57 protein-coding genes and 1 tRNA gene (1 of these 58 only partly in view) are annotated in these 56724 nt (G+C 53.6%); 34 read left to right on the forward strand and 24 right to left on the reverse strand.

The genetic code is table 11. The features are described 5' to 3' along the window. Positions 1 to 78 precede the first annotated feature (78 nt). From hpxZ to TU92_RS04290, 4 genes are read right to left on the reverse strand one after another with little or no spacing between them, the layout of a single operon-like run. Positions 79 to 462, reverse strand: coding sequence for an oxalurate catabolism protein HpxZ (gene hpxZ / locus TU92_RS04275; protein ID WP_112164719.1), 384 nt, complete (start codon positions 460 to 462; stop codon positions 79 to 81). Positions 463 to 495: 33 nt separating this feature from the next. Further along, positions 496 to 1893, reverse strand: a complete 1398-nt coding sequence (locus TU92_RS04280) for an AtzE family amidohydrolase (RefSeq protein ID WP_112164720.1) — start codon at positions 1891 to 1893, stop codon at positions 496 to 498. Continuing rightward, complete coding sequence (hpxX, locus tag TU92_RS04285; protein ID WP_112164721.1) at positions 1890 to 2084, reverse strand: oxalurate catabolism protein HpxX; 195 nt, start codon at positions 2082 to 2084, stop codon at positions 1890 to 1892. Before hpxX ends, TU92_RS04280 begins: the two co-directional genes overlap by 4 nt. Positions 2085 to 2099: 15 nt before the next feature. Beyond that, a complete protein-coding gene (locus tag TU92_RS04290; protein WP_112164722.1) occupies positions 2100 to 3686 on the reverse strand; it encodes a gamma-glutamyltransferase family protein in 1587 nt (528 codons plus the stop codon). A gap of 210 nt (positions 3687 to 3896) precedes the next feature. Here TU92_RS04290 and TU92_RS04295 point away from each other — a divergent pair, with 210 nt between their 5' ends. From TU92_RS04295 to uraH, 9 genes are all read left to right on the forward strand, one after another. Further along, positions 3897 to 4736 (forward strand): MurR/RpiR family transcriptional regulator, encoded by an 840-nt coding sequence (locus TU92_RS04295; RefSeq protein ID WP_112164723.1) that lies wholly within the window; start codon positions 3897 to 3899, stop codon positions 4734 to 4736. A 264-nt stretch (positions 4737 to 5000) separates the two neighbouring features. Next, positions 5001 to 5786 carry a transporter substrate-binding domain-containing protein gene (locus tag TU92_RS04300; RefSeq protein WP_208640478.1) on the forward strand — a complete coding sequence of 262 codons (786 nt, stop codon included), beginning with the start codon at positions 5001 to 5003 and terminating at the stop codon, positions 5784 to 5786. Between the two features lie 24 nt (positions 5787 to 5810). After that, a complete protein-coding gene (locus TU92_RS04305; RefSeq protein WP_112164725.1) occupies positions 5811 to 6479 on the forward strand; it encodes an amino acid ABC transporter permease in 669 nt (222 codons plus the stop codon). Continuing rightward, the gene (locus TU92_RS04310; RefSeq protein WP_167457517.1) at positions 6476 to 7129 is read left to right on the forward strand and encodes an ABC transporter permease subunit; all 654 of its coding nucleotides are present in this window, start codon (positions 6476 to 6478) and stop codon (positions 7127 to 7129) included. Before TU92_RS04305 ends, TU92_RS04310 begins: the two co-directional genes overlap by 4 nt. Then, the gene (locus TU92_RS04315; protein ID WP_112164727.1) at positions 7129 to 7878 is read left to right on the forward strand and encodes an amino acid ABC transporter ATP-binding protein; all 750 of its coding nucleotides are present in this window, start codon (positions 7129 to 7131) and stop codon (positions 7876 to 7878) included. Before TU92_RS04310 ends, TU92_RS04315 begins: the two co-directional genes overlap by 1 nt. Positions 7879 to 7902: 24 nt before the next feature. Further along, positions 7903 to 9141: a pyridoxal-phosphate-dependent aminotransferase family protein gene (locus TU92_RS04320; RefSeq protein WP_112164728.1), complete on the forward strand. Its 1239-nt coding sequence runs from the start codon at positions 7903 to 7905 to the stop codon at positions 9139 to 9141. Beyond that, entirely contained in the window at positions 9141 to 10412 is a 1272-nt protein-coding gene (gene hpxK / locus TU92_RS04325) for an allantoate amidohydrolase (RefSeq protein ID WP_112164729.1), read from the forward strand. The genes TU92_RS04320 and hpxK overlap by 1 nt, the downstream gene beginning before the upstream one ends. Beyond that, a complete protein-coding gene (uraD, locus tag TU92_RS04330) occupies positions 10412 to 10912 on the forward strand; it encodes a 2-oxo-4-hydroxy-4-carboxy-5-ureidoimidazoline decarboxylase (RefSeq protein ID WP_112164730.1) in 501 nt (166 codons plus the stop codon). The genes hpxK and uraD overlap by 1 nt, the downstream gene beginning before the upstream one ends. Further along, complete coding sequence (gene uraH / locus TU92_RS04335) at positions 10905 to 11240, forward strand: hydroxyisourate hydrolase (RefSeq protein WP_112164731.1); 336 nt, start codon at positions 10905 to 10907, stop codon at positions 11238 to 11240. The genes uraD and uraH overlap by 8 nt, the downstream gene beginning before the upstream one ends. 166 nt (positions 11241 to 11406) lie before the next feature. Here the strand turns inward: uraH and TU92_RS04340 are convergent, their stop codons facing one another. Further along, entirely contained in the window at positions 11407 to 12549 is a 1143-nt protein-coding gene (locus tag TU92_RS04340; protein WP_112164732.1) for an NADH-dependent flavin oxidoreductase, read from the reverse strand. A gap of 535 nt (positions 12550 to 13084) precedes the next feature. On the opposite strand from TU92_RS04340, the gene TU92_RS04345 reads away from it, so the two are divergent. Continuing rightward, positions 13085 to 13744 (forward strand): TetR/AcrR family transcriptional regulator, encoded by a 660-nt coding sequence (locus TU92_RS04345; protein WP_244207805.1) that lies wholly within the window; start codon positions 13085 to 13087, stop codon positions 13742 to 13744. Between the two features lie 70 nt (positions 13745 to 13814). Here the strand turns inward: TU92_RS04345 and TU92_RS04350 are convergent, their stop codons facing one another. Together TU92_RS04350 and TU92_RS04355 are read right to left on the reverse strand one after the other, a co-directional pair. Continuing rightward, positions 13815 to 14198 (reverse strand): nuclear transport factor 2 family protein, encoded by a 384-nt coding sequence (locus tag TU92_RS04350; protein ID WP_112164733.1) that lies wholly within the window; start codon positions 14196 to 14198, stop codon positions 13815 to 13817. Between the two features lie 364 nt (positions 14199 to 14562). Continuing rightward, entirely contained in the window at positions 14563 to 15831 is a 1269-nt protein-coding gene (locus TU92_RS04355) for a glutamine amidotransferase-related protein (RefSeq protein WP_112164734.1), read from the reverse strand. Positions 15832 to 16045: 214 nt separating this feature from the next. Here TU92_RS04355 and TU92_RS04360 point away from each other — a divergent pair, with 214 nt between their 5' ends. Beyond that, the gene (locus TU92_RS04360) at positions 16046 to 16552 is read left to right on the forward strand and encodes a DUF1993 domain-containing protein (protein WP_112164735.1); all 507 of its coding nucleotides are present in this window, start codon (positions 16046 to 16048) and stop codon (positions 16550 to 16552) included. Positions 16553 to 16868: 316 nt separating this feature from the next. After that, complete coding sequence (locus TU92_RS04365; protein ID WP_112164736.1) at positions 16869 to 18137, forward strand: nucleoside deaminase; 1269 nt, start codon at positions 16869 to 16871, stop codon at positions 18135 to 18137. An 86-nt stretch (positions 18138 to 18223) separates the two neighbouring features. Here the strand turns inward: TU92_RS04365 and TU92_RS04370 are convergent, their stop codons facing one another. After that, entirely contained in the window at positions 18224 to 19729 is a 1506-nt protein-coding gene (locus tag TU92_RS04370) for a UbiD family decarboxylase (protein WP_112164737.1), read from the reverse strand. A gap of 119 nt (positions 19730 to 19848) precedes the next feature. Between TU92_RS04370 and TU92_RS04375 the strand changes: the two genes are divergently transcribed. Next, positions 19849 to 20733 carry a LysR substrate-binding domain-containing protein gene (locus TU92_RS04375; protein WP_112164738.1) on the forward strand — a complete coding sequence of 295 codons (885 nt, stop codon included), beginning with the start codon at positions 19849 to 19851 and terminating at the stop codon, positions 20731 to 20733. Between the two features lie 12 nt (positions 20734 to 20745). Here TU92_RS04375 and TU92_RS04380 read toward each other — a convergent pair whose 3' ends face one another. Then, positions 20746 to 21519 carry an amidohydrolase gene (locus tag TU92_RS04380; protein WP_112164739.1) on the reverse strand — a complete coding sequence of 258 codons (774 nt, stop codon included), beginning with the start codon at positions 21517 to 21519 and terminating at the stop codon, positions 20746 to 20748. Beyond that, a complete protein-coding gene (locus TU92_RS04385; RefSeq protein ID WP_112164740.1) occupies positions 21507 to 22667 on the reverse strand; it encodes a pyridoxal phosphate-dependent aminotransferase in 1161 nt (386 codons plus the stop codon). The genes TU92_RS04380 and TU92_RS04385 overlap by 13 nt, the downstream gene beginning before the upstream one ends. Positions 22668 to 22854: 187 nt before the next feature. On the opposite strand from TU92_RS04385, the gene TU92_RS04390 reads away from it, so the two are divergent. From TU92_RS04390 to TU92_RS04400, 3 genes are read left to right on the forward strand one after another with little or no spacing between them, the layout of a single operon-like run. After that, the gene (locus TU92_RS04390) at positions 22855 to 23469 is read left to right on the forward strand and encodes a methylthioribulose 1-phosphate dehydratase (protein ID WP_112164741.1); all 615 of its coding nucleotides are present in this window, start codon (positions 22855 to 22857) and stop codon (positions 23467 to 23469) included. Continuing rightward, positions 23466 to 24152, forward strand: a complete 687-nt coding sequence (gene mtnC / locus TU92_RS04395) for an acireductone synthase (RefSeq protein ID WP_112164742.1) — start codon at positions 23466 to 23468, stop codon at positions 24150 to 24152. Before TU92_RS04390 ends, mtnC begins: the two co-directional genes overlap by 4 nt. Before the next feature lie 11 nt (positions 24153 to 24163). Next, on the forward strand, positions 24164 to 24709 hold the full coding sequence (locus TU92_RS04400; RefSeq protein ID WP_112164743.1) for a 1,2-dihydroxy-3-keto-5-methylthiopentene dioxygenase: 546 nt from the start codon (positions 24164 to 24166) through the stop codon (positions 24707 to 24709). 165 nt (positions 24710 to 24874) lie between these two features. Here the strand turns inward: TU92_RS04400 and TU92_RS04405 are convergent, their stop codons facing one another. The 4 genes from TU92_RS04405 to mtnA all read right to left on the reverse strand — a co-directional run bounded on the left by TU92_RS04405 (position 24875) and on the right by mtnA (position 27942). Then, positions 24875 to 25534: a DUF799 domain-containing protein gene (locus TU92_RS04405; RefSeq protein ID WP_112164744.1), complete on the reverse strand. Its 660-nt coding sequence runs from the start codon at positions 25532 to 25534 to the stop codon at positions 24875 to 24877. Further along, positions 25531 to 25908: a DUF4810 domain-containing protein gene (locus tag TU92_RS04410; protein ID WP_112164745.1), complete on the reverse strand. Its 378-nt coding sequence runs from the start codon at positions 25906 to 25908 to the stop codon at positions 25531 to 25533. The genes TU92_RS04405 and TU92_RS04410 overlap by 4 nt, the downstream gene beginning before the upstream one ends. An 18-nt stretch (positions 25909 to 25926) precedes the next feature. After that, the gene (locus TU92_RS04415; protein ID WP_112164746.1) at positions 25927 to 26598 is read right to left on the reverse strand and encodes a CsgG/HfaB family protein; all 672 of its coding nucleotides are present in this window, start codon (positions 26596 to 26598) and stop codon (positions 25927 to 25929) included. A gap of 315 nt (positions 26599 to 26913) precedes the next feature. Further along, a complete protein-coding gene (gene mtnA / locus TU92_RS04420) occupies positions 26914 to 27942 on the reverse strand; it encodes an S-methyl-5-thioribose-1-phosphate isomerase (protein WP_112164747.1) in 1029 nt (342 codons plus the stop codon). Positions 27943 to 28059: 117 nt separating this feature from the next. On the opposite strand from mtnA, the gene mtnK reads away from it, so the two are divergent. The 3 genes from mtnK to TU92_RS04435 all read left to right on the forward strand — a co-directional run bounded on the left by mtnK (position 28060) and on the right by TU92_RS04435 (position 31522). Beyond that, positions 28060 to 29259 carry an S-methyl-5-thioribose kinase gene (mtnK, locus tag TU92_RS04425; protein WP_112164748.1) on the forward strand — a complete coding sequence of 400 codons (1200 nt, stop codon included), beginning with the start codon at positions 28060 to 28062 and terminating at the stop codon, positions 29257 to 29259. 95 nt (positions 29260 to 29354) lie between these two features. Continuing rightward, positions 29355 to 29825 carry a YehS family protein gene (locus TU92_RS04430; RefSeq protein ID WP_112164749.1) on the forward strand — a complete coding sequence of 157 codons (471 nt, stop codon included), beginning with the start codon at positions 29355 to 29357 and terminating at the stop codon, positions 29823 to 29825. A 296-nt stretch (positions 29826 to 30121) separates the two neighbouring features. Then, the gene (locus TU92_RS04435; protein ID WP_244207809.1) at positions 30122 to 31522 is read left to right on the forward strand and encodes a carbohydrate porin; all 1401 of its coding nucleotides are present in this window, start codon (positions 30122 to 30124) and stop codon (positions 31520 to 31522) included. 123 nt (positions 31523 to 31645) lie between these two features. Here the strand turns inward: TU92_RS04435 and fadE are convergent, their stop codons facing one another. Continuing rightward, complete coding sequence (gene fadE / locus TU92_RS04440; RefSeq protein WP_112164751.1) at positions 31646 to 34114, reverse strand: acyl-CoA dehydrogenase FadE; 2469 nt, start codon at positions 34112 to 34114, stop codon at positions 31646 to 31648. A 269-nt stretch (positions 34115 to 34383) separates the two neighbouring features. On the opposite strand from fadE, the gene lpcA reads away from it, so the two are divergent. Together lpcA and TU92_RS04450 are read left to right on the forward strand one after the other, a co-directional pair. Beyond that, positions 34384 to 34965 carry a D-sedoheptulose 7-phosphate isomerase gene (lpcA, locus tag TU92_RS04445; protein ID WP_112164752.1) on the forward strand — a complete coding sequence of 194 codons (582 nt, stop codon included), beginning with the start codon at positions 34384 to 34386 and terminating at the stop codon, positions 34963 to 34965. Between the two features lie 26 nt (positions 34966 to 34991). Further along, a complete protein-coding gene (locus TU92_RS04450; protein WP_112164753.1) occupies positions 34992 to 35759 on the forward strand; it encodes a class II glutamine amidotransferase in 768 nt (255 codons plus the stop codon). Here TU92_RS04450 and dpaA read toward each other — a convergent pair. Beyond that, positions 35730 to 36455 (reverse strand): peptidoglycan meso-diaminopimelic acid protein amidase, encoded by a 726-nt coding sequence (gene dpaA / locus TU92_RS04455; protein WP_112164754.1) that lies wholly within the window; start codon positions 36453 to 36455, stop codon positions 35730 to 35732. The two genes, TU92_RS04450 and dpaA, sit on opposite strands and share 30 nt — an antisense overlap. A gap of 281 nt (positions 36456 to 36736) precedes the next feature. On the opposite strand from dpaA, the gene dinB reads away from it, so the two are divergent. Further along, complete coding sequence (gene dinB, locus TU92_RS04460; protein ID WP_112164755.1) at positions 36737 to 37795, forward strand: DNA polymerase IV; 1059 nt, start codon at positions 36737 to 36739, stop codon at positions 37793 to 37795. A 61-nt stretch (positions 37796 to 37856) separates the two neighbouring features. On the opposite strand, the gene pepD is transcribed toward dinB, so the two are convergent. Further along, on the reverse strand, positions 37857 to 39317 hold the full coding sequence (gene pepD, locus TU92_RS04465; protein ID WP_112164756.1) for a beta-Ala-His dipeptidase: 1461 nt from the start codon (positions 39315 to 39317) through the stop codon (positions 37857 to 37859). Positions 39318 to 39610: 293 nt separating this feature from the next. Between pepD and gpt the strand changes: the two genes are divergently transcribed. The 8 genes from gpt to TU92_RS04505 all read left to right on the forward strand — a co-directional run bounded on the left by gpt (position 39611) and on the right by TU92_RS04505 (position 45806). Further along, a complete protein-coding gene (gene gpt / locus TU92_RS04470) occupies positions 39611 to 40069 on the forward strand; it encodes a xanthine phosphoribosyltransferase (RefSeq protein ID WP_013574288.1) in 459 nt (152 codons plus the stop codon). Positions 40070 to 40246: 177 nt separating this feature from the next. Continuing rightward, the gene (gene frsA, locus TU92_RS04475; RefSeq protein WP_112164757.1) at positions 40247 to 41497 is read left to right on the forward strand and encodes an esterase FrsA; all 1251 of its coding nucleotides are present in this window, start codon (positions 40247 to 40249) and stop codon (positions 41495 to 41497) included. Between the two features lie 63 nt (positions 41498 to 41560). After that, complete coding sequence (gene crl / locus TU92_RS04480; protein WP_112164758.1) at positions 41561 to 41962, forward strand: sigma factor-binding protein Crl; 402 nt, start codon at positions 41561 to 41563, stop codon at positions 41960 to 41962. A gap of 151 nt (positions 41963 to 42113) precedes the next feature. Beyond that, positions 42114 to 43217, forward strand: a complete 1104-nt coding sequence (proB, locus tag TU92_RS04485; protein WP_112164759.1) for a glutamate 5-kinase — start codon at positions 42114 to 42116, stop codon at positions 43215 to 43217. Positions 43218 to 43226: 9 nt separating this feature from the next. After that, positions 43227 to 44480 carry a glutamate-5-semialdehyde dehydrogenase gene (proA, locus tag TU92_RS04490; RefSeq protein ID WP_112164760.1) on the forward strand — a complete coding sequence of 418 codons (1254 nt, stop codon included), beginning with the start codon at positions 43227 to 43229 and terminating at the stop codon, positions 44478 to 44480. A gap of 159 nt (positions 44481 to 44639) precedes the next feature. Continuing rightward, positions 44640 to 44715 (forward strand) — tRNA-Thr (locus TU92_RS04495). Between the two features lie 233 nt (positions 44716 to 44948). Further along, a complete protein-coding gene (locus tag TU92_RS04500) occupies positions 44949 to 45230 on the forward strand; it encodes a DUF3892 domain-containing protein (RefSeq protein WP_244207806.1) in 282 nt (93 codons plus the stop codon). Between the two features lie 315 nt (positions 45231 to 45545). Further along, positions 45546 to 45806, forward strand: a complete 261-nt coding sequence (locus TU92_RS04505; protein ID WP_112164762.1) for a helix-turn-helix domain-containing protein — start codon at positions 45546 to 45548, stop codon at positions 45804 to 45806. Between the two features lie 32 nt (positions 45807 to 45838). On the opposite strand, the gene TU92_RS04510 is transcribed toward TU92_RS04505, so the two are convergent. The 4 genes from TU92_RS04510 to TU92_RS04525 all read right to left on the reverse strand — a co-directional run bounded on the left by TU92_RS04510 (position 45839) and on the right by TU92_RS04525 (position 48012). Further along, entirely contained in the window at positions 45839 to 46156 is a 318-nt protein-coding gene (locus TU92_RS04510) for a hypothetical protein (protein ID WP_112164763.1), read from the reverse strand. A gap of 481 nt (positions 46157 to 46637) precedes the next feature. After that, complete coding sequence (locus tag TU92_RS04515) at positions 46638 to 47054, reverse strand: hypothetical protein (RefSeq protein ID WP_208640477.1); 417 nt, start codon at positions 47052 to 47054, stop codon at positions 46638 to 46640. Continuing rightward, on the reverse strand, positions 47051 to 47521 hold the full coding sequence (locus TU92_RS22600; protein ID WP_112164764.1) for a L,D-transpeptidase family protein: 471 nt from the start codon (positions 47519 to 47521) through the stop codon (positions 47051 to 47053). The genes TU92_RS04515 and TU92_RS22600 overlap by 4 nt, the downstream gene beginning before the upstream one ends. After that, entirely contained in the window at positions 47521 to 48012 is a 492-nt protein-coding gene (locus TU92_RS04525; protein WP_112164765.1) for an Hcp family type VI secretion system effector, read from the reverse strand. The genes TU92_RS22600 and TU92_RS04525 overlap by 1 nt, the downstream gene beginning before the upstream one ends. A 372-nt stretch (positions 48013 to 48384) precedes the next feature. Between TU92_RS04525 and bhsA the strand changes: the two genes are divergently transcribed. Continuing rightward, a complete protein-coding gene (gene bhsA, locus TU92_RS04530; RefSeq protein ID WP_112164766.1) occupies positions 48385 to 48642 on the forward strand; it encodes a multiple stress resistance protein BhsA in 258 nt (85 codons plus the stop codon). Between the two features lie 61 nt (positions 48643 to 48703). Here bhsA and TU92_RS04535 read toward each other — a convergent pair whose 3' ends face one another. Continuing rightward, positions 48704 to 48931, reverse strand: coding sequence for a hypothetical protein (locus TU92_RS04535; RefSeq protein ID WP_112164767.1), 228 nt, complete (start codon positions 48929 to 48931; stop codon positions 48704 to 48706). A 136-nt stretch (positions 48932 to 49067) separates the two neighbouring features. Here TU92_RS04535 and TU92_RS04540 point away from each other — a divergent pair, with 136 nt between their 5' ends. Next, positions 49068 to 49304, forward strand: coding sequence for a putative hemolysin (locus tag TU92_RS04540; RefSeq protein WP_112164768.1), 237 nt, complete (start codon positions 49068 to 49070; stop codon positions 49302 to 49304). Between the two features lie 118 nt (positions 49305 to 49422). Here TU92_RS04540 and fumA read toward each other — a convergent pair whose 3' ends face one another. Together fumA and TU92_RS04550 are read right to left on the reverse strand one after the other, a co-directional pair. Next, on the reverse strand, positions 49423 to 51069 hold the full coding sequence (gene fumA, locus TU92_RS04545) for a class I fumarate hydratase FumA (protein ID WP_112164769.1): 1647 nt from the start codon (positions 51067 to 51069) through the stop codon (positions 49423 to 49425). 193 nt (positions 51070 to 51262) lie between these two features. Further along, on the reverse strand, positions 51263 to 52774 hold the full coding sequence (locus TU92_RS04550; RefSeq protein WP_112164770.1) for an anion permease: 1512 nt from the start codon (positions 52772 to 52774) through the stop codon (positions 51263 to 51265). Positions 52775 to 53484: 710 nt separating this feature from the next. Here TU92_RS04550 and TU92_RS04555 point away from each other — a divergent pair. Together TU92_RS04555 and TU92_RS04560 are read left to right on the forward strand one after the other, a co-directional pair. Beyond that, positions 53485 to 56262 (forward strand): flavocytochrome c, encoded by a 2778-nt coding sequence (locus TU92_RS04555; RefSeq protein ID WP_112164997.1) that lies wholly within the window; start codon positions 53485 to 53487, stop codon positions 56260 to 56262. Positions 56263 to 56326: 64 nt separating this feature from the next. After that, positions 56327 to 56724, forward strand: partial view of an FAD:protein FMN transferase gene (locus TU92_RS04560; protein ID WP_112164771.1) — the beginning only. The gene runs 562 nt beyond the window's last position; only the first 398 of its 960 coding nucleotides appear in the window; it begins with the start codon at positions 56327 to 56329; the stop codon falls past the right edge of the window.

A 56724-nucleotide genomic window follows, 5' to 3' on the forward strand; every position in this document is an offset into this window, starting at 1 on the left:
CCCTCTCTTGGTCGGTTTCGGCGCGAAAAGCCAGGTGATCACCGTTATTGAAAAACCGAAATTTTCTCGATCAAACCATCAAACCATCAAACTGACATGGGCTGCCACAATCTTCCATCCACTCAACATTTTGACCCACGTCTGCTGCTGTCGCCCAATTTTGTCCGTACCTTCGCGGCGAAACTCGGTACTGGCGATCGCCATGTCATCGCCAAACGTGGTGATCGTCGTGTTGATCAAATCGCGATCCAGCCCCTGAGAAGGGCGCGCAGCGCGGAATTCGCGGATGGCTTCGATGCCGTAAAGATTTTCCCCTGCGCCGTAGCGCACAGTCCGCGGATCATGCCAGAACAGCTCGTCGAGCACGGCGGTGTCGTTGGTGATCAGCGCCTGCTCATAACGATAAAATGCCGCATTCATTTCGGCGAGGATCGCCGGGCGGTCAATATTGTCAGTTTTCATGATTAACTCTCTTCACCCTGGAAAACGGTAATGTCAGATCACCGAAGAACTGCTGACTTTCACGATACCTTGTTGCTCGAGCGCCCACGCGGCGCGCAGGCACAGGTCTTCCCGCCACGGCGGAGCAATCAGTTGTAACCCTATCGGCAAACCCGTTGCGGTGGTTACCGGCACGGTCACCACCGGCAGGCCAAGGAACGAAATCGGCTGCGTCAACATTCCCATACTGGCGCGCGTTGGCAGGTCCAGACCGTTGATGTGGATCGTTTCCTGACCGAGTAAAGTCGCCGGACACGGCGTGGCTGGCGCAATCAAGATGTCCCAATGGTCGAACAATGGCAACACCTGTTGCTGAAACTGATGACGGAAACGCTGCGCCTGCACGTACCACGCCGCCGGGATCATGGCGCCTGCCAGCAAACGCTCGCGGGAAAGTGGCTCAAACTGTTCAGGAATACTGCGCAGTTTGGGTAAATACTGATTGCCGCCTTCCGAGGCGCTGATGATGAACGCCGCAGAACGCGCCAGTTCAGCCTGCGACATCTCGATCTCTTCCTGAGCCTCCAGCGCCTGCGCTACCTTCAGCACGGCGGCTTTGGCGTGCTCATCGCACCACGTCGAAAAATATCCGCCGAGGACAGCAGTGCGTAAACCCTGCTGGCCGCGCTTAAGCTGGGAAAACGTCTCGGTATTCGGCTTGTCAGCCTGAAAATGATCCCGCGGATCGGTGCCCTGAATAGCGTCGTAGACCTGCGAAAGATCTTCGCTGCACCTCGCCAGGGGGCCGAGATGATCGAGGCTGGCGACAAACGGCTGGCTTCCGCTGCGGGAGATCCGCCCGAAAGTCGGTTTCAGGCCGAGAATACCGGAGAGCGAGGCGGGCACGCGGATCGAACCGTTGGTGTCGCTGCCAAGCGTGAAATGCACCAGACCGGCAGCGACCGCCGCCGCCGAACCGCCGGAAGATCCACCTGCGACGCGGGAAAGATCGCGCGGGTTACGCGTCGCGCCATAGTGACTGTTTTCGGTGGTGAAACCGTAGGCGTAGGCGTCCATATTCAACATGCCTGACAGCGTCGCGCCCTGTGCGGCCAGCCGTGAAATGGTCCAGGCATCGTGCCGCGCGGCGGCGTTGCTGCTGTTGAGGCTGGCACCGGCCAGCGTGACTTCGCCCGCGACGTCCAGCAGGTTTTTCACCGCATAAGGAATACCGGCCAGCGGCGGTAACGTTGTACCGCTGGCGCGGGCTTTGTCGACTTTCGCGGCTTCGCTCAGCATCCTGTCGCGGGTGATGTGGGTGTACGCGTTGATGACCGGATTCGCCTGTTCTATGGCGTCGAGCGTGGTGGTGGCGACTTCGCTGGCGGAGATGTGGCCCTGCGCAATCGCCTGATGCAGCTGGCTGATGGAGAAATTTTCTAACGATTTCATGCTCTGTACACCCCGGCTATTTCCAGGCGCGGGTCGAGCGGTAAATCCATCAGCGGCTGCGCCATCTGCGCGATGCGGCTAAATTGCACCAGTAATTCCTGACGACGTTCGTCGTCGAGTTCCAGCGCCAGTACGGATTCCATCTGGCGGACATACGCAGCCCATTGGAGCTCAGCAGGTGTGTTTTTCATGGTGTTTTCTCCTTATCAAAAACCGGCAGCGCTGCCGTTGCTGCGCGGGTCAGACGCGCCCTCAAACATGCCGTTGGTGTGGCGCACAATCGCGCCCGCATGGCCGACGGCTTCGCTGAAATCCGGTAACAGCTCGACGTCGTGACCGCGCTGGCGCAGCCCGGCGAGCGTCGGATATTCGAAGCGGCCTTCCAGTTTCAGTGAGTCGGAGCTTTCGCCCCAGGTGCGGCCGAGCAGCCAGCGCGGGCCGCTGATCGCCTGTTGTAAGGATTGCCCCTGCACCACGTGACGGATGAACACTGCCGCCTGCGTTTGCGGCTGGCCGTCACCGCCCATCGAGCCGTACACCATCGTGCGACCGTCGTATAAACGGGCGGCGGCCGGGTTGAGCGTATGGAACGGTTGTTTGCCCGGCGCCAGCGCCAGCAAATGATCCGGATCGAGACTGAAAGACGCGCCGCGGTTTTGCCACAGCACGCCGCTCTCCGGCAGCACCACCCCGCTGCCAAATTCATGATAAATGCTTTGGATGAACGAGACCGCCAGCCCGCTGCTGTCCATCACGCCCATCCAGACAGTATCGCCCGGCCCTTTGCCTTTGCCCCAGTCGGCGGCGCTGTGCGGTTTGATGCGGGTGGCAAGGGCATCGAGATACTGCGGATCGAGCAGGCTTTGGGCGTCCTGCGTCATCATGCGTGGATCGGTGATGAAACGATCGCGCAGCCCGAACGCCAGTTTGGTGGCTTCAACGATGCTGTGAATCGTGGCGCCTTCGTCCATGCTTTCGAGTGACAGACGGTCGGTCAGGCCGAGGATCGCCAGTGAGACCAGCCCCTGCGTCGGTGGCGTCAGATTGTAGATTTCGCCCTTACTGTGTTTGAGGCGCAAGGGCACGCGGCGCTGCGGTTTGTACGCCGCGAGATCGGCGCGGGTGACCGGCATACCGAGCTTTTCCATATCGGCGGCCATGCTGTCGGCCAGTTCACCCCGGTAGAAACTGCCCAGTCCGTCTTCGCACAGCATCGATAATGTCTGTGCCAGCTGCGGTTGTGTGAAGCGGTTTCCGGCGCGCGGCACTTCTCCGTTGGGTAGAAACACATCGGCGAAAGAGCGGATGTCTTTGAGTTCGTGCTGCTTGGAGCGGGTGGCGGCTTCCTGCGAGGCGGTGACCGGAATTCCGTCGGAGGCGTAACGGATCGCGTCACGCAACAAGCGCGACAGCGGTTTTTGCTCGCCGCCAAATTCAGCGGAAACGTTCAGCGCTTCCTGCCATCCGCCCACGGTGCCCGCGACGGTGAGCGCCGATTTCGGGCCACGGTGCGGAATGTGTGTGTCACCGGCATAAAAATCCAGAGAAGCGAGGGAGCCAGCCGCGCCGCTGGCGTCGATGGCGACCGGATTGCCCTGTGGCGGTACAATCAGCCAAAAGCCGTCGCCGCCGAGCCCGTTCATGTGCGGATACACCACGGCGATGGTTGCGGCTGCGGCCACCATGGCTTCGATGGCATTACCGCCTTCGCGTAATACCGCAAGCGCGCTCTGGCTCGCCAGATGATGAGGCGTGACCGCCATTCCTAACGGTGCGCTGTTACTGTTAATCATGCGATGTCCTTTGTTGCGTGTCTTTTCTTATGTGCTGATGTCAGTCCGCGCGTGCAGGGTAAGAGGGCGCGATGTCATTAAGTTAAGCAAGAGGTGTTCCACATCCGCAGGAAAGTGCCGCGTTGACGGATAAATTCGCTTGCATTGGCAAGCATAGTGCATGGTATGTTCCGCCCATTCGTTGAAACTTCCGTTACAAAAGGGTCGGACATGAAACAAATTGATGAGCGTCTGCGCGACCATTACCCGGCGCTGACGCCGCAGGAACAACGCGTAGCCGACTTTATCTTCGCCAGTATTGACGACCTGATGAGCTACAACAGCGCAGAGCTGGCGCGGCTTAGCGGAGTGTCAAAGGCCACGGTCAGCCGCCTGTTTAAGCGGCTCGGCTACCCGAGTTATCGCGACATGCGCGATGAAATGCGCACGCTGCGCCAGAGCGGAATGCCGCTGACCGACAGCCGCGATGCGGTGCAGGGAAACACCCTGTTGTCCCGGCACTACAAGCAGGAAATGGCCAACCTGACGCAGTGGATTAATCAGATCGACGGCGCGCAGTTCAGTGCGCTGACCGCCGCGCTGAGTCAGGCGCGGCAGGTGCGTCTGCTGGGCTTTCGCAACAGCTATCCGGTGGCGTTACATCTGCGCCAGCAGCTGATTCAGGTGCGACCAGGCGTGACGATGATGCCGCAGCCGGGGCAGACGCTGGCGGAAGAGCTGGTAGACCTGACCGCGCAGGATGTGGTGATTTTCGTCGCGTTCCGCCGCAGACCGCGCATGGCGAAGGCCATTCTGACCCAGTTGCAAACACTGGGCGTGCCGGTGCTGCTTGTCTGCGAACCGCAGGCGCAGACGCTGACTGCACTGGCGACCTGGCATCTGGCGACGCCACTCGACAGCGTGTCGGCGTTTGACAGCTATTCTTCGGCGATGAGTCTGGCAAATTTGCTCAGCAACGCGTTGCTGCACGAAATGCTGGCCTCAGGGCGTCAGCGAATTCATCAGATAAACGATATGTACAGCGATCTCGACGAACTCGAACAGCGCTGATTCCCGATCCCGGTTCAAACAGGGCGCTTTTTTGGTGCCTTCGCACAATGACGGTGCGCCGCCTTTTTTACTTTTCGCGTCTTTCTGCTCTGCCACAGGGCAAAAGGCGCCGCCCCAAACAGTTCCCATTCCCCGTAATTCCTTGTCATAGCGTGACTTCGTCCACATTTTTTCGATTGAATCGCTTTTGGCACATTCGTTGCAAAGTCATGTTTATAAGAATCTATCGTTCCAAAAACCTTTCACCGGAGATAATCTATGAACATGAACAAACGGCTGTTGGCGTGGGCAGGTGCTGCAATGCTGGTTCTTCAGGCATCGGGCGCGATGGCCGATCAGTTGCAGGATATTCAGAAGCGCGGCGTGCTGCGCGTGGCAGTGCCGCAGGATTTTCCGCCGTTTGGTTCGGTGGGCAAGGATCTGCAGCCGGAAGGGTATGACATCGACATGGCGCAGTATCTGGCCGACAAGATGAAACTTAAGTTGCAACTGGTGCCGGTCACCAGCGCCAACCGCGTACCTTATCTGCAAACCGATAAAGTGGATCTGGTGATCTCCAGCCTCGGGAAGAACGCCGAGCGTGAGAAAGTCATCGATTTCAGTAACGCTTACGCACCGTTTTTCCTCGGCGTGTTTGGCGCGAAGGGCGACAAGCTGGCGGAGCTGAGCGCGCTTTCCGGCAAAACCATCGGCGTAACCCGTGGTGCGGTGGAAGATCTGGCGCTGACTGATGTGGCACCGAAAGACGCCAAAATTCAGCGTTACGAAGACAACAACACCACGCTGTCGGCGTACCTGTCCGGTCAGGTGGAATACATCGCTACCGGCAACCTGGTGGTAGCGGCGATTGCCCGAATGAACCCGGCCAAAGCGCCTGAATCCAAAGTGATGCTGAAAGATTCGCCGTGTTTCGTTGGCCTGCGTAAAGACGAACCGGCGTTGAAAGAGAAAGTGAACGAACTGATTGCCGAAGGCGTTAAAGATAAGACGCTGAACACGTTGTCCGAAAAATGGATGAAGGCTCCGCTGCCGGCTTCCATCGGCGCGTAATCAGTGGTTTGACGAGGATCTTTCATGACCTATCAGCTTAACTTTAGCGCGCTGTGGCCGTATATGCCGGAGCTGTTGGCCGGTTTATGGACCACCATTGAGCTGACGGTGATGGCAACGATTGGCGGCGTCGCGATCGGGATTTGCGGCGCGGCCATTCGCTGCGGCAACCATAAAATCCTGCGGACGACCTGGGGCGTGTATGTCGAAGCCATCCGTAATACGCCGTTTGTCGTACAGCTGTTTTTCATCGTATTTGGTCTGCCGGCCATCGGTTTGAAAATGACCGCAGGCGAAGCGGCGCTGCTGGCGATGCTGATTAACCTCGGCGCGTACAGCACCGAAATCATCCGCGCCGGTATTCAGGTAACGCCGAAAGGCCAGTGGGAAGCGGGACGCGTGCTGGGGCTGAGCCGCAGTCAGACATTTCTGCGTATCGTTCTGCCGCCGTCGCTCAAGCGTATTTACCCGTCGCTGGTCAGCCAGTGCATTATCGTGATGCTCGGTTCTTCCGTCGTGTCGCAGGTGTCCTATGAAGAACTGACGTTCGCCGCCAACCTGATTCAGTCGCGCACGTTCCTCAGTTTTGAAGTGTATCTGGTCACCACGTTGTTCTATTTATTGTTGTCGGTTGCGATGCGTCAGTTATTGCTGCTGGCCGGACGCCGCTTCTTTGGGAGTGATAACGGATGATGACGTTTTCCGACTGGGACATTGTGCGCAATTTGCTGCTGGCGGCGCGCTGGACGATTCTGCTCTCCCTGACCGCATTCATTGGCGGCACGCTGGTTACTTTGCCGCTGTTGCTGATGCGCCTGACCAAACGCCGCTGGCCGTCGTTGTTTGTGCGGTTGTATTCCGAACTGTTTCAGGGCACGCCGTTGCTGATGCAGCTGTTTCTGGCGTTCTTCGGCCTCGGTTTGTTTGGTATCAACGTCAGCCCCTGGACCGCTGCGGCACTTGCGCTGACCTTGTATACCAGCGCCTATTTGGTGGATATCTGGAGCGGCAGCATCGCCGCACTGCCAAAAGGCCAGTGGGAAGCGTCACGCTGCCTCGGCCTGAATTTTGGCCAGACGCTGTGGCGCGTGGTCGCCCCGCAGGCGCTGCGCATCGCGATTGCGCCAACGGTGGGATTTTCTGTTCAGGTGGTGAAAGGCACTGCGCTGGCGTCGATTATCGGTTTTGTCGAGCTGACCAAAGCGGGCACGATGCTCAATAACGTGACGTTTGAGCCGTTCAAAGTGTTCGGATTAGTGGCGCTGGGCTACTTCCTGATGTGTTATCCGCTGTCGCGTTACAGTCAGCATTTAGAAAAATCGTTGCGTGGAGATAAACAGTAATGCCGCTGATCACAATCAATCAGGTTCAAAAGTTTTACGGCCAGAATCACGTCCTGAAAGGGGTGGATCTGGATATCGACAGCGGTGAAGTGATCTCCATCATTGGCCGCAGCGGTTCCGGGAAAAGTACGTTACTGCGCTGCATGAACGGGCTGGAAGGGTATCAGGACGGCAGCATTAAACTCGGCGGGATGACCATCACCGATCGCGACTCGCAGGCGCGCGACATCAGCCGCTCGGTCGGCATGGTGTTCCAGAGCTTTAATCTTTTCCCGCACATGACCGCGCTGGAAAATGTCATGCTGGCACCGCGCCGCGTGCTGAAAAAATCCGCCGCCGAATGCCGTGAACTGGCCGCGCAGATGCTGGCGAAAGTCGGACTGGCGGATCGCATGGATTATTACCCGTCCAACCTTTCCGGCGGCCAGCAGCAACGCGTGGCGATCGCCCGTGCGCTGGCGATGAACCCGAAAGTGCTGCTGTGTGATGAAATCACCTCGGCGCTCGACCCGGAGCTGGTCGGCGAAGTCTTGAAAGTGCTCGAGCAACTGGCGAAAGAGGGCATGACGCTGGTACTGGTGACGCACGAAATGAATTTTGCCCGCGAAGTGGGCGACCGCGTGGTGTTTATGCATCAGGGCACCGTGTGGGAACAGGGCGAAAGCCGGGCGCTGTTTGCCAATCCGCAAACCCCGGAGTTAAAACAATTTATCGCATCGGTACGCGGGCTGAACGAAGCTGCGGTCTGACGAACCTCATAGTAAGGATCAATCATGCTGGACATCAAAACACTCGGACAAATCAACCCGCCCACCCGTCTGCTGATGGGGCCGGGGCCGATCAACGCTGATCCGCGCGTGCTGCGTGCGATGGCGAGCCAGCTGGTCGGGCAATATGACCCGGTCATGACCGGCTACATGAATGAAGTGATGGCGCTGTACCGCGCGCTGTACAAAACCGAAAACCAGTGGACGTTCCTGATAGACGGCACCTCGCGCGCCGGTATCGAAGCCGTGCTGCTTTCCGGCATTCGTCCGGGCGATAAAGTGCTGGTGCCCGTGTTTGGGCGCTTTGGTCATCTGTTGTGTGAAATCGCCCGTCGCTGCCGTGCAGAGGTTCACACTATCGAAGCGCCATGGGGCGAAGTGTTCGACCCGCAGCAAATCGAAGACGCTATCAAATCCGTCAAACCGCGCTGGCTGCTGACCGTGCAAGGCGACACCTCCACCACGATGTTGCAGCCGCTGGAACAGCTGGGCGACATCTGCCGCCGTCACGGCGTGCTGTTCTATTCAGACGCCACGGCCTCGTTTGGCGGCAACCCGATGGAAACCGATGCGTGGGGATTAGACGCCGTGTCGGCCGGTTTGCAAAAATGCCTCGGCGGGCCGTCAGGCAGCTCGCCGGTCACCATCAGCCCGCGCTTTGAAGAACAGATCCGCCGCCGTAAATGTGTCGAAGAAGGGATCCGCACCGCCGATCACGCCGACGGCGACGAGGAGATGATCTATTCCAATTATTTTGATCTGGGCATGATCATGGATTACTGGGGGCCGGAGCGCCTGAACCACCACACCGAAGCCACCAGCATGCTGTTCGCCTCACGCGAATGTGCGCGCATCATCCTTGAAGAAGGTCTGGATAACAGCATTGCGCGCCACAAACTGCACGGCGGCGCGCTGCTGGCGGGCATTCAGGGAATGGGGCTGGAGGTATTCGGCGATCTGAATCATCGTATGAATAACGTGCTCGGCGTGGTCATTCCGCAGGGTATTCACGGCGAACAGGTGCGTCAGATGATGCTCAACGATTTCAGCATTGAGATTGGCACCTCATTTGGTCCGCTGGCCGGAAAAATCTGGCGTATCGGCACCATGGGCTACAACGCCCGCAAAGACTGCGTATTACAAACGCTGGTGGCGCTGGAGGCCGTGCTGCACCGTCTGGGGTTTGCGTCGAAATACGGCGCCGGTTCGCAGGCTGCGTGGGAACATTACGCAGGAGGTCAGTAATGGCAGAAGCCTTAACGCTGGCTGCGGTGTCCGAAAGTGCCGCACGGGCGGCCGAACGGGTGATGGCGCGCTGCGACGCGCTGGCCGCCATCAGCGAAACGCCGGGGATGCTGACCCGTGTTTATCTGTCGTCGGAACATTTAGAGGCCAACCGCCTTGTGGGCGAATGGATGGCCGCCGCCGGGATGCGCGTCTGGCAGGACAGCGTCGGCAACATCTGCGGGCGCTACGAAGGGCTGGATCCTTCCGCGCCTGCGCTGCTGCTCGGTTCGCATCTCGACAGCGTGCGTAACGCGGGGCGCTATGACGGCCCGCTCGGCGTGCTGACGGCGCTGGAAGTGGTGTCGCATTTACATCAAAACGCTATTCGTTTGCCGATGGCGGTGGAAGTCGTCGGGTTCTGCGATGAAGAGGGCACACGGTTTGGCATCACGCTGCTCGGCAGCCGTGGATTGACCGGCACCTGGCCCGCCGACTGGCTGGAACGCCGGGACGCGCAGGGGATTTCCGTTGCCGAGGCGATGATTAAGGTCGGGCTGGAACCGCTGCACATTGGCGCATCCCGGCGCGCTGTCGGCGATTTCTGCGCGTATCTGGAATTGCATATCGAACAAGGTCCGTGCCTGCAAACGGCAGATGTGCCGCTCGGTGTGGTCACCGCAATCAACGGCGCACGCCGTCTGAACTGCCAGTTCACCGGTCACGCCGGTCACGCAGGCACCGTGCCGATGGGGCAGCGTCAGGACGCCCTGACCGCCGCCGCCGAATGGACGCTGGCAATCGAAAGTATTACCACCGCCACTGGCCGCAATCTGGTCGCGACCGTCGGCACGCTGGAATGCTTGCCGGGCGCGGTGAACGTCATTGCGGGACAGGTGAAATTGTCTCTCGACGCCCGCGGGCCGCGCGATGAAGATTTATGTGCGTTGCTTAAAGTTTTGCTGGCGAAAGGCCATGAAATTGCCGCACGTCGCGGGCTGACATTCGAAGCCGAACAGTTTTACGGCATCAGCGCGACGGAGTGCGACGAAGGGTTGCAGCACCGTCTGAATCAAAGCATTTTGCCGTTGCAGGGGCAGGCGATGTCCTTGCCGAGCGGGGCGGGGCACGATGCCATTGCTATCGCAGAATGCTGGCCGGTCGGAATGCTGTTCGTGCGTTGTAAAGACGGCATCAGCCATCATCCGGATGAATCGGTCACGACCGGTGACGTGGCGTTTGCGGTGCAGGCGTACATCAACACGGTGCTGAGTTTCGGGGAGGGGCATTGATGACCCTCGAAGAGTTTAATGCGCTGTCCGAATTCGAGGCCGTCGCACTGCTGCGCCCGCTGGTGAATATTCCCGCCTGGGCGAAACAGGTCAGCGACGCGCGGCCCTATTCTTCAACCGATCGCCTGTTGCAGTGCGCTGGCGCGGCCTGTCAGCACTGGCGGGCGGCAGACATCACCCAGGCGCTGTCCGCGCATCCGCGCATCGGTGAACGGGCAGACGGCAGCAGCAAAGAAGCACAGCTGTCGCGCGGCGAACAGGCGACGCTGAACATCAGCCATCAGGACATTATTGATGCGTTGCACGAGGGCAATCTGCGCTATGAGCAGCGCTTTGGCAGGGTGTTTTTGATCCGCGCCAAAGGCCGCAGTTCAGAAGAGATCCTTGGGAACCTGCAACGGCGTTTACAGAATTCGCCGGAAACCGAAAGTCAGGAAACTGCGCAGCAACTCAAAGAAATTACCCTGCTGCGCTTAAAGGAGATTTTCAGTCATGACTAAAATTACAACGCATATTCTCGACACATCACTCGGCCAGCCCGCCGCCAGCGTGCGTGTCTGGCTGGAAAAAATCGACGGTCAGAACGTCACCTTAATCAGCGAAACGCAGACTGATGCCGATGGCCGTGCGGCAAAATTAACGCCGGACGCTGTGGATTCAGGCCATTACCGCTTGTGTGCAGATATCGGCGCGTACTTTGCCGGGACGGGGCGTGAAACGCTGTACTGCTCGGCGATCATCGATGTAAAAATTGACGGCGGGCAGGATCACTACCACCTGCCACTGCTGATAAGCCCCTACGCGTATTCGACGTATCGCGGGAGCTGAGTCAGCGAAAATGAAAGTTTTAAAACCGTAAGGAGCACTGCGCTGCTCATTACGGTTTTATTTTGAATATAATTCATAATGTCTTTCTTTTATTCACCTGACACTGAAGTCAGGTGAATAAATAACGGATAAGATTTTTTATTACTTTTGAATAGCAATATATTCTTTAAATATCCGGCGACTGCCAGTTGTGGTCATCTTTGACCGGAGGCAGGTAAGACAGACGCTGCATATTCTGATTCCACAAATTATCCGGAATGCGGTAACGGTCTTCTTTATGCGGATCGATGGCCGTCACAATTTTGTCTTCCTGACCTGAGGCGATAAGCCGGATGAGATCCGGGTTCATCATCACGGTTTTACCGGTAGCGATGAACTCCGCCCAGCCTGTCTGATAAGCTTGCAGGATCTGGTCGGCGGTAAACAGATTGCCGATGCCAATCAGCGGAAGTTTGCCGTTAATACGCTCGTGCAGCAACTGCATACGGGTCATCGTTGTATCCGCTCCGCGGCGCGCTTTTTTGTAGAAATCCCACAGAGAAACATGCAGATACTGTAATGGTTTTTCAACCAGCGCGTCTATCAGGGCAAAGGTATCCTTCATTGTCAGGCCCTGCTCTCCCGGCTCTTCCGGAGAGAAACGATAGCCCACAATAAACTCGTCGGTGGCGTACTGCTGCCTGACTGCCGTAACGGCATCAACGATGGCCAGCGGGAAGCGCAGGCGATTCTCAATACTGCCGCCCCACTGGTCTGTGCGACGGTTACTCTCACCCGATACAAACTGCTGGATAAGATAATTATTCGCACCGTGAATTTCGACGCCGTCAAACCCGGCCTGAATGGCTAAATGCGCGGCATTGGCGAAGGCGGAAATCAGGTTGCGGATCTCTTCATCGGTCAGGGCGCGGGCACCTGATTTCTCATCCGCAGACGGCGCGACCATCTCGCGACCCTTCAGTAATTCAGGGAGGGAGAGATGACCACCGTGATGAATCTGCAGAACCGCCGTAGCACCCTGTTGCTTAGCAATGCGGACAACTTCACGCAGGCTCGGTAAATCTTTCTCACCGATGGCTTCAGGCTGGCCGACAAAGGCTTTGCCCTCCGGAGATACCAGCGTTGCGGCGGCGATAAAAAGGCCAAAACCGTCGAAGCGGTCGGTCAAAAAGTGGCGTTCTTCGTCGCTGATGCTGCCGTCTTCATGGGAGGCAAAATGCGTCATTGGCGCAACGGTAAAACGGTTTTTGATAGTAACCCCGTTATTTAACGTATAGGGTTGAAATAAAGGGGCATATTTCGGATTCATTATATTCTCTCAACAATTAATTCATGTTTTTGCTGATGTCATCCATTCGAATGATGGCATCGGCGATAACTTTTTATAAAACAAGAAACATATTCCGATAATGCTGCGGTCATGGGGACACGGTTACCAAAATAAGTTTCGCTAATACGATAGTCTTTTTCCGGCTGGCAGGCTTTTTACTGAATCATTTCTTCAGCGTGATCGAGCGTGTCGGCGGTTGCTGTCGTGACAGAGAGACAACTCTATATTTTATAGTGATCACTAAGTATTTGTATATTTATAACGATCACTAAATAAAAAGGCAAGCTGATTTTTCAATTCACAAAGAAAAAAAGGTTTATGGAGGGGGTGGGCGGAGGGAACGGCCCGATACGTTGCTCAATTCAGGTATAATTGTGTATCAATTGCTACATAATAGAACTATTATGTAGTGTTCAATACACTTTGTGTGTTTTTACACGGGAGTGCCGTGAGCTAAAAGTTACGGGGGAGAGCTGCATCCTTCCCCGGTACCGCACGCCCGAAATCTTGTATAATGAACCATCAGTTTTTCTTTATTTATCAGGCTGGACACATGTCAGATTCAACGCACAGCACGACCTCACGACGAGGAAGACCCCGTAATTTTGACAGGGATAAAGCCCTGATTAGTGCATTGGGCTTGTTCTGGCGATGCGGATACGAACCCGCTTCGGTCGGTGAACTTTGTCGGGTAATGGAAATCAATCCGCCGAGCCTCTATGCAGCATTCGGCAGCAAGGCTGAGCTGTTTCTCGAGGCGGTAAACTTTTACGAAAGAACCTACTGGGATGCTCCGTGGGAAAAGATGCTTCAGGAAGCGAATGTACATGATGCCATTCGCAACTTTTTTGAGGAATCGGCCATCATCCTGACGTCGCAAGATGTTCCCTGCGGCTGCCTTGTGGTCCTCGCCGCTATCAACGTTTCACCGGATTCGAAAGATGTCTACGATGCTGTTAAAGCGCTCAGAGAAGAAGGGCGGGTATATTTCAGGCAGCGTCTGCAGGCAGGAAAAGAGGCTGGTCAGCTGCCCCCTGATACCGATATCGAGAGTATTGCCCTGACGCTGAATACGCTTCTGGAGGGGATGTCCATTCCCGCACAGGACGGGATCTCGCAGGCAGACCTAAAGCGCGTCGCCAACCAGGCGGTTCTCCTGCTGCCACGTCCGTAAAATCCTCTGAAAAAAAAACCGTCCCTAAGGGACGGAAGAAAGAGGGTTTTACAGCGTCAGCGTAGAAATATTATGGCGCTACATGGGTGTGGTAGATTTTGCTGACTACCGTCCATTTCCCTTCGACCTTTAACAGGTTAAAAAAGTCCGTGAAGCAAAAGCCAGAGATATCGTTGGTATCGATGCGTGCGCTGGCCGCGGTGCCAACAATATCAATATTCACAATGACGCCCTGCGCTTCAGGCGACGGACGGAAGGCGGTATCAATGGTATCAAACAGACCCTGGATCGCACCGCCGGTCAGTTTATTGTCACCGTCAACGCCAAAGATTGTGGCTTCTTTGCTGAAAGCAGGTTTCATGATGCTGCTGTCGGCCTTTTTACCGCCTTCATTGTACTGATTCAGTACTTTCACGATTTCATTGTATTCATGGACATAGATTGGTTTGGTCATGCTCAAATCCTCACATCAAACAGATGTATTACAGGTGATTTCACGGTTAAAAGTCTCTGCTTACAGAGGGTCGCTAACATTATATATGTAGTGACCACTAAGTAATTTGTATTTTATAGTGATCATTACACAATAAGTCAACATGAAAGTGTTTTTACGCTGTGTGATCCTAATTCCGGCAGTTGCCCAGTCCTGAGGGTCATGCTGACTGTAGGTAAAATGCGGGATCAGGCTGATGGCGATGAGGGAATGGTCAGACAGTAAGCCCTCCTGAAGGTGAGGGCGTCATGTGGTCGCGGTGGTTTTGAGGGGGATATTGCTCATTTAAAGACGCGTGGGGGCATAATTGAAACGATACTTTCCTTCACCCCATTGAGAAGTGCGGATGCCTGAGGCGTACGCTTTTGGTCAGCGCCGCGTGGCTGACGTCGCATTCGCGGTTACTCTGGCGGACCTGTTGCAGGAACGCCATCAGCAGCGGATTCGGGCGCTCGCGACGTGACATCAGCTCAGGCTGGCCCTGAACGCCGATGAAATACGGATGATTCATCAGTTCCACCGCCTGCGCCTGTTCCCCGCTTTCATCCATTCCAGACACCGTAAGACCGGCGTTTTCCAGTGCGCTGAGAATTTGCGGATTCAGATAACGGCGCTGGTTATAGCGCAGCGTAAATTCCTCGCCCATTTTGTGTGCCAGCAGGCTGCCCGCACAGGTTTTAACCGGGTGATTGCCCAGACGGGGTTGTGAGTGCTCACTCAGCGGCAGCGCGGTTTGCAGGCTGCCTAGCGTAGACGGACCCTGCATCACCACACACTCCTGCCCAAGCACCCGCTGCCCCAGTGCCGTCACCATCTGATGCATCCCCTGATTAATGCCCAGCAGCGGCGTCGGGTTTTCCAGCGCCCACGTGGCAGTCGCCAGCGCTGCGGCCTGATGGTCACCCTGGGTCAGCGTGGTGCCTGGCAAAATAATACCGTCGACGTCAAACAGGGTGGAGTCGAGCTGACTGCCGAGCAGTGCAGGCGTCACCCAGACCACGTCGATGTTCATTGCCAGTGCATCGGCGGCGTCTCCCAGTGCAGCGAGCATCGCCGGATAGCTGTCGCGCTGTTCAGCAAAATCCCCGACTAAGGCGATGCGAAGGGTTTTCCCGGCGCGCATGACCGGTTGTGACACCGAACCTAACGCCCAGCGCCCGAAGGCATCGCGCCCCCAGCCGTTACTGCGAACTTTACCGGTGGTGCTGTCTTCCAGCTGGAATTTATCCTGATGGCGCACCACGGTTAATGATTCTGTTTCGATGCCATGCGCGGTGATTTGGGCGCTCAGTTCTGCGGAGAGAGGCTCACGCAGCGGCACCACGATATCCTCTTTAAGTGCCCGATAAATCAGCGATTCCAGGCTGGATTCAGCACCCGCACCGCGCCCGGTCAGGCGCTCAAGCCATACCAGTCCGCTGGTCAGAGAATGCCCCTGTGCCGTGACGTGCTGACGGGCATTCGGGAAACGTCGCGCATCATGACTGACGGGAAAGTGACACAGCGGCAACGCGCGCAATTCAGCAAGTATCGCTGCCATCGCGCCGTACAACGCAGGTTCGGGCGTGGAGTGTGCAATAAAGGTGATGGTCATCAGGTTTCCTCTGTCAGATGTTTTTGCGGGGATATTGAATGCAAGAACTGATCCACACAGCGGTCTGCTTACAAGTGTTGACAAAAAGAGCGCGGCGACTCGCAAAAATGATCTCCGGTAACACTTCACTACTACGAAACGCCACGCTGTTCAGACCATAACGCGCTAATCTATCGCCGGTTGTTCTGAACCCTACACTCATTAAGGAAGCATCATGTCAGCATCACTTTATGCCAGCACGGCGGCACAGTTTGTTCGTGGTTTACAGAATCTCTCTGCATTGCTGGAGAAAGGCGCGGCCTGGGCGCAGGAAAACGGGAAATCTGAAGAGGAGATCCTGAACACCCGTCTGGCAGAAGATATGTATCCGCTGGCGCGTCAGGTGCAGATCACCAGCGATATGTCGAAAGGTGCAATCGCCCGCCTGGCCGGTATCGCCGCACCGGCGATGGAAGATACCGAAACCACGTTCGCGCAGTTACAGGAACGTATTGCGAAAACCCTGCACTTTATCGAAAGCGTTAAACCGCAACAGCTGGAAGGCGATGAATCCCGTCCGATCGTCGTGAAGGGAAAAAACTTCGAACTTAACTTCACCGCACACAGCTACGTCACCACCTTCGCTGTCCCGAACTTCTATTTCCACGTCACCACGGCGTACAATATTTTACGTCACGTTGGCGTGAAGATTGGGAAGTCTGATTTTATTGGCGCGATCTAAACGTCATTTTCTCCGGTCATCTCCGGTTATTACCTGAATAGCTAATTATATTCACGCTCTGAAATGCATTAATTCAGAGCGTGAATGAAAATATTATATTTATCCAAGTTGTAAATAAATAAATTAAACATCGACGCCAGTAAAACATTTTTTAATAACTCATTCTGGTGCCAGTACTGGCACAACACCTTCCATTGTTTAAATGAAGATTAACTTGTCACGATGCAGTCTCTTTAATTTCGGCGTTATTAATCAACGACGCTTTACGAATTATTGAACCTCAATCAATACACTTAATCTAATGGAAGGAATTAATATGTGTAATTGTAATTGTAACTCGCAAAAAACAACCGCGGTCAAAGCCACGTATTCTACTGTTGAAGCCGCCGCTGCTGCTGCAGCGGATCAGGCGATGCTGGCGTATTGTCAGAATACTTTCAGCGTCGGTGGGGTGATGCTGGATGCCAGCGGTAATGTGCTGAATGCAATCCATAATAACGTCGTTATAGATAATAAAACCAATGACCCGACCGCTCACGGTGAAAGACAACTGATCGACTGGTATTACGATCAAATTGCTCAAGGTATTGAAATGCCTGCACCGTCGGATATTACCATTGTGACCTCGCTCGACCCATGTTGCATGTGTACCGGTTCGATTATTACCGGCGGTTTTAAGGTTATTTCCGCGGCTTTCGATACCTATTCTGGTATCAATTATGATACCAGGGCGGATTTCCCTTCACTTACTCCCGAACTGGCATTGGTGGCGCAGGATACATTCAGTTATCCGGCCGTGAACGGGGATAACTGTTTCTCCCGTCCGGCCAGTTCTGCGCCGGTACCGGCGTTCTTTACTGAAGACGTGATTAATGTTCAGACGCTGGCGCTGTGTGAATCGATTTTCGATGCCACCCTGACTCAGGTAAAAGAAAGCATCAATTCGGATTTGCCGCCGGATCAGTTAAAAAATATTAAAGAGCTGCCGTCAGATGACCCGATCGTGGTGGCGTTGAAGGCCATCTATCCGGATGCGCTGCAATATACCGCGCCAACACGTGGCGCGCCGGATGCCGGGCTGGCGCCATTCATGATTGATGCGGCGAATACTGATATTGCGCAGGGCGGTAAGGGGAATTCGGTCGCATTTCTCGATTACTTCGGTAATTTGCTGCTTTGCTTATCCGGTAACGAAAAAGCCTCGCTTATTCAGACGGCATTTTTGCTGGTGACCCGCAATTATGCTCAGTTGCGTTATAACCTGCGAAACAGTCAGGGCGATGAAAAAGTACTTCCTTATCTCGGCCATCCTAAATACGGTACTTTTGTATTTTCTCATGGTCCGGATGAGTCATCACACAGCCTGATTGAACTCGGCGCTTACGGATCGACAATGGAAGGGGCATTGCCCGCAGAAAACCCGGACTCATTCCAGTACGGAGTACCGACGATTACACAGGCTGAACTGGATGCGTATTGCCAGAAACTGCCGCCGTTATACAGCTCTGAGATTCAGGTGCATCCGCAACAGGTGCTGGATCAGGGGTTAATCGATGCGCTGACGTCAGGGCTGCCGACAGTTTGATCTCAGTAATTCCTCAATAAATCAAAGCCCGCCGGGTGAATAAACCTGGCGGGATTTTTTCGTTTTATGGCTGAGATATTGACGCTTTAATCAAACAGTTCCGGCGCAAACGGGCGTGGATCGACTTCCTGGAAGGGGGCGCGAACGAAGCGATCTTTCAGGGCAAAGGGCACGGTGCAGTCGAAAATGGTTTTACAGCTGATCCCGCGATCGCGAATGGACGGGCTATAATCCGGCATTTGTGACGGATCAAGCTGATGCCCGCGGATCCCCGGCAAAAACGTCGTGCTGCTATCCCCCTGATAGCGCGTCGACATTGCCCAAAGCACGTCGCTGCTGTCGAACAGATCCACATCCTCATCCACCAGAATCACGTTTTTCAATTCTGAATAAGCTGCCAGCGCAATCAGCGCGGCCTGTCCCTGACGACCTTCGTCGGTGGCGGTCCTTTTTTTTACCTGCAAGATCGCCAGAAATTTACCGCCGCCCGCCGAGTGGGCGTAAACGTTTTGCAGGAAGCCTGGAATGGCGGCTTCTACCGCGTTGTAAATACTCGCTTCGGTCGGGATGCCCGCCAGTGTGGTGTGCTCTTCGCCGGGGCCGACCAGGGTTTGTAAAATCGCCTGATGGCGCATAGTCACCGCTGTGACTTTGATCAGCGGCAGCGACGGATTGGCATCTCCGCAGTAGCCAGGGAATTCCGGCATCGCGTGGCCGGTATGCGTGTGCTGATCTTCCTGCACGCGGACGTTGGGGATAAGTTCGCCCTCAATCACTATCTCTGCGCGGGCTATAGATTTTTGCGGTACGGAAACGGCGTCCACCAGTTCCACCGCGCGGTTACGCAGCGCGCCCGCCACGGAAAGCTCGTCGAAGCCAAACGGGGTGGTCGGCGCTTCGAAACAGGCACCGATATAAATCGCCGGATCCAGCCCCATGTTGATGGTGATCGGCAGCGGTTTACCGGCGGCTTCGGCTTTCTGGCGGAACACTTCGATATGACGCCCGGCGGCCAGAAACATCGACAGTTCGTCTTTGCCCTGTACGCATAAACGGTGGATGGTCACATCGCTCACGCCCAGTTCCGGATCGCTTGCCAGCACCAGCCCGAGGCAGAAGAACGGACCAGCATCCAGCGGCGTGTTGGTCGGTGCGGGCAGCAGTTTGCGCAGATCAAAATCCGGATCGTCGGCACGAAAAATCTGCTCCTGACAGGGCGCGGATCCTGCACTCAGGTTCACGGGTTCGATCGGATTTTTAACCGCTTGCCCCATGTGAAACGCCAGATCTTCCGGTTTGCAGCCCAGCAGCAATCCGGCACGCTGACGGCTGGCGTGAACGCCGACCAGCACGCGTGAGCCCGGATACTCTTTGATGTTATTGAACATCATGGCAGGACCAATGCGCGTTGGGCGCTTAACCGTGCCGCCCGCGCCTATGTGGCGGTAAACCCCCGCCAGTTCGCCGTTGGGATCGACAATATGATCGGTTTCGATGTACTGACCGTGGTGCTGTTTGAGTAACGCGATGGCGCTGCGTAAATCATTGACGTCGCTGGCTTGCAGGGCGTGCTGAGGGGTCTGGCTTTTCATGATGATTTCCTGCGTAACTAAATTACCTTTACTCTGAGCCTTTAAAAGTCGGCGATCAATTGCATCGTTACGGTATTATTGATACGTTTTTCTTATCGATTTTACACAGAGCAGGGCGGATGGACTTCAAACACTTACGCTATTTCGTCACGCTGGCGGAAGAGTTACACATGGGGCGGGCGGCGGAAATGTTGTTGATCGCCCAACCGGCGCTGAGCCAGCAGATCAAAGCGCTGGAGGAGCGGCTGGATGTGCGGCTGTTTGTGCGCGCCAACCGCCGTCTGACGCTGACGCAAGCCGGTGTGGCCTTCGAGCAAAAGGCGCGGCTGGCGTTACAGATCGCCGAGAGCGGCGTGCGTGAGGCTCAGCGCACTGCGCGCGGTGAGCAGGGAACGGTGGCGATGGGGCACGTCGCCAGTGCGATGCTCAATGGCTTGCTGCCGGAGCGACTCAATCAGTTTCACCGCATTGCGCCACGCGTGACCATCGGACTGTCGCCGTATCCGGTGGACGCTATGTTCAAGGCGTTGGCCGATGAGATTCTCGATGTGGCGATTGTTCGCGCGCCCTATGGCCTTCTGCCGGACGGGCTGGAGCAGCAGCTCTTCAGCCGTGAACCTTTGCTGATTGCCCTGCATCATCTGCACCCGTTAGCCGCAGAAAGCCGTTTGCCGCTGGAGGCTCTGGCGCAAGATGAATGGCTGCTGATGGACGATAAACCGGGGATCGGGCTGGGGCAGGAAGTGCAGGATGCCTGCGCGCAGGCCGGATTCACGCCGCAGGTCGCTCAGCAGGTCAGGGATGTGGCAAGTATTGTCAGTCTGGCGGCGGCAGGGCTGGGCGTGGGGCTGGTTCCCGCGTCGGTATCCGTGATCCAACTGCCAGGTGTACGGTTTATTGTGCCGCAAAATACGTTGAAAGAGAGCGAGCTATGGCTGGTGTACCGCCGGTTCGAGCATTCCCCGGCGGTCAAAAAACTGCTCAGCGTTCTGATGAAGCGCTGAGGTGCGGACGGATTAATCGTGCAGTAAAAACGTATCGGCATCGCGCCATGCGGGGAAGGACTCGCGATAATCCTGCAACGCTTCCAGCGACAATTCGGCCTGAATGATCATCGCTGAGCCCGGCTCTGCGCGCGCCAGCTCTTCACCCTGCGGATTGATAATCAGGCTGTCGCCGCTGTAATGATGGCCGTTGTCGTCATCGCCGACGCGGTTACATCCGGCCACGTAGGCCTGATTTTCTATGGCGCGGGCGGTGAGCAGTGTCTGCCAGTGATGGCTGCGTCGGGCAGGCCAGTTGGCGACGTAGAGCGCCAGATCGTAATCCTGTTTATTGCGCGACGCGACCGGGAAACGCAGGTCGTAGCAGACCTGCGGCAGGATCCGCCAGCCGCGCCATTCGACGATTTCACGGCGTTTACCGGGAACATAATAATTGTGCTCACCGGCCATGCGGAACAGGTGGCGCTTATCATAAAAATGGACGTTGCCCTGCGGTTCAACCAGCAGGAAACGGTTCACGGCGCCGTCGGTGGTGCTCAGCGCCACGCTGCCGCCAATCATTGCATTGAGTTTTTGCGCCCACTGTTGCAGCCACTGCACCACGCGAGACTGCGGCAGCGCGCTGCCCGGTGCCTGCATGGCAAAGCCGGTGGTGAACATTTCCGGCAGGACTATCAGATCCCGACCGGTCAGCGCGCCGAGCAGGCTGTCGAAATGGGCGAGGTTAGCCTCGCCGTCCAGCCACACCAGCGGCTGTTGCAGTACGGACAGTTTTAAAGTTGACACAGGCGCTCCGAAGCCGCGTCCAGCGTGGCTTCCTGTTTGGCGAAGCACAGCCGGATCAGTTTATGTGGGAAAGGTGCGGCGCAGAATACCGACATCGGAATGGCCGCCACGCCCACATGTTCAGTCAGCCAGTGGCAGAATGCAACATCGTCAAGACTGGATACATCGCTGTAATCGACCAGAAGGAAATAGGTTCCCTGGCTCGGCAACACTTTCAGGCGGCTGTTCGCCAGCCCCTGCGCCAGACGGTCGCGCTTGGCCTGATAAAATGCCGGTAATTCCTGCCAGTGCTCCGGCGCTTCACGCAGCATATCTGCCAGCGCCAGCTGAACCGGGGTGGTGATCGAAAACGTCAGATACTGATGCACTTTGCGCAGTTCGGCGCTGATGACCGCCGGTGCGATGCAATACCCGACACGCCAGCCGGTCATGTGATAAGTCTTACCAAACGACGAAACCGCAATGGCGCGCTGACGCAGCTGCGGATGGCGCAGCACGCTGGCGTGACCTTCTGGTGCAAAGCAGATGTGCTCGTACACTTCGTCGCTGAGGACAAAAATGTGGCGATCGGCAATGACCTGCCAGAGTTGCTCGACGTCGCTGTCTTGCCAGACGGTCGCCGATGGATTGTGTGGGGTATTGATGATCACCAGTTTGGTGCGGTCGGTGACCTGATCGGCGAATTCCGCCCAGTTCACTTTGAATTCCGGCGGCTGGAGCTGGATGCGCTTCATCACGCCGCCTGCCAGTTCCACCGCAGGAGCGTAGCAGTCATAGCTCGGGTCGAAGGCAATCACTTCGTCACCTTTCGACACCAGCGCGGTAATCGCGATGTACAGGGATTCCGTCGCACCGGCAGTGATGGTGATGTCGGTATTGGCGTCGGGCGCGAAGCCGTAAATCTTTTCGGTTTTCGCGGCAATGGCTTCACGTAGCGGTGCAGTACCGGTCATCGGCGCGTACTGGTTCGATCCCTGACTGACGTGGTAAGCCAGACGCTCGCGCAGATACTCGGGGCCGTCGAAATCAGGAAAACCCTGCGAGAGATTAATGGCGTTATGTTTCTGCGCCAGAGCACTCATCTGAGTAAAAATCGTGGTGCCTAATGCGGGAAGTTTGCTTTGGGGGATCAGTGCGGCTGTGCTCATGGCGGGTCAATACTCCTGGACCGGTGCAGATAGCGATGTTGCTCACAATATAACACGATGTTAATATTTGGCAATCAAGACGCTTAGATGGCTAAATGCCAATTCAGTCTAGAACATATCAAATATTTATATATCGCGATTTTCACCTCGAAATCAGCCCATCAACGCACGGTTTTTCAGGAATACGATGACAGAAAATTTGCAACTGGGCGCGCTGCTGGCGGCCTGTCACTGGATTGGTCAGAAGGGCTGGAGCCCGGCGACCGGCGGCAATATGTCGGTGCGTTCGGGCGAAGAACATTGCCTTATCACCGAATCGGGCAAAGACAAAGGTTCGCTGACCGCAGAGGATTTCCTGCGGGTCGAACTGGCAAGCGGGCGGGCACCGGAGGGGCGTCGTCCTTCAGCGGAAACCGGTCTGCATACCATGCTCTATTCCCTTGACCCGCAAATCGGCGCGGTGCTGCATACCCATTCGGTGAATTCGACGGTACTGTCGCGCGTGGAACGCAGCGGTACGCTGGTGCTGGAGGGCTACGAGATGCAGAAATCCCTCAGCGGCCAGACGACGCATTTGGATCGGGTGCTTATTCCTATTTTTGACAACAGCCAGGAAATTCCCGCGCTGGCTGATAAAATTATGGCTTCAACAGAGCACGCGCCATTGCAGTATGGTTTTCTGCTGCGTGGCCACGGGTTGACCTGCTGGGGCAAAGATGTAGCCGAGGCGCGTCGCCATCTGGAAGGGCTGGAATTCCTGTTCCAGTGTGAACTGCAACGTCGTCTGCTGGAGGCAAAATGATCCGCGCCATCGTCACTGATATTGAAGGCACTACCACTGACATTCGTTTCGTGCATCAGGTTTTATTTCCTTATGCACGTCAGCGTCTGGCCGAATTCCTGCGTCATGAGCACGAACAACCTGACGTCGCAGCCGCACTCGATGCCCTGCGTGCCGAAATCGACAGGCCGCAGGCCAGTATCGAAGCGCTGATCGAGCAGCTTTTCACTTATATGGATAACGACGTGAAATCGACGTCGCTGAAAGTGTTGCAGGGCATCATTTGGCGTACCGGCTATGAAAACGGAGATTTTCGCGGACATCTGTATGAGGACGTCGCGCCGCAGTTGCAGGCGTGGCATGAAGATGGCCTGAAGCTCTGCGTCTATTCTTCCGGTTCGGTGGATGCGCAAAAACTGCTGTTCGGTCATAGCGACGCGGGCGATTTAACGCCGCTGTTTAGCGGTTATTTCGATACCCGCGTGGGCGCCAAGCGCGAGACTGAATCGTATCAGAACATCGCCGAGCAACTGATTTTACCGCCACAGGATTTACTGTTTTTATCTGACATCCGTCAGGAACTCGACGCCGCGCGTTTAGCGGGCTGGCACACCTGTCAGCTGATCCGCGACGATGCCGATGATGTCAGCGATCACCTGCAAGTTAATCGTTTTGATCAGATAGCCTTAGAAACATTCTTATAAGAGGGTTGACCATGAGTGCATTGACGATTTTTAGTGACCAGGATCCTTCGGCCCCCGTCTGGGAAAGCCGCGACGGTGACGCAATTGCCACCGAACTGAACAAAATTGACGTGCGTTTCGAGCGCTGGCAGGCCGATCGTGATTTAGGCGAAAACCCGCAGCCGCAGGACGTGATCGCCGCCTATCAGCATGAAATCGACAAGCTGGTGGCAGAAAAGGGTTACCAGAGCTGGGACGTTATCAGCATGCGCCCTGACAACGAACAGCGTGAAGTACTGCGCACCAAATTCCTCTCCGAGCATACCCATGGCGAAGACGAGGTGCGTTTCTTCGTCGAAGGTGCCGGGCTGTTTTGCCTGCATCTCAACGGCAAGATTTACCAGATCCTGTGTGAGAAGAACGACCTGATTTCCGTTCCTGCCAATACCCGCCACTGGTTTGATATGGGCGGCTCTCCGTCGTTCACGGCGATACGCGTATTTGATAATCAGGAAGGGTGGGTGGCGCACTTTACGGGCGATAAAATCGCCGATGCATACCCGCGGTTGGGAGAGTGATGTTTTGCCATTTGAAAGGCTTTAAACATTTTAAGGTTGAATTAGCGGCACAAAAAAAACCACCCGAAGGTGGTTTTTTTGTGCCGGTCAGATGAGCAGTCTGGTGCCTGAACAGGCTGTTTTGCGTACTGCGCTGTCCAGACTGCCAGCAACACCTGAGCGTGCTTAGCGCGTGACTGTTTTGCCATATTCTGGCGAACGTGGGCCATACAGCAGGCTGTCAGTCTGCGTTGCACTCAGCAGGCGATAGCTGGTGAGCCCGGCAATATCATGACCTTTATCGGACATCGTGCTGGAGATTTGCTTCACTGCCGCCTGCACCAACATTCCGATGATGCCGCCGTTGTTGTTGCTGTTTTCATTGTCCGAGGCTGTAGCGTTGCCGGTCCATAACACTTTGCCATTACGCAAATCGACCAGTTTGGCATTCGCCGTCACGCGCGTTTCGCTGGAAACCACCATATAGGTGCTGCCATAGCTGGTGATATCAATGTACAGCGCAGCGTCCGCACCGAAGATCTCACGTAACTTCGCCGCGCTGACTGAACGGATATCTTCCGCCGACGTCATGCCGTTCTGCTTGAAGGTTTCCTCCACCACGGCAACCGGGAAAACATAGTAGCCGTCTTCCGCCAGCGGCGTGGTTACGGTGGAAAGCATACTGTGGCTGGCGTTGATGTCCGGTGAATGGTTTACCGGCGGCAGTACCAGAATCGATTTCGGCTTGCTCTCTTTAAACGCGGTGTAATCATATCCCGGTTTCTTTGCGCAGCCGGTCAGCACCAGCGTGAAAGCGACTGTCAATAATACGAATAAACGCTTCATTTAGTTTTCCCTTTATTCTTCAGCAAAAAGTCCATGTAAGTTGCTGATTCCGGGAACAGGCTTTTTTCAGTATTGAATTCCTGGAATGCTAAATCAGTATGGCCGGTGTTGGCATAAAGTAATCCCAGCTGGGCGTGCAGGCCCGGTGGAACCGCTTTATTCGTCGCACGGGATTTCTCAATCGATTCTTTCAGTGAGGCGATTTGCTCCTCAGGGCCAACTTTATCGCCCTGATAGTACTGGTATACCGTTGTTTGATAATTGTCCCAGTTATAGAGCGATTTATCCGCCTTTGTAGAACAGCCCGCTAATAATAACAGCAGGGTAATAAGTCCGCCTTTTACCAGCGTACTTTGGGTTTTGCTTAAGGTCATTTTATAACATCCGTATTATTAATGAGTCGGGCGCCATGCACCGCTTTCGATACCGTTAACCAGATTATTCACCGCTTCACGAATCGCTAAATCCAGCACTTTGCCGTTTAACGTCGAGTCATAGCTTGCAGTACCGCCGAAGCCGATAATTTCGCGGTTGGACAGGGAGTATTCGCCTGCGCCCTGAGAGGAATAAACCACTTCTGAGGTCTGAACATTCACCACGTTCAGGCTGACTTTTGCATAGGCAATTTGTTGCTTACCGCGACCAAGGATGCCCCACAGCTGGTTGTCGCCCACTTCTTTACGACCAAACTCGGTGACGTCACCGGTGATCACGTAGTTTGCGCCTTTCAGGGTCTGAGCCTGGCCTTTAATACCGGCTTCTTCTTTAATTTCGGCCATGTTGGTACGGTCTAACACATTGAAGCGGCCGGTCTGTTGCAGATCGGTAACCAGAATGGTTTTAGACTGATTCCCCAGACGATCAACACCGTCGGAGAAAATCCCGCTCATGTAGCTGGAACGGTTATCAAATTTACCGACTGAAATCGGGCTGCGTGGGCCATTATATTGCGTGTTATAAGAAGCGACTTTCTGGACTTCCAGAGTACGCGAAGATTCTGTGGCACAGCCGGTTAATGTGCCTGCTGTAATCAATGCCGACAGAACCAAAACTGATTTCATCATGTTACTTTTCCTTGTCCATTTTATATATATTCAACGAAAGATAAACGTCCGTTAATTAATAAATAACTTAACTAAAATTTTGTGTTTTTTTACGTACAGGTATTTCACTTAAAGGCAGACACAATAAACGAATAGCCAATTTCTGTTGGATGCACGTGCTGAAATAGCCTCAGCGATGGCAGGCAATAAAAATAAAATGGCTAAGAATAATATTAACAGATAACCCCTTTCGGTTTCCTTACATTTGTACTGTTTTTTATCTATTGCATAAAAAAACAGCACCCTCCAGGTGCCGTTATATTGGATGAAAATTGTTTAGATCAGCGTCTGGTGGAAAATGCCTTCTTTCACCTGCTCCGGCGTTACCACGCCGATATCCAGCACCCATCCGCTGATCAATTCCGCCGGTGTCACATCAAACGCCGGGTTGTACACCTGCGCATCCACCGGTGCCCACTGAACGGAACCAAAGCTGCCGGTAACGCCGGTGACTTCGCGGGCATCGCGCTGTTCAATGGGAATGGCGGCACCGTCCGGGCAGTGCGGATCGTGCGTGGTATGTGGCGCGGCGACGTAGAACGGAATGCCGTGATATTTTGCCAGAACCGCCAGACTGTAAGTGCCGATTTTATTCGCCACGTCACCGTTGGCGGCGATGCGGTCAGCGCCGACCCAGATAGCATCGACCTGTTTTTGTGCCATCAGGCTTGCTGCCATTGAGTCACAAATCAGCTGATAAGGAATACCCAGCTCGCCAAGTTCCCAGGCGGTGAGACGTCCGCCCTGTAACAGCGGGCGGGTTTCATCCACCCAAACCTGCTGCACATGACCCTGTTCGTGCGCCCGACGGATCACGCCAATCGCGGTGCCGACGCCTGCGGTCGCCAGTCCGCCAGTGTTGCAGTGGGTCAGTAAGCGGCTGCCGGGCGTGACCAGTGTTGCGCCGTGCGTCGCAATGCTTTCGCACAATGTGCGATCCTCATCAACCAGGCGCAACGCTTCTTCCACCAGCGCGGTAACGAAATCAGGTCGCTGCAAAGCGATTTTCATCCGGTCGAGATTATTCATCAGGTTCACCGCCGTCGGGCGCGAAGCGCGAAGCCTGTCCAGTGAATGATGCAGTGCATCCTGCGGCATACCATTTTCGGCCAGCATTGCCAGAAGCAGGCTGGCGGATAAGCCAATCAGCGGCGCGCCCCGGACGCGCAGGCTGCGAATGTGATCCACCAGCTCACTGACGTCGCGACATTCGCGCCAGTCAGAACGCTGCGGCAGGGCCTGCTGATCGAGGATCCACAGCTGATTTTCACGAATACGTAAACTGGTGGTTGTGAGGCTTTGCATGGTTGGTTAAATCCTTGTTGCCCGGTTGCATCTGATTACTTATTCTGCCAACATGTTTTATAGATGTATAGACGTCTAAACGCTTTTAAGGCTGAAAAAAGAATTCGAGAGGTCAGGATGTCGCGCTACTACACGTTTACCGCCGCAGATGCCGTTGAATATGCCCGCCAGTTTGGTGGCGTGGCAGATCCGCAATCCCTGGTGACCGCCGATGAAATCGGTGACGGAAACCTGAATCTGGTGTTCAAGATCCGCGATTCGGCGGGGAAAAGCCGGGTGATCGTTAAACAGGCGTTGCCTTATGTACGCTGCGTGGGTGAATCCTGGCCGCTGACCTTAGACCGCGCCCGAATCGAAGCCGAAACCCTGATTATTCACGGAAAATATTGCCCGCAGCATACCGTTACCGTTTTGCATCACGATGCGGAACTGGCGGTGATGGTGCAGGAAGATTTATCGGATCATCAGATCTGGCGCAGCGAGCTGGTGCAGGGGAAATATTTCCCGCAGGCCGCCAGCCAGCTGGGGGAATATCTGGCGCAGACGCTGTTCCACACTTCCGATTTTTATCAGAACGCGCAGACCAAGAAAGCCGAGGTTTCGCGGTTCACCAACCCTGAACTGTGCCAGATCACTGAAGATCTGTTCTTCACCGATCCCTATGTCGATCACGAGCGCAATAACGTTGATCCGGTGTTGCTGCCGGAAGTGACTGCGCTGCGTGAAGATAAACCGCTGCGTCTGGCGGTGGCTTCACTGAAACATCGTTTCCTGAGTAAAGCCGAAGCACTGCTGCACGGCGATATCCACAGCGGCTCGATTTTTGTCGCCGAAGGGAAACTGAAAGCGATCGATGCCGAGTTCGGCTATTACGGACCGATCGGATTTGATCCCGGTTCTGCTATCGGTAACCTTCTGCTGAACTATTGCGGTCTGCCGGGGCTGGTGGGCGTGCGCGAGGCGGCGGACGGTCGTGAGCAACGTCTGAAAGATGTGCGCGAGCTGTGGCTGAGTTTCAGCGAACGTTTTCTGCAACTGGCGCGCGAGAAGTCACAGGATCCGGCTCTGGCGGAACCGGGCTACGCGGAGATTTTCCTGCAAGAGGTCTGGCGCGATACGGTTGGCTACTGTGGTGCGGAGCTGATTCGCCGCACTATCGGGCTGGCGCACGTTGCCGATCTCGATGCCATCAAAGACGACGCGATGCGTGCCGATTGTCAGCGTCATGCCCTGAGCCTGGGTCAAAAGTTAATGATTACGGCATCACAAATTGACGACGTGGAGTCTCTCATCGCACGCATCCGTCAGTTCAGCTAATCCTGTGAGTTTCTTGTATAATGCACGCCTTCGAGGTGCGTAGGGGTAAACCCGGTGGCATTTCCTCGGTTTACTTTTAACAGGAATACAGAATTATGATGCACAACCATGTCTTACGCAGCGTCCGCTACATGCTGGATATGAGCGAAGGTCAACTGATTGAGATCCTCAAGACAACGGGCACGCCGGTCAGTCCTGACGTGATGTCCCGCTATCTGAAAAAAGAAGATGAAGAAGGTTATATGGAAGTGCCTGACGAAGTGATGGCAAATTTCCTGAATGGCCTGATTACCTTCAAACGTGGCAAAGACGATCGCTTCCCGGCGCCGGAAGTGGAAAAACGTCTGACCAATAACATCATGCTGAAAAAGCTGCGTGTGGCATTTGAGCTGAAAACCGAAGATTTGATCGCCGTGCTTAATGCGGCAGATTTCAAAGTCTCCGAAGGTGAACTGAGCGCGTTCTTCCGCAAAGAAGGCCACAAGAACTACCGTCCGTGCGGCGATCAGGTTCTGCGCTATTTCCTCAAAGGCCTGACTGCGAAAGTCCGTCCTAAAAAAAACTGAGTATTGATGATTCAGCCGATAAATAATTAAATCGTATTTATCTAAATAATCTATTTACGGGGCGCCTTGAATAAAGGCGCCCCGTGTTACGTTTATTGGTTTTGTAAGTGCGAAATTTCGTTATAACAGTTTTACTTCACGTTTCCCCGGTTTGTTTTTTGACAGTTGATTCCTCTGGCTATTATCTTCATTTCTCGCCAAAACGCCTCTGGCTCTTATTTCTATAAAATAATACAGCTGAATTTAATTCAATGCTGATCGTTAATCTGGGTATAAGAAAAGGACATCAATATATGATGAAAATTAAGCCAATTGCCTTATTGATTGGTCTTGCTGTGTCGGGTTCCGTGCTGGCTGCGGGTTCGTCCTCCAGCCTGGAAGCCCGTATGGCAGTGCTCGAGCAGCGTCTTCAGCAGGCGGAAGCGCGGGCAGATACGGCAGAGAAACAGATCCAACAGTTGAAAAAACAAGATGTACAACGCGAGCAGGAAATTGCCAGTGTGAAAGAAGCCACGCCGGTGGAAGTGAAATCTGACGGTATCTCGACCAGCAAACCATTGACGTTAAATGGCTTCGATAATTTGAAATTGTATGGCGACGTGGAATTTAACGTAGACGGCGCAAGCCGTACCGGTCAATTAATATCGGCTAAAAGCGGTGACGGGAATAAATGGGCGGGCAGCAATGAACGCTGGGATGTTAATGGCCGTTTGTTGATTGGTCTTGATGGTTACCGCCGTAATGACAACGGGCAATTCTCCGGTTTCTCGGTGCAGCCGACTGCGGATCTCAACGGTTCGACCAATGTCGATGATGCAGCATTCTTCTTCGGTGAAGAGAAAAACTGGATGGCGAAAATCGGCCGCTTCGAAGCGTACGATATGTTCCCGCTGAATCAGGATACCTTTATTGAATACTCCGGTAATACCGCCAACGATTTGTACGCTGATGGCTACGGCTATGTGTACATGATGAAAGAAGGGCGCGGACGTAGTGACAGCGGCGGTAATATTTTGCTGAACAAAAATATCGGCAACTGGTATTTCGAACTGAACACGTTGATGGAAAATGGCACCTCGCTGTTTGCCGATCAAAACTACCACGGCAACAAACTCGAACAGGATAAAAACGTCGCGTATCTGCGTCCGATCATTGCCTGGAAAGGGGATGCGTTCTCCATCGCGGCGGCAATGGAAACCAACGTCGTCAATAATGCTTACGGCTATAAGAACGATCAGGGTGAAACCATCGATCAGTCCAAACGTAACGGTTACGGTATGACGATGACGTGGAACGGTCAGAAAGCCGATCCGCAGGACGGCATTGTGGCGAACCTGAGTACGGCGTACATGGATGCTTCTGACGAGAAAGACTTTACCGTCGGCACCAACGCGCTGTGGAAGAACTTCGAACTGGGTTACATCTTCGCGCATAACCGCATAGAAGAATTTAATGCTAACGGCCTGCGCCCGATGGATAACGATAACGCCGGCGATGACTGGTTCAGTGAACCGGGTAGCTACGATATTCATACGATCCACGCGAGTTACCTGATCCCGAACGTGATGAACATGCAAAACTTCAACGTCTATCTGGGCGCGTATGTGTCAATGCTGGAAGCGGATAAACATTACAGCAACGATAACGACAGCGATCAAAGGTATGGCGGGCGTGTCCGCTTTAAATACTTCTTCTGATTGCCCGTCAGATTTCGTGGTGCTCCCTGCAACCCGATTTATTTAGGGTAATCCGGCGAAATGTTGAAAAAAAAGCCTGAGTGCGTAAACACTCAGGCTTTTTTGATCCGTTAATCTTTTGGATTACGCGGCTTCGGTATGACGCGGTTTCGCTTCATCCTTTTTTACGCTGGCTTCCTCTTGCTTCGGCTGGTGTGCGGCCAGTTCGTGAGGTTCGAATTCATCAACGTTGATAGAACGCAGACGGCTCTCTTCCGCGCGGCTGAGAATTCGCGCATCGTCGGCGCTCAGATGACCGGCATCCAGACCTTTCTGCGCCAGAATATCCAGACGGGTGAACGGCAGCTTTTTACCCATCGCGTCACACAGGCGTTTATGCACCGGTTCGGCAGCCAGAATATCTTCCAGCGCCTGCTCCAGCAAACCGACCGGGTTGTGCTCGCTTGGCGTCAGATACTGACCGCGACCTATGCGGCTGCGGGTCGCAGACGGTACCTGCAGAATACGCGCCAGCTCATGGTCCAGACGGTCGGACGGTGCCGCGTGCGTGCCGCCCAGCGGGAACACCACCAGACGCATCAAGCCTGCGATAAAGCGGTTCGGGAAGTTACGCAGCAAGTCGTCAATCGCCACTTCTGCCTGATGCAGACAATCCTGCACGCCCCAGTGAACCAGCGGTAAATCGGCTTCGTGACAACCTTCTTCATCAAAACGTTTCAGCGTGGCGGTCGCCAGATACATCTGGCTGAGGATATCGCCGAGGCGCGCCGAAATACGTTCACGACGTTTCAGGCTGCCGCCGAGCACGCCCATCGACACGTCAGCCAGCAGCGCAAGGTTGGCACTCAGACGGTTGATGTGTTGATAGTAGCGGGCGGTCGCGTCATTCACCGGCGTATCGCTGGTGCGGCCACGGGTCAGGCCGAGCCAGAAACTGCGCATGGTGTTGCCGCCGACGTGGCCGAGATGTCCGAACAGTGCGCGGTCAAAATCAACCAGATCGTTTTTCTCTGCCGCCGCCATTTCGCGCAGAACGTAAGGATGGCAACGGATCGCGCCCTGACCGAAGATAATCATGCTGCGGGTGAGAATATTGGCACCTTCGACGGTAATCGCAATTGGCGCGCCCTGATAGGTACGAGCCACAAAGTTGCTCTTACCGAGCATAATGCCTTTCCCGCCGGTGATATCCATCGCATCCATCACGGCGCGCTGGCCACGGTGCGTACAGTGGTATTTCACAATCGCCGACAGCACTGCCGGTTTTTCGCCAAGCATGATGCCGTTGGTGATAAGCGTCGCCGCAGCGTCCATCACATAAGCGTTACCCGCAATGCGCGCCAGCGGTTCTTCGATGCCTTCCATTTTGCCGATCGGCAGTTTGAACTGACGGCGGATATAGGCGTAAGCACCGGTCGCCAGCGCCAGTGATTTCAGGCTGCCGGTTGAGTTGGAGGGCAGCGTAATGCCACGGCCAACCGACAAGCATTCCACCAGCATACGCCAGCCCTGACCGGCCATTTTCGGGCCGCCGATGATGAAGTCAATTGGTACGAAAATGTCATTACCGCGCGTCGGGCCGTTCTGGAACGGGACGTTAAGCGGGAAGTGACGATGGCCGATTTCCACGCCTTTGGTATCAGTCGGGATCAGCGCACAGGTGATGCCCAGTTCGGTATCATTGCCGAGCAGGTGATCGGGATCTTTCAGTTTGAACGCCAGACCGAGCACGGTGGCAATCGGTGCGAGCGTGATGTAACGCTTGTTCCACGTCAGGCGCATGCCGAGCACTTCTTTGCCCTGCCACTGGCCTTTACAGACGATACCGAAATCGGGGATTGCACCGGCATCAGAACCGGCTTCAGGGCTGGTCAGCGCGAAACACGGAATTTCCAGACCTTCGGCCAGACGTGGCAGATAGTGATCTTTTTGTTCTTCAGTGCCGTAATGTTGCAGCAGTTCGCCCGGACCGAGGGAGTTCGGAACGCCGACGGTGATCGCCAGAATGCCGGACACACCTGCCAGTTTCTGTAAAACGCGCGCCTGGGCGTAAGCGGAGAATTCCAGACCGCCGTATTCTTTCTTAATGATCATCGCGAAGAAGCGATGTTCTTTCAGATACGCCCACAGCTCCGGCGGCAAATCGGCCAGTTCATGGGTTATCTCAAAATCATTCGCCATGCGGCAGGCTTCTTCCACCGGGCCGTCGATAAAGCGCTGCTCTTCTTCGGTCAGGCGTTGTTCCGGGTAATCCTGCAACTTTTTCCAGTCTGGCTTACCGCCAAACAGATCGCCTTCCCACCACGTCGTACCGGCTTCAATGGCTTCTTTTTCCGTGCGGGACATGGCGGGCATGACCTTACGGAAGGTGCGAAGCGCCGGTCCTGAGAATAATGCGCGACGTACGGCAGGGATGTTCAGTGGCAACAAAATGATCGCCAGCGGCAGCAACAGCCACAGCGTCCACAGGTTGATTGCGCCCATCACGGCGGTAAACGCCAGCAAAATCAGGCTGCTAATAGGAAGATTGACGCGGTGATAGAACAGCGCGCCCAGGATAACGACAAATGCAACAATGCTAAGAACCATCATAGTAAAGCTCCTGAGTAGTAGGAGGTCTGACCTGTTGTAGGGATATAATGGTTTTAGTCCATGCTCATTTCTTTATCAATGTGTTTACATACTAATTACAACACAGCTCACAAACCGGCCGCACGAAGCGTCAAAAATGGAAACTATCGGAATCATTACCGCTTCATTGCTTCTCGGCGATCCGCCGATCCGTTACACTGCACAGCGGAAAGTTTTATTGCTATCGGCCGCGTTTGACACGGCTGCAAATGGACATAAAAGAGGTTGCTATGTACCAGGATATTATCCGTACTGAACTGAACGAAGCTGCTGAAACGCTGAATAAATTCATCAGCGATCCGGCAAATATTGAGTCTATTCAACGTGCAGCAGTACTGCTGGCCGATTCCTTTAAAGCGGGCGGGAAAGTGATTTCCTGCGGCAACGGCGGATCACACTGCGACGCTATGCACTTCGCGGAAGAACTGACGGGCCGTTACCGTGAAAACCGCCCCGGCTACCCGGCGATTGCGATTTCCGACGTCAGCCACATCTCCTGTGTCGGCAACGATTTCGGTTACGAATACATTTTCTCCCGCTATCTGGAAGCGGTAGGCCAGAAAGGCGACGTGCTGCTCGGCATCTCGACTTCAGGTAATTCCGGCAACGTGATTAAAGCCATCGAAGCTGCCCGCGCCAAAGGCATGAAAGTCATTACCCTGACCGGTAAAGACGGCGGTAAAATGGCCGGTTCTGCCGACGTGGAAATCCGTATTCCGCACTTTGGTTTTGCAGACCGTGTGCAGGAAATCCATATTAAAGTCATTCATATTTTAATTCTCTTGATCGAAAAAGAGATGGCGAAGGCGTAAGACCTTTGTTGTAAAGGAGGCGGGAGATGTGCGAATTGCTCGGGATGAGCGCTAACGTTCCTACTGATATTTGCTTTAGCTTCAGTGGATTAGTGCAGCGCGGTGGCGGGACAGGCCCGCATAAAGACGGTTGGGGCATTACCTTCTACGAGGGGAATGGCTGTCGTACTTTCAAAGATCCGTTGCCGAGTTTTAATTCGCCCATCGCCCGCCTTGTTCAGGAATACCCGATCAAATCCTGCGCGGTGATTTCCCATATTCGTCAGGCAAACCGTGGCGAAGTGGCGCTGGAAAATACCCATCCGTTTACCCGCGAACTGTGGGGCCGCAACTGGACTTATGCGCACAACGGTCAGCTGCGCGGTTATCGTCAGCTCGACACCGGTACGCTGCGCCCGATAGGTCAGACCGACAGCGAATACGCGTTTTGCTGGCTGCTGCACAAGCTGACGGAACGTTATCCGCGTCGGCCTGCGAGCTGGCCTGCGGTATTTCGCTTCATTGCGTCGCTGGCGGATGAGTTAAGACAGAAAGGGGTGTTTAACATGCTGTTGTCGGACGGGCATTTTGTGATGGCCTATTGTTCGACAAATCTGTACTGGATCACGCGCCGCGCGCCGTTCGGCAAGGCCACGTTGTTGGATCAGGATGTAGAGATTGATTTTCAGCAGCAGACGACACCCAATGATGTCGTCACCGTGATTGCCACACAACCGCTGACTGCAAACGAAACCTGGAACAAGATTGCCCCAGGCGAGTTCGCGTTATTTCACCTGGGTGAACGCCAGCTGTGAGGACAGCGGGGTATTGGACAGCGGCTGAAGCACTTCATATTTACCGTCAGTTACCACCACGTTGGGTGCCTGATGGTGTTTCTCAAAGTACGCATATCCCGGCTGGAGCTGACGCCAGAAGTTAATGTAGCTTGAGTTTTTGTGCGCCTGCATGTTGGCATCAGTCATACGGAACGGATAAATACTGATTTGCATATTGCGCTGGCCGAACTGGAAAGCAGCCTGGACATAGGTGAAAATTTCATCCATGTAGCCGTCGGTCATCGCGTAGCAACCGATTGATTTACAGTTACCGTGGATCATCAGGTACTTGCCTGAGTAACCCTGGGAAATGTCATAGGCGTTCGGGAAACCGATATTGATCGCGCGATAAAAGCGGCTGTCTGGTTTCAGGTGGTGAATATCCACATTGTAGAAACCTTCCGGACTTTTGAAATCGCCTTCACGACGTTTATTTCCCAAACCACCAGAAAAGTCGCAGATGCCGTAGCTGCCGATCAGACGAAATTCGCCGTCGAGCTGCGCGTACATTTCGAGTTTACGTTCTTGCTTGAAAATCTGGATATATACCGGAGCGCCTAACAACTGCTTTTTAAGCGCAGCGTTGACCGGGACAGGTTCGCTGGCCACGGCGTAATTTGCTGTAAATAAAGGCAAACTGAGGAGCATCGCAAGGAACAGCGCGATTCTGATCATTCTAAATCCTGCTTAATAATAATTCTGATGTTTTGTCTCTCAGATGAAACCATCTTTAAGACCGCCACTGATTGATTCTTATGTACAGCCTGTCTCAAACGCTGCCATATTAATACTGATTAATATTTTAGCAATCACCAAATAATGAATAATGAATGTCGTATTGTTAAATATGTGTACTTGCCAGAATGGGTGATTAATTAACCCAAATTTACCGCCATTTTCTGTGTTTGAAATTGCATCCATTCACTGTATACTTATACAGTCATCAGGGGAGGGGTATGCGTAAAATCATTCACGTGGATATGGACTGCTTTTTCGCGGCCGTTGAGATGCGCGATGATCCGTCCCTGCGCGACATTCCGATCGCCATCGGCGGCAGCCGCGATCGTCGTGGTGTGATAAGCACGGCCAACTATCCGGCACGCAAATTCGGCGTCCACAGCGCGATGCCCACCGGAATGGCTTTGAAACTCTGCCCGCACCTGAAAGTCATCCCCGGCAGAATGGAAGCCTATAAAGAAGCCTCTCACCACATCCGTGAAATCTTTGCGCGTTATACGCCGCTTATCGAACCCTTGTCTCTCGACGAAGCCTATCTGGACGTGTCAGACGCCACCCAGTGCAACGGCTCGGCGACGCTTATTGCCGCCGAAATCCGTCAGGCGATATCTGATGAAATCAATCTGACCGCTTCGGCCGGTATCGCGCCCATCAAGTTTCTGGCGAAAATCGCCTCTGACCTGAATAAACCCAACGGCCAGTTCGTGATCACGCCGGATGAAGTCGATGCGTTTTTACAAGATTTACCGCTGAGCAAAATTCCCGGCGTCGGTAAAGTGACCGCCCAGCGCTTGCAGGAGCACGGGCTAATTACCTGCGGTGATGTGCAACGCTATGATCTGGCAACGTTGCTCAAAGGTTTTGGCAAGTTTGGACGGGTCCTGTGGGAGCGTTGTCAGGGTATCGACGAGCGGGAAATTTCCGCTGAACGGCTGCGTAAATCAGTGGGCGTCGAGCGCACACTGGCGGAAGATATTCACAGTTGGGAAGAGTGTGCGGCGTTGATCGAACGCTTATATCCCGAACTGCATACGCGGCTGAGCAAAGTCAGCCCTACGCTTCGCATCGCGCGGCAAGGCGTAAAACTCAAATTCCATGATTTTCAGCAGACCACGCAGGAACACGTCTGGCCGGTGCTCAATAAAGAAGATTTACTGAAAGTCGCGCGGGAAGCCTGGGAACAACGACGGGGCGGGCGGGGCGTAAGGCTGGTGGGACTGCACGTGACGTTGCAGGATCCGCAGATAGAGCGGCAGTTGCTGTTGCCCTGGGAATAATTTCACGCGTTTGTAGGGGTGCTTTAAGCTCCTCCCCTGCGAAGGGGGAGGAGCTTAAAAATCAGTTCTTCTGAGGAATCGCCTTCAGCAACGCTGTCAGCAGTTTCCAGTACAGCTCAACGCTTTCGATTTCAACCTGCTCATCCGGCGAGTGCGGGCCGGTGATGGTTGGCCCGATGGAAACCATGTCCATGTCCGGGTACGGTTTTTTAAACAGACCGCATTCCAGACCGGCGTGGATCACCATGATGTTCGGGGTTTTATTGAACAGCGTTTCGTAAGTTTCACGCACCAGCGTCATCACCGGCGAGCTTGGCTCTGGTTTCCAGCCCGGATAGCTGCCTTTTGCCAGACTTTTCGCACCAGACAGCGCGCTCAGTGAGTTCAGCATGCTGACCACGTACTCTTTCCCGCTGTCGATCAGGGAACGGATCAGGCTGTTGATCGCCACTTCGTCATCTTTCATGGTGACAACGCCGACGTTCAGAGAGGTTTCGACCACGCCTTTCACGTCATCGCTCATGCGGATCACACCGTTTGGCGTGGCATTAAGCAGCGCGAGGAATTTGCCCTGGGTTTGTGCCGTCAGCGCTTTCGCGTTGCTTTGTTCAGCTTCAACCACCAGCGCGATTTTCTTCTCTACCGCAGACAGTTCGAACTGGATCGTCGCCAGGAATTCCTGTGCAGCCGCTTTCAGTGCGTCAGATTTGTCAGAGGCAATCGCCAGCGTCGCAATGGCTTCGCGCGGAATAGCGTTACGCAGCGTACCGCCGGTGAAGTCCAGCAGTCGCAGGCCGAGAGAGTCGGCGTGATCGGCCAGGAAACGTGCCAGCAGTTTGCTGGCGTTGCCCAGACCCAGATGAATGTCTGCGCCGGAGTGGCCGCCTTTCAGGCCTTTCAGGGTCAGTTTCAGCGTGGTGAAACCGGCCGGTACGGCTTCGCGGCTCAGCGGCAGCGTGGCAGTGAAGTCGATCCCGCCCGCGCAACCCATGTAGATTTCGCCTTCGGTTTCGGAATCGGTGTTGATCAGGATTTCAGACTGTAACCAGTTTGGTTGCAGGCCGAATGCGCCCGCCATGCCGGTTTCTTCAGTCATGGTCAGCAGCACTTCCAGCGGGCCGTGTTCGACGCTTTCATCCGCCAGAACCGCCAGCGCAGAGGCCAGACCAATACCGTTATCAGCACCCAGCGTGGTGCCGCGTGCTTTTACCCAACCGTCTTCGATAAACGGCTGGATGGGATCTTTAGTGAAATCATGAACGGTATCGTTGTTCTTCTGCGGCACCATATCGAGGTGAGCCTGCAGGGCGACGGCTTTGCGATTTTCCATGCCCTGGGTGGCCGGTTTGCGCAGCAAGATATTGCCGACTTCATCACGCTCAGCGTGGATACCTTTTTCCTGTGCCCATTCAACGATGTGTTTTGCCAGCGCTTCTTCATGATAAGAAGGGTGCGGAATCGAACATACTTTGGCAAAAATATCCCACAACGGTTGTGGCGAAAGCTGAGACAGTTCAGACACTATAAGTCTCCTGTAACAGTCAGCTCATTCAGGCTCCATGTGCAGGCGAACTGATTGAGATGCTGTAGGTTTAAGGTTGAGTAATCCCCGCCAGACGTTGTGGCGAGTGGCCTGACAGAATATCACTTAATCTGATGCTGTGCGCGTATGTGGGGAGAAAATCCGGGGTTTTTGGGCACCTGATACCAGATAATCGCTGGTTTTTGTGAGCCAGAATCTCTATAATCCCGCGCAACCTTTTTTCCCCCGAATATATTCTTAGAAGCCGTCTTTTCACTGGCTGGGACACCTTTATGAGCGAAAAATACGTTGTAACCTGGGACATGCTGCAAATCCACGCCCGCACGATGGCTAAACGTCTGCTGCCGGCAGAACAATGGAAAGGCATTATTGCAGTCAGCCGTGGCGGCCTGGTCCCGGCAGCGTTACTGGCGCGTGAACTGTGTATCCGTCACGTAGACACCGTCTGTATCTCCAGCTACGACCATGACAATCAGCGCGAAATGCAAGTGCTGAAACGCGCAGAAGGTGACGGTGAAGGCTTTATCGTAATCGATGATCTGGTAGACACCGGCGGCACCGCGAAAGCCATCCGTGAGATGTACCCGAAAGCTCACTTCATCACTATCTTTGCTAAACCAGCTGGCGCACCGCTGGTCGATGACTACGTGATAGACATCCCGCAGAACACCTGGATCGAACAGCCGTGGGATATGGGCGTCGTGTTTGTTCCTCCTTTAGTGGGAAAATGATTTACTGCGCTTTATAAAAGACGCCTGGCTCATTGCCGGGCGTTTTGCTTTCATTGACTTGAAATCCCTTTCGCTTGACCTCACTCCTGTCTTGTCGCACCGTTAACACGTTATAATCCCCTCATGAAAGGGTGGCCTGCGGGCGACCATCTGCTTGCTAACGGAGGATCATGCATTATGGCGCCAGTCAATCTCACGGAAAAACTGTTCAAACCTTCCTTCAAATACCCGGAAACCTCGACGCTTGTCCGTCGCGTTCATCATCACAACGTTCACCCGCCGATGCACTCAGCGCTGGAAGGGGATACGGTGAATTGCTGGTACCGGACCATTAACCGTCTGATGTGGATGTGGCGCGGCGTGGATCCGCTCGAAGTGGAAGAGGTGCTGTCGCGCATTGCGGTTTGCAAAGCCGAGCACAGCAATCCGCTGCTGCTCGATACGGTCATCGGCTATCGCAACGGCAACTGGATTTATGAATGGTCGAATCAGGCCATGCTCTGGCAGAAGAAAGCCGCAGAAGAGTCAGATGCAGATCTGGCCAGCGAATACTGGCTGAAAGCTGCCAACCTTTACAGTATCGCCGGTTATCCGCATCTCAAAGGCGATACGCTGGCGGAACAGGCCGAAGCCCTGGCGAACAAAGCGTTTGAGAAATCCTCCGAGCATTCGCCTTATGAACTCAAAGAGCTGGATTTTGCGATCCCTGGCGGTGCGCCGATCACCGGTTTCCTGCATCTGCCGAATGAAGGCAAAGCGCCGTTCCCGACGGTGATGGTCTGTGGCGGTCTGGATACGTTACAAAGTGACCATCAGCGCCTGTTCCGTTCTTATCTGGCGCCGATGGGCATTGCGATGCTGACCATCGACATGCCGTCGATCGGTTTTTCCGCCAAGTGGAAACTGACCCAGGACACCAGCTTCCTGCATCAGCAGGTGTTGCAGCAGTTGCCGAATGTTCCGTGGGTGGATGCCGGGCGCGTCAGCCTGCTGGGTTACCGTTTTGGCGCCAACGTCGCCGTGCGTCTGGCATATCTCGAACCGCGCCGCGTGCGCGCTGTCGCCACGTTGGGTGCGCTGGTGCATACGCTGCTCAGTGACCCAAAATGTCAGGAACAGGTGCCGGATATGTACATGGACGTGCTGGCCAGCCGCATCGGCATGTCCAGCGCGTCGGACTCGGCGCTGAAAACCGAACTTAATCGTTATTCTCTGAAAATGCAGGGCCTGCTGGGGCGCAGAACGCCGACGCCGATGCTTGCCGCATACTGGGAGAACGATGTGTTCAGTCCGAAGAGCGAAGCGAAGCTGATAGCGGATTCCTCCTCTGACGGCAAGCTGATGGCTATCCAGAGCGAGCCGCTTTATCAGCACTTTGATCGTGCATTACATGAGATTTGCGAGTGGCTGCAAAAGAGAATGCAATAACTTAATGGTTGCTTATTCTTAACGTTTTGCTAAAAAGGATCGTCTTTATATGGAGGTTGTACTATGACGTTACCAAGTGGTCATCCTAAAAGCAGGCTAATGAAACGTTTCGGTACGTTGGGGCCGTACATTAGAGAAGGGAAATGCGAGAACGACCGCTTTTTCTTTGACTGCTTAGCTGTCTGTGTCAACGTGAAGCCCGCGCCAGAGAAGCGTGAGTTCTGGGGCTGGTGGATTGAGTTACAGGCCGAAGCCGAACGTTTTACCTACGTGTATCACTTCGGTTTGTTCGACAAAGAAGGCGACTGGAAGGCTCAAAACATTAAGGATGCTGAAGTTCGCGAGAAGCTTGAGACGACGTTGGTAGGGTTTCACAAAAAACTCAATGCCATGATTGTAGAAATGTCTCTCAAACTGGAACCTGCTGATGATTTCAGCGAAGAACCGGTGAAGCTTTCTGCCTGACCTTTCGCACCATTGCGTACTACCCATTCCCATCATGAATGCTGCTATTATAGCGTTATGCCGGTTGGCATAACGCTTCTCTCCTGATACAAACACATCAAAGCAAAGCGTTTCAATTCAATCAAACACACTAATTAAACGGCAGATGACTATGAGTGGCAGCCAAACACTGGTTGTAAAACTGGGCACCAGCGTGCTCACTGGCGGTTCCCGCCGCCTCAACCGGGCTCACATTGTTGAGCTTGTCCGCCAGTGCGCGCAGCAACATGCGGCAGGGCATCGGATTGTGATTGTGACCTCGGGCGCGATAGCCGCCGGGCGCGAACATCTTGGCTACCCCGAACTCCCCGCCACCATTGCTTCCAAACAGCTGCTGGCTGCCGTCGGGCAAAGCCGTTTAATTCAGCTCTGGGAGCAATTGTTCTCGATATACGGCATCCACATTGGCCAGATGCTGCTGACCCGTGCCGATCTGGAAGACCGTGAGCGGTTTCTCAACGCCCGCGACACCATGAATGCGCTGCTCGATAACCACATCGTTCCGGTGATTAATGAGAACGACGCGGTTGCGACGGCTGAGATCAAAGTGGGTGATAACGATAATTTATCGGCGCTGGCGGCGATCCTGGCGGGTGCCGATAAACTGTTGCTGCTGACCGATCAGCGCGGCCTGTTCACCGCCGATCCGCGCACCAATCCCGAAGCCGAGCTTATCCGTGAGATCACGACCATCGATGACGCCCTGCGCGGCATCGCCGGTGACAGCGTCTCCGGCCTCGGCACCGGCGGTATGGCCACCAAATTGCAGGCGGCGGACGTCGCGTGCCGTGCGGGTGTCGATACCATCATTGCGGCCGGTAACCTGCCGGGCGTGATCGCGGATGTGATCAACGGCGTGTCCGTCGGTACACGTTTCCATGCGATGGAGACGCCGCTGGAGAACCGTAAGCGCTGGATCTTCGGCGCACCGCCAGCCGGTGAAATCACCGTTGATGATGGTGCGGTGGCGGCGATGCTCGAGCGCGGCAGTTCGTTGCTGCCCAAAGGCATCCGGGAAGTGAAAGGTGATTTCTCGCGTGGGGAAGTGATCCGTATCCGCAATCTGAACGGGCGCGACCTGGCGCACGGCGTCAGCCGCTATAACAGTGATGCGATGCGCATGATTGCCGGTCACCATTCCCAGCAGATCAGCGATATTCTCGGTTACGAGTACGGCCCGGTGGCCGTTCATCGTGACGACATGATTGTCAGTTAAGGAGTTACCATGCTTAACGAGATGGGCAAGGCCGCGAAAGCCGCGTCCTGGCAGCTTGCTACCCTCAGCACTGCGCAGAAAAATCGTGCGCTGATGCTGATGGCCGATATGCTTGAAGCCAACAGCCAGAGCATTATTCTTGCCAACGAGTTCGACATGTCCACTGCACGCGAAAGCGGCATGAGCGAAGCCTTATTAGACCGCCTGTTGTTGACGCCCGCCCGTTTATCGGCGATTGCCAGCGATGTGCGCGATGTCTGCCGCCTGAGCGATCCGGTCGGGCAGGTGATTGACGGTTCATTGCAGGACAGCGGTCTGCGCCTCGAGCGCCGCCGTGTGCCACTTGGTGTTATCGGCGTGATTTATGAAGCGCGTCCGAACGTCACCATCGACGTCGCCAGCCTGTGTCTGAAAACCGGCAATGCGGTGATCCTGCGCGGCGGTAAAGAGACACATCACACCAATCAGGCAACGGTTAAAGTCATTCAGCAGGCGCTGGAAGAGTGCGGGCTGCCGAAAGCCGCCGTTCAGGCCATCGACAGCCCGGATCGCGCGCTGGTGGCAGAACTGCTGCGTCTGGATAAATACGTCGACATGCTGATCCCTCGCGGTGGCGCAGCGCTGCACAAACTGTGTCGCGAACAGTCGACTATTCCGGTGATCACCGGCGGTATCGGCGTGTGTCATACCTTCGTCGATGAGAGCGTTGATTTTGACAAAGCGCTGACCGTGATTGAAAGTGCCAAAGTACAACGTCCGAGCGCCTGTAACAGCCTGGAGACTGTGCTGGTGCATCAGGCGATCGCCGCGCGTTTTCTGCCGGAGCTGAGCGCCAGAATGCATCGCGCCGGCGTCACGCTGCATGCCAGTGAGTCTGCCATGCCGCATCTGCAAAGTGGCCCGGCGTACGTGCTGGCAGTGACAGAAGAGGATTATCAGGACGAATGGCTGTCGCTGGATCTGAACGTCACCGTGGTCGCCGGTCTGGACGCCGCCGTGGCGCATATCCGCACCTACGGCACCGAACATTCGGATGCGATCCTCACCCGTTCGATCAGCAGCGCTGACCGCTTCGTGCGTGAAGTTGATTCCTCGGCGGTGTACGTCAACGCCAGCACCCGCTTCACCGACGGCGGCCAGTTCGGTTTAGGCGCAGAAGTGGCGGTCAGCACGCAAAAACTGCACGCGCGCGGCCCGATGGGATTAGAAGCCCTGACGACCTACAAATGGATTGGTTACGGCGATGATTTAGTGCGTCCGTAATGCCGTTGCACCGGTGGATTTTTGTTCATGAAACCGGTGCGAATTCATTAATTTGCGCAGAATGACGAGAAAATCAGCAAACGCACCGTCAGGGGCTTGACGGCAGCATCAAATTTCAATAATTTATCACCCCGTAGTTCCCCGGTAACACCTCAAAATGCCGACTTAGCTCAGTAGGTAGAGCAACTGACTTGTAATCAGTAGGTCACCAGTTCGATTCCGGTAGTCGGCACCATTTCTGAACTCAATATAGTTTCCAAGAGTTACATATTTCATATTTCATATTTCATATTTTGTGGGTGAATTTATTTCTTCAGCAGAATTTTTTATTAAATTATTAACCCTCTTTAGTAATGTTTCTAATAAATATTAAATTTATAAATATTCCAGATTTTGAACTGTATCACTATTATAAAATCGCCTTTGTTCTACTGTATGCTCTCACGTAGTAATAAGGAGGTTAGTGTAATGGATCTTCAAGTAAAGTGTATCAATAAATCAAATCGTAATAATGCACATGAAATAATACAATTCATAGGAGGCATTAATGCCGATGGAAGCCGTTGGAGAGTATCTCAAGATGAAGCAATTTCTGGTATTGAGTCAGGGAAGTGGCGTTTTTGGGTCAGTGCTGGTGGGCAATCAGTTTGGATAATAGTATCTACTAGCTCATCTGGAAATAAATATTTAAAAACTCAAAATGATGGTGAACAACCTAATAACCTACTTAGTCTTCCTGAATGCTCTTAAATACAATAAATAGTATTTTCAGTAATATTTTTAATTTCAAACTCATGGGTTTTCTAATCACTAAATACTAACTTCAGTTTCTCATCTTAATGATGAAATTCGTTTGTCGAATTCCATCATTTTTTTGGTGTTTTACCTTCGTAAACTTTAAAAATAAATTTTTTTTTACAAAATCCTTGGAATCCATCTCGCAACTTCAACACTTTACTTGGTTTGCTCCTGCGATTTTCGAAATAATCTACAGCGCTGCGGCCTAATCCGCAGCCGAGTTTCGCAGCTCCCGTGGTAGTGATTAACTATCTGAAGGAGAAATCCATGAATTATTCCAACGACTGGTATCCCGCTGACATCATCGCGGCACTCCGCAAAAAAGGCACAACGCTGGCAGCGGTTTCACGTGCTGCGGGGTTAAGTTCTTCAACGCTCTCTAATGCTTTAGCAAGACCATGGCCGAAAGGTGAGGCAATCATCTGTGCGGCAATCGGTATTGCGCCGCATAGGATCTGGCCGAGCCGCTACTATGACGTGCGTGGAAATTTGATTACACGCTCGATGCGGGCGCGGAATAAAAGCTAAATGTAAAAATGGCGGGAATTCCCGCCATTTTTTTATGGCTTAACTTCAATTTCAATGCCATCAATGCAAGTTTGATCTTGAGAGTGATTGTTTGCTGTATACCATTCACCATCACGAATGTTCACCTCACTAAGTCCTTCAATTGGAATGCATCTCCAGTTGAAAGTAGAGTCAGGAGTAACAATTCCTGTACTACTCTGCCCTCCGAACTGATAGAAAAGTGCTTGTTCTCTTCCATTTTTAGTACCTAATGCATGAGGACACATTTCTCTGTAATAACCTTGATAAATTGCAGTAATTTGTTTTTTTTCGCGAATTGCTCGTGCTATTAAGTCATGTGTATTTGACATGTGCAGTCCTTAAGGAAATTAGAATTTTATTTATTAGCAATATTGCTAATATGATGGTTTAATAATCCTCATATACTTAACTCACTATTAATTTAATGCGAGGAAATAACGTAAGGTTACTATCTCGACTGGTTTTTTAAGTGCCTCTAAATTTGTGTATTATTAAAAATGAAATTTCTTTACTCGTGACTTGTCATTTTTTAAATCCGGATGCATTCGATAGTCTTCTCAGTTGGAATAAGAGTCAACGTAATATTTTATATATTGCTATCTTAGTCATGTTAAATTTATAGAGATTTAACTAAATGAAATTATTATTTTTTAACTTTTGGTATTATACCGCACAGGGTCTGGCAAACCCGTGACCATGATCAGTATGGCAATTTTATTGCCCGACCGCAGCGGGCGGAATAAAGGACAAAGCATGACTTTCATGCGACAGGGCGCAAACCTCAGTCCCCTGTTGATTATTTGCTTCTCATTATTCCAATGACTTCTTCGCCGCACTGATTAGTTTGTTGCACAGCAATATGTTTTTTTCGGGACATGATTTAGTTGAAAGCTCAATAATCCGATTGAGGTCATCTGTGGCTAACGTCGAATCGACATGCTTGAGAATATATTCTTGCAAGCTTGGGTCGCGACTGATTAACGTTTCTAGCTTTCCGATCTCCGGCCACTTATCGACAAGCATTCTGGCAACTGCTTCGGAATTTCCTTCGGCAATGCTGCCATCGTCACATTGGCCGTAATCGACAGAGTTTTTATGTATAGCCTCCCATGAATTCAGGCCATCAACAGCCAGATCTGCGGCTGCGGCATCTTCCTGAGTACAGACCTTTGCCTGTGTTGAGCCTGTAAACAGGAATAGCGACAAAAGGGCGACAGTCCACTTCATATGAAATCCATCCGCATTCCCTGATACTCCCGCTTTTCATTTCTTTGCGTAGAACCTACGGCTGACGGGCCACTATTATTCCGTATCTCAATCGTGGAAAGTGAGTGACCAGTCATATGTTCCTTAAGGGCTTTCATAGCCTCATCAGAAGTCCGAATACACCCCATCGTCGGATGCGCTGGCCCAGGAAGGTGACGGGCGTTTGCCCTGCCGGAATGTACTCCAACGCCTGAATGCCCCGGAACACTAAATCGTATAATTCCAAATGAGCCGTAGGGACCGTTAGGATTCGCGGTGTGAGGGTGAGGCGCATTTCTATCCTGAATCTGATATGTGCCATTGTTGACGTGTCGTAGGCTGGCGTGGGAATCAACGTTGTTGTAGGCAGTCCAGGTATTGATGACAGAGCCATCATCGGATAGCAGAGAAAGGGTGTGTGTTGAGCCATCAAAGGAAAGTCGCGACATCAGGCTGTCACTCTTTCATTCCAGGCATCAGTGTAGATAAGGTTACCGTCGCAATGTTTCCAGGTTATTTTCTCGTATCTCATATCGACGTATTCCATATGATTCAGATGTAAAGAGTTCGGATCTTTGCAGTGGTTCATCACGGGTGTGACAGATACGATTTTTACGTTTTCAAGCAGCATGTTGAAATACTCAACTTCATAGCCCGCATCATTAATGTGATACCACTTCATTTCGGCGGATTTCAATGTTTGCCCTGTGGCCACAGCTTTGTAGAGGTAGGTCGATGATCTGTCGAACTCTTTACCGAAAGTGAATGCACCATGAATTCGTGTGCCGGTGAGTTTTCCGGTGTTGCAATCAGTGGGGATATGCAGGCCATGGGTAAAGCTTAGAACTTCAATACTTCCTTCACGGTTATGCACGTCAACTGAGCCCTTCACTTCCGTACCACCATCATCTTTTAGCCATAAATAAGCTGGAATTGCCATTTTAAAAATTCCTTTTTAGAAAATAGAAACTCAAAATAATCCTGTAAAATCAGATACAACAAGGCCATTTGTGCCATAGATATTTTGTATGTATGAGTTTTATGACCAACTATTCAGATAACGTTATTCGCTAAAATAAGCCCCTGTAATAAGCCGAAAAATAATTGAGGTCAACTCATAAGTCACTGATCCTAAAAGTCCCGTCACCCGATCGCACAATAAGTTAACACTCATTAAACAAATGTCTTGCGCAAACTTCCCGCACTCTCTATTATTTACTTATCGAACGTTAATTAATAACTAGCGTTGACCCGAAACCGGGATTACCGAAGCAGGTGACCCGCACAATATTGACTGACAGGACAAAACATCATGAAAACCATCGCAATGACAATCGCTGCTCTGACACTGGCTACCGCTTCATTCTCAACTCTGGCTGCAACTGAAGTTCAGTCTGCTCCGGCCGGTCAGCAGACTATCGGTGTGGTAAGTGCATCTTCTAACGGTGACCTTTCAGGTCTGCAATCAGAACTGAATGCCAAAGCCGCTCAGGCAGGTGCAAGTTCATACCGCATCATCGGTGCTTCCGGTAATAACCAGATGTACGGTACCGCTGAGCTGTATAAATAAGCTCAAATGAGTGATTAAACGAAGTAAGCAGAAGAGGCGGCGATTGCCGCCTTTTTCGTTTTTAGCGGTATTTATGGAAGTAATTATTTTGGATCTTGCGGTTGATAAAGGCGTGAAGCCCGCTGCCGGATTTTGCCATGGCCTTCATCAGGGTGACGTCTGTTTGCCCCGGCCGGACGGCGTTGTAGATGTAATGCCAGCCATCTTTAAACTTCAGCGTGATTGAATCTTCCGTTATGGCGAAAGCGACGATACCTGAATTTCCTCCCCGATTTTGGTACCTTTCCATATCATCCCTCCCAAATTCATAACGTCATTAAGACAAAAACCATCATAGCCCTTAAGTGGCTATGGGTTTGTGAGATGAGATGACTTTTGAAATGTCCTCACTTTCTCCGGCAATGAAATTCTCAAAAAGGTCTGCTATGAACAAACTGTTTCTTCTGATGAGTGCCGTAGTGTTGGCGGGTTGCGCGGGTGCTCAGTCAGAACCGGTCAAATACCCGCCCGTCGGCATGGCAAATCCTGCGGCGGTGTATTGTCATGAAAAAGGCGGGACGTCGGTGCGCGTCCAGACGGCGCAGGGCGAGCGGGCTGATTGTGTTCTGCCGGGCGGGGAGCGTATCGACGAGTGGGATTTATATCGCAGAGATCATAAGTAATTTTTCATTTGGTTCGCGCCATCAATTTGTAGCGTCAGCGCTATTTAGGACGGGTCAATCGCATAAAAAAAGCCCGCCGTTTCCGGCAGGCTTTGTGTTTATCCTAAGGACTGTTTAATTACTTCACGCACTTCGCGCAAGTACTGGCATGGATCTGTTCGAAGAAATCGTTGCCTTTGTCATCCACCAGAATGAACGCCGGGAAGTCTTCTACTTCGATTTTCCAGATAGCTTCCATTCCTAATTCAGGGTATTCCACGCATTCCAGACTCTTAATACTTTGCTGCGCCAGAACCGCTGCCGGGCCGCCGATGCTGCCCAGATAGAAGCCGCCGTGTTTCTGACACGCGTCCGTTACCTGTTTGCTACGGTTGCCTTTCGCCAGCATGATCATGCTGCCGCCATTAGCCTGTAGCTGATCCACGTAGGAATCCATACGGCCAGCGGTGGTCGGACCGAGGGAGCCGGACGCATAACCTTCAGGCGTTTTCGCCGGGCCTGCGTAGTAAATCGGGTGATCTTTGATGTACTGCGGCAAGCCTTCGCCGTTATCCAGACGCTCTTTCAACTTGGCGTGCGCAATATCGCGGCCCACAATGATAGTACCGGTCAGGGAAAGACGCGTAGACACCGGATACTCAGACAGCTGCGCGAGGATTTCAGGCATCGGACGGTTCAGATCCACCTTCACCACACCGGCTTCGCCTTGCTGGCGCAATGCTTCAGGGATGTACTGGCCCGGATTTTCTTCCAGTTTTTCGATCCAGATGCCGTCGCGGTTGATTTTGGCTTTGATGTTACGGTCTGCGGAGCAGGAAACGCCCATGCCGACCGGGCAGGATGCGCCGTGACGTGGCAGGCGCACGACGCGGATGTCGTGCGCAAAGTATTTGCCGCCGAACTGCGCGCCCAGGCCAAGATTATTCGCCTCGACCAGCAGCTCTTGTTCCAGATTCACATCGCGGAACGCCTGGCCGTGTTCGTTGCCTTCGGTTGGCAGACCGTCGTAATAATGCGTGGACGCCAGTTTCACGGTTTTCAGCGTGGCTTCAGCGGAAGTCCCGCCGATTACAAATGCAATATGGTAGGGAGGGCAGGCCGCCGTACCGAGCGTGCGCATTTTCTCGACCAGATAACCTTTCAGCTTCGCTGGTGTGATCAGCGCTTTGGTTTCCTGATACAGATAGGTTTTGTTCGCAGAACCGCCGCCTTTGGCGATACACAGGAATTTGTACTCGTCGCCGTCGACGCTGTAGAGGTCGATTTGCGCCGGCAGGTTGGTGCCGGTGTTCACTTCTTTATACATATCCAGCGCGGCATTCTGCGAGTAGCGCAGATTGTCTTCGATGAACGTGTTGTAAACGCCTTTCGACAGGCTGGCCTCGTCGCCGCCGCCGGTCCAGACGCGCTGGCCTTTTTTACCCATGATGATCGCGGTGCCGGTGTCCTGACAGGTCGGCAGAATGCCTTTCGCGGCGATCTCAGAGTTTCTCAGGAATTGCAGCGCGACGTATTTGTCGTTTTCGCTGGATTCCGGATCGTGAAGAATAGAAGCCACCTGTTGCTGATGCGCAGGGCGCAGCATGAATGACGCGTCGTGGAAGGCGTGCTGTGCCAGCAGTGTAAGGGCTTCAGGTTCGACTTTTAACACTTCCTGACCATCAAAATTGCTCACAGAAACATGATCTTTGGTCAGCAGATAGTATTCGGTTGTGTCTTTGGTAACGGGGAAGGGGTCTTGATAATGGAATGGTTTGTTCGACATTGTTTTTCTCACTTTATCCGTTATTGCCGCCACTAGCAGGACTTCTCGTTTCGGGTGAATCAGGGATAAATCGGGCGACGTTTATATGCTTTCTCTATGTTGCCAGCCTTATACACAGGCTGGCAACGTGGTTTATATGTTTTCTTCCAGTAAATGTTCTGTTAATGCTTTGTAGGGTATTTTATCGCCCGTATCAGAACATCATCATCATCCACGGATAGCCAATCAGCAGCAGCGCGGCGAGGAAAATCGCACCGAAGATGGTGCCCAGACGCCAGTAGTCTTTGGTTGGCAGATAGCCGCTGCCGTAGTAAATCGGACTCGGGCCGGTGCCGTATGGCGTGATGATCCCCATGATCCCCAGCGACGTTACCATCAGCAGACAGAACACCTGCATGTTGATGCCCGGAATTGCAGCACCGATGGTCAGCATGGCCGGTAACAGTGCAGTGGTGTGCGCCGTGGTGCTGGCAAACAGGTAGTGCAGCAGATAAAACGCCAGCAGCAGCACGATAGTTGCGGTACCCGGAGAGATGCCGCCCATAGTGGCCGCGCCTTCTTTACCCAGCCAGGCGATGAAACCGGTGCGGGACAGGCCGTCAGCAAGGGCTACCAGCGTGGCGAACCAGGCGAAGGTATTCCAGGCCGGTTTGTTGCTGGTGATATCGTTCCAGTTCAGAACGCCAGTCCACAACATCAGAACCACTACCAGCAGTGCAGCCATGGCCGGTTCGATAAAGCTGGCGGCAAAAATCCACATGGCTAATGCACAGCACACGAAGACCAGCAGCAGGATTTCGTGACGGGACATTTTGCCCAGTTTGGCCAGCTCGGCGGTCGCCCAGCGCGGCACTTCATCATTGATTTTTACTTCCGGCGGGTAGAACCAATATGCCAGGAGCGGCATGGTCAGAAGCAGTAGCAAACCGACAGGCAGGAAGGCGAAGAACCACGTACCCCAGGAAATGTTAATCCCGGTGATGCTGTTTACGATGCCCAGCGCCAGCAGGTTAGGAGCCAGAGCGGACAGGAACATGGAACTGGTGATACACGCGGCGGTGATCGCCACCCACATCAGGTATGAACCGATTTTACGGGCACTCGGGTCATTCGGCTTGGAGCCGTACAGCGGCGGCAGGTTAGCGATAATCGGGTAGATTGTACCGCCGCTGCGCGCGGTGTTAGACGGGGTAAACGGAGCCAGCAGTAAATCGGCAAAGGTGATGGCATAACCCAGCGTCAGGCTGCGACGGCCAAGATATTTCACCAGAATCAGCGCCAGACGGCGGCCAAACTGGGTCTTATCGTAGCCTGCGGCAAACATGAATGCGCCGAAGATAAGCCATACCGTTGAATTACCGAAGCCGCTCACGGCCCATTTAAAGGACTGTGCCGCCATTTTGAATTTAGGGTCAGCGAGCTCCGCCGGGCTGAACAGCAACCACTGGCTGAAGAGTGCGATGACCACGACGCCGGTCAGGCCGATCACTGCGCCAGGCAAAGGTTCGAAGATAAGGCCCACGATCACACCGACAAAGATGGCGAAGAAGTGCCATGCATGCGGTTCTAAACCGTTGGGGACGGGAGCGAGTAACAACAACACTGCAACCAGCACAGGTAAGAACATCAGCAGAAGGCGGTTTTTCTTGCCCCCGGCCGGTTTGTTCGCCTGCGGTGTAACCGTAGTTTTTGAGATATCTGTCATTTTATTTGTCTACAAGTAGTTGAGAATAGGTTTGTTGATACATAGGTAAGATGATTATGCTTTCTTTACTTACTCAAGTTTCTTTAGTTATTTAATGGTGGCATTTAAATTGCTCCATTATTGTTATTTGAGTTTAGTTATTCTCATTCCCCTTAAGAGGGAGGATATGTTTATATAATGCGTTTTTCGCAGTTATTACTGTTGATCTCGATCAAGAAAATACGGAGCTGTGTAAATTTAAGAAAAGGCAATGAGAATAGATGAAGGGTTTATTTATATGAATTAATTCCGAGTGTCACATAGGGGTATTTTTAGCGTCTACACCCGATGAAAAAAGTGAGTAGTTAGGCTGCCTTTAAAATCCCGCTTCTGGCCGGGAAAACCGCCAGCATCAGACAAAATCAGCCCTGCCAAAGCACGCGATGACGTCATGTGCTGCCGCGTAAATGTAATCTTTCGGCTTTTAATGACAGGTAAAACGGATTGTAATTTAAATTAATGTGATCGTTTAATAACATGGTTAACATTAATTTAATAATGCGGGTATTCTATTAATGGATAAATAGTTAATAAACTAACGTTACATCTTTTGAAAGTAAAGATATCGTTATATTACTCCTATGACATCGGCCACAAATAAAATTAATAAAACAAATCCGATAACGAATTCACAGATTATTAAATATTTTCTAAATTTGGAGCTGGATATTATGAGCCATAACCCGCAATTATTGAGTCCGTTCACTCTGCCAAATGGCACCGTGCTGAAAAACCGTGTGCTGATGGCACCGATGACGACCTGTACCGGTTTTTTCGACGGTACTGTGACCAGCGAACTGGTCGAGTACTACCGCGCACGTGCCGGCAGCATCGGCACGGTGATCGTCGAGTGCTGCTTTATTGATGACAAAGGGCTGGCGTTTCCTGGTGCGATTGGCATCGACAACGACAGCAAAATTGACGGTCTGGCCAAAATCGCCGATGCCGTGAAATCGCAGGGTTCTAAAGCGGTGTTGCAGATTTATCACGGCGGCCGCATGAGCGAACCTAAATTGATTGGCGGCCAGACTCCGGTCGCACCTAGCGCACTGGCTGCCCCGCGTGATGGCGCTGCAACGCCGGTCGCGCTGACTGCAGAAGAAGTGGACGACATGATCGCCAAATTCGGTGAAGGTGTGCGTCGTGCCATCGAAGCCGGTTTCGACGGCGTGGAAATCCACGGCGCTAACACCTATCTCATTCAGCAGTTCTTCTCACCGAACTCCAACCAGCGCGATGACAAATGGGGCGGCAGCCGCGAAAACCGCGCCCGTTTCCCGCTGGCCATTCTCGACATTACGCACTCCATGGCGCAGAAATACGCCGATTCTTCTTTCATCATCGGTTATCGTTTCTCGCCGGAAGAGCTGGAAGAGCCGGGCATTCGTTTCGCCGACACGATGTATCTGCTGGAGCAACTGGCGGCGCGCGGTCTTGATTATCTGCACTTCTCGCTGGGCTACTCGCTGCGACCTTCTATTGTCGATACCACTGACCCGACGCCGCTTATCGACAAATACGTCACGATGCGCTCTGACACACTGGCGAAAATCCCGGTGATGGGCGTGGGCGGAATCGTTAATAAAGCCGACGCTGAACTGGCGATGGCCCACGGTTACGACATGATCGCCATCGGGAAAGCCTGCATCGCCTATCCCGACTGGACCGATCGTATCGCCAGTGATCAGAAACTCGAGCTGTTCATCGACAGCACCCAGCGCGAGGCGCTGACCATTCCTGAACCGCTGTGGCGCTTTTCGCTGGTGGACGCGATGATCCGCGACATGAGCATGACGTCCAAGAAATTTAAAGCCGGCGTGTTCCAGGAAAAAGTGCAGGATCCCGTCAATGAGCTGGCGATTAACGTCAGTCTGGAAACCGACCGTATTGCCGATATCGAACTGCAAGCCGGTAGTGATGTTGACGTCGAATTCACCACCAGTTTTGAAATCATCCGTACACGTATTCTCGATGCCAACAGCCCGCACGTTGATGCGGTGACCGGCGCGACCGAGCAAAGTGAAGCGGTGAAAAAAGCCGTCTCTAAAGCTATCGCCAAATCCTGCAAAGCGCAGCTGCTGGAAGAGGGCGGCAGCCTGTCAGAGCCGCAAAGCTACGACGTTGTGGTGGTGGGCAGCGGCGGTGCCGGTCTGGCTGCGGCGATTCAGGCGTGTGATGAAGGGGCAAAAGTGCTGATCGTGGAAAAAATGTCTACCATCGGCGGCAACACCATCAAGGCGTCAGTCGGCATGAACGCCGCAGATACCCGTTATCAGAAACTGAAAGGCATCGAAGACAGCAAGGAGTTGTTCTATCAGGAAACCCTGAAGGGTGGCCAGTTCAAGAACAATACCGTGCTGCTCAAAGAGTTCGTCGAGCGCGCCCCGCAGGCGGTCGAATGGCTGGCTGAGCACAATATTGAGCTGAGCGACATCACCATCACCGGCGGCATGAGCATTGACCGCACGCACCGTCCGGCAGATCGCAGCGCCGTCGGCGGCTTCCTGATAAGCGGTCTGGTGAAGAACCTCAACAAACGTAACATCGATGTGATGCTCGATACTTCCGTCACCGAAATCCGTTATCACGACGGCGCGGTGCAGGGCGTGGAATTGCTCAACGACGACAACGATGTGCTGATCGTCAACGCGAAAAGCGTGATTGTGGCGACCGGCGGTTTCAGCGCCAACAGCGAAATGGTGGTGAAATATCGCCCTGAGCTGGACGGCTTTGTGACCACTAACCACAAAGGCGCGACCGGTAGCGGCATCGCGATTTTGCAGAAAATCGGTGCAGGCACTGTGGATATGGGCGAAATTCAAATCCACCCGACCGTGGAGCAAACCACGTCCTACCTGATTTCCGAAGCCATCCGTGGCGGCGGTGCGATTCTGGTCAGTCAGGCGGGCAAGCGGTTCTTCAATGAGATGGAAACCCGCGACAAAGTGTCGGCGAACATCATCGCTCTGCCGGAGAAATTTGCTTACGTGGTGTTTGACGAGCAGATTCGCCTGAACAACAAAGCGGCCGATGAATACATCGCGCGCGGTTTTGTCATCAGCGCAGCGTCACCAATGGAACTGGCGGCGAAGCTGGAGATGGATCACCATGCGCTCCTCGCCACACTGGAAAGCTATAACGTCGCCGTTGATAAACAGGACGACGCCGAGTTTGGCCGTAAAACGGCGCTGCGCCATCCGATCAATCAGGGGCCGTTCTACGCGATCCGTATCGCGCCGGGCGTGCACCACACCATGGGCGGCGTGACCATTAACACCGACACCTGCGTGCTGGATGCCAGCGAACAGGTTATCCGCGGCGCGTTTGCGGCGGGTGAAGTGGCCGGTGGGATCCACGGTGCGAACCGCATCGGCGGGAATGCCGTTGCAGATATCATCATCTTCGGTATTCTGGCGGGACGTAATGCCGCCATTCACGCTCTGCGGTAACGGGTAATTGCCTGCGTCGCGCCCTGTGGCGCAGGTTTTCACTTCTTCAGTTCAGGTATTTTCTATGACGCCAGACGCCCGGATTTATGCTTATTCCGCTGTTTTGATGGGTTCCCCCATTCTTCTCAAGCTGTTTGAACATAATGAGAGTCTGGCGTCTCGCGTTTTCCGGCTCATCAAACAGCAGGAAAATATCTTCACGGTCAACCGGCACGATTCCGAGGTCATGGCCGTCAACCATGCGGCGGGCAGCCATGCGGTGGTGGTCAGTCAGCCGGTGTTTAATCTCATCCGTTGCGCGAAAGCGGTCAGCGAGTCGCCGGACAGCAGTTTCAACTTCACCATCGGCCCGCTGGTCAAACGCTGGAAAATCGGCTTCAGCGGTAACAGCGTGCCCGATGCCGATGATCTTCGGGCGCTTCTCCCGCTGACACATTCTCATGACGTCGTTCTCGACGAATC

It is taken from the genome of Rahnella inusitata (assembly GCF_003263515.1).
Lineage (GTDB): Bacteria > Pseudomonadota > Gammaproteobacteria > Enterobacterales > Enterobacteriaceae > Rahnella > Rahnella inusitata.

Bases quoted from the DNA above. Each gene is read 5' to 3' on its own strand.
- TU92_RS04430 (WP_112164749.1), top strand. From the start codon at position 29,355: ATGATGCACAACCATGTCTTACGCAGCGTCCGCTACATGCTGGATATG.
- TU92_RS04385 (WP_112164740.1), bottom strand. From the start codon at position 22,667: ATGAGCACAGCCGCACTGATCCCCCAAAGCAAACTTCCCGCATTAGGC.
- TU92_RS04365 (WP_112164736.1), top strand. From the start codon at position 16,869: ATGTGTAATTGTAATTGTAACTCGCAAAAAACAACCGCGGTCAAAGCC.
- TU92_RS04550 (WP_112164770.1), bottom strand. From the start codon at position 52,774: ATGACAGATATCTCAAAAACTACGGTTACACCGCAGGCGAACAAACCG.
- TU92_RS04345 (WP_244207805.1), top strand. From the start codon at position 13,085: ATGAACCATCAGTTTTTCTTTATTTATCAGGCTGGACACATGTCAGAT.
- bhsA (WP_112164766.1), top strand. From the start codon at position 48,385: ATGAAAACCATCGCAATGACAATCGCTGCTCTGACACTGGCTACCGCT.
- dpaA (WP_112164754.1), bottom strand. From the start codon at position 36,455: ATGATCAGAATCGCGCTGTTCCTTGCGATGCTCCTCAGTTTGCCTTTA.
- TU92_RS22600 (WP_112164764.1), bottom strand. From the start codon at position 47,521: ATGTCGCGACTTTCCTTTGATGGCTCAACACACACCCTTTCTCTGCTA.
- fadE (WP_112164751.1), bottom strand. From the start codon at position 34,114: ATGATGGTTCTTAGCATTGTTGCATTTGTCGTTATCCTGGGCGCGCTG.
- TU92_RS04340 (WP_112164732.1), bottom strand. From the start codon at position 12,549: ATGAATCCGAAATATGCCCCTTTATTTCAACCCTATACGTTAAATAAC.
- TU92_RS04300 (WP_208640478.1), top strand. From the start codon at position 5,001: ATGAACAAACGGCTGTTGGCGTGGGCAGGTGCTGCAATGCTGGTTCTT.
- TU92_RS04515 (WP_208640477.1), bottom strand. From the start codon at position 47,054: ATGAAGTGGACTGTCGCCCTTTTGTCGCTATTCCTGTTTACAGGCTCA.
- TU92_RS04535 (WP_112164767.1), bottom strand. From the start codon at position 48,931: ATGGAAAGGTACCAAAATCGGGGAGGAAATTCAGGTATCGTCGCTTTC.
- TU92_RS04305 (WP_112164725.1), top strand. From the start codon at position 5,811: ATGACCTATCAGCTTAACTTTAGCGCGCTGTGGCCGTATATGCCGGAG.
- hpxX (WP_112164721.1), bottom strand. From the start codon at position 2,084: ATGAAAAACACACCTGCTGAGCTCCAATGGGCTGCGTATGTCCGCCAG.
- uraD (WP_112164730.1), top strand. From the start codon at position 10,412: ATGACCCTCGAAGAGTTTAATGCGCTGTCCGAATTCGAGGCCGTCGCA.
- TU92_RS04555 (WP_112164997.1), top strand. From the start codon at position 53,485: ATGAGCCATAACCCGCAATTATTGAGTCCGTTCACTCTGCCAAATGGC.
- hpxZ (WP_112164719.1), bottom strand. From the start codon at position 462: ATGAAAACTGACAATATTGACCGCCCGGCGATCCTCGCCGAAATGAAT.
- gpt (WP_013574288.1), top strand. From the start codon at position 39,611: ATGAGCGAAAAATACGTTGTAACCTGGGACATGCTGCAAATCCACGCC.
- TU92_RS04355 (WP_112164734.1), bottom strand. From the start codon at position 15,831: ATGACCATCACCTTTATTGCACACTCCACGCCCGAACCTGCGTTGTAC.
- TU92_RS04290 (WP_112164722.1), bottom strand. From the start codon at position 3,686: ATGATTAACAGTAACAGCGCACCGTTAGGAATGGCGGTCACGCCTCAT.
- TU92_RS04405 (WP_112164744.1), bottom strand. From the start codon at position 25,534: ATGAAGCGTTTATTCGTATTATTGACAGTCGCTTTCACGCTGGTGCTG.
- TU92_RS04500 (WP_244207806.1), top strand. From the start codon at position 44,949: ATGGATCTTCAAGTAAAGTGTATCAATAAATCAAATCGTAATAATGCA.
- TU92_RS04450 (WP_112164753.1), top strand. From the start codon at position 34,992: ATGTGCGAATTGCTCGGGATGAGCGCTAACGTTCCTACTGATATTTGC.
- TU92_RS04350 (WP_112164733.1), bottom strand. From the start codon at position 14,198: ATGACCAAACCAATCTATGTCCATGAATACAATGAAATCGTGAAAGTA.
- TU92_RS04320 (WP_112164728.1), top strand. From the start codon at position 7,903: ATGCTGGACATCAAAACACTCGGACAAATCAACCCGCCCACCCGTCTG.
- proA (WP_112164760.1), top strand. From the start codon at position 43,227: ATGCTTAACGAGATGGGCAAGGCCGCGAAAGCCGCGTCCTGGCAGCTT.
- crl (WP_112164758.1), top strand. From the start codon at position 41,561: ATGACGTTACCAAGTGGTCATCCTAAAAGCAGGCTAATGAAACGTTTC.
- TU92_RS04375 (WP_112164738.1), top strand. From the start codon at position 19,849: ATGGACTTCAAACACTTACGCTATTTCGTCACGCTGGCGGAAGAGTTA.
- TU92_RS04315 (WP_112164727.1), top strand. From the start codon at position 7,129: ATGCCGCTGATCACAATCAATCAGGTTCAAAAGTTTTACGGCCAGAAT.
- TU92_RS04295 (WP_112164723.1), top strand. From the start codon at position 3,897: ATGAAACAAATTGATGAGCGTCTGCGCGACCATTACCCGGCGCTGACG.
- mtnC (WP_112164742.1), top strand. From the start codon at position 23,466: ATGATCCGCGCCATCGTCACTGATATTGAAGGCACTACCACTGACATT.
- mtnA (WP_112164747.1), bottom strand. From the start codon at position 27,942: ATGCAAAGCCTCACAACCACCAGTTTACGTATTCGTGAAAATCAGCTG.
- TU92_RS04415 (WP_112164746.1), bottom strand. From the start codon at position 26,598: ATGATGAAATCAGTTTTGGTTCTGTCGGCATTGATTACAGCAGGCACA.
- TU92_RS04505 (WP_112164762.1), top strand. From the start codon at position 45,546: ATGAATTATTCCAACGACTGGTATCCCGCTGACATCATCGCGGCACTC.
- TU92_RS04370 (WP_112164737.1), bottom strand. From the start codon at position 19,729: ATGAAAAGCCAGACCCCTCAGCACGCCCTGCAAGCCAGCGACGTCAAT.
- TU92_RS04400 (WP_112164743.1), top strand. From the start codon at position 24,164: ATGAGTGCATTGACGATTTTTAGTGACCAGGATCCTTCGGCCCCCGTC.
- dinB (WP_112164755.1), top strand. From the start codon at position 36,737: ATGCGTAAAATCATTCACGTGGATATGGACTGCTTTTTCGCGGCCGTT.
- TU92_RS04390 (WP_112164741.1), top strand. From the start codon at position 22,855: ATGACAGAAAATTTGCAACTGGGCGCGCTGCTGGCGGCCTGTCACTGG.
- TU92_RS04510 (WP_112164763.1), bottom strand. From the start codon at position 46,156: ATGTCAAATACACATGACTTAATAGCACGAGCAATTCGCGAAAAAAAA.
- lpcA (WP_112164752.1), top strand. From the start codon at position 34,384: ATGTACCAGGATATTATCCGTACTGAACTGAACGAAGCTGCTGAAACG.
- proB (WP_112164759.1), top strand. From the start codon at position 42,114: ATGAGTGGCAGCCAAACACTGGTTGTAAAACTGGGCACCAGCGTGCTC.
- TU92_RS04525 (WP_112164765.1), bottom strand. From the start codon at position 48,012: ATGGCAATTCCAGCTTATTTATGGCTAAAAGATGATGGTGGTACGGAA.
- TU92_RS04540 (WP_112164768.1), top strand. From the start codon at position 49,068: ATGAACAAACTGTTTCTTCTGATGAGTGCCGTAGTGTTGGCGGGTTGC.
- fumA (WP_112164769.1), bottom strand. From the start codon at position 51,069: ATGTCGAACAAACCATTCCATTATCAAGACCCCTTCCCCGTTACCAAA.
- TU92_RS04410 (WP_112164745.1), bottom strand. From the start codon at position 25,908: ATGACCTTAAGCAAAACCCAAAGTACGCTGGTAAAAGGCGGACTTATT.
- TU92_RS04310 (WP_167457517.1), top strand. From the start codon at position 6,476: ATGATGACGTTTTCCGACTGGGACATTGTGCGCAATTTGCTGCTGGCG.
- hpxK (WP_112164729.1), top strand. From the start codon at position 9,141: ATGGCAGAAGCCTTAACGCTGGCTGCGGTGTCCGAAAGTGCCGCACGG.
- TU92_RS04280 (WP_112164720.1), bottom strand. From the start codon at position 1,893: ATGAAATCGTTAGAAAATTTCTCCATCAGCCAGCTGCATCAGGCGATT.
- TU92_RS04360 (WP_112164735.1), top strand. From the start codon at position 16,046: ATGTCAGCATCACTTTATGCCAGCACGGCGGCACAGTTTGTTCGTGGT.
- frsA (WP_112164757.1), top strand. From the start codon at position 40,247: ATGGCGCCAGTCAATCTCACGGAAAAACTGTTCAAACCTTCCTTCAAA.
- mtnK (WP_112164748.1), top strand. From the start codon at position 28,060: ATGTCGCGCTACTACACGTTTACCGCCGCAGATGCCGTTGAATATGCC.
- TU92_RS04435 (WP_244207809.1), top strand. From the start codon at position 30,122: ATGAAAATTAAGCCAATTGCCTTATTGATTGGTCTTGCTGTGTCGGGT.
- uraH (WP_112164731.1), top strand. From the start codon at position 10,905: ATGACTAAAATTACAACGCATATTCTCGACACATCACTCGGCCAGCCC.